40 protein-coding genes and 2 pseudogenes are annotated in these 56208 nt (G+C 57.4%); 12 read left to right on the forward strand and 30 right to left on the reverse strand.

Annotated features, from left to right (window positions below; translation table 11 throughout):
• Positions 1-138: 138 nt before the first annotated feature.
• Entirely contained in the window at positions 139-900 is a 762-nt protein-coding gene (locus tag ACIQUI_RS22975) for an SDR family oxidoreductase (protein ID WP_403202945.1), read from the reverse strand.
• Between the two features lie 177 nt (positions 901-1077).
• On the opposite strand from ACIQUI_RS22975, the gene ACIQUI_RS22980 reads away from it, so the two are divergent.
• Positions 1078-2079 (forward strand): NADP-dependent oxidoreductase, encoded by a 1002-nt coding sequence (locus ACIQUI_RS22980; protein WP_403202947.1) that lies wholly within the window; start codon positions 1078-1080, stop codon positions 2077-2079.
• A 672-nt stretch (positions 2080-2751) separates the two neighbouring features.
• Complete coding sequence (locus tag ACIQUI_RS22985) at positions 2752-3027, forward strand: DUF3077 domain-containing protein (RefSeq protein WP_403202949.1); 276 nt, start codon at positions 2752-2754, stop codon at positions 3025-3027.
• Positions 3028-3261: 234 nt separating this feature from the next.
• Here the strand turns inward: ACIQUI_RS22985 and pyrF are convergent, their stop codons facing one another.
• Positions 3262-3963, reverse strand: a complete 702-nt coding sequence (gene pyrF, locus ACIQUI_RS22990; protein WP_012271070.1) for an orotidine-5'-phosphate decarboxylase — start codon at positions 3961-3963, stop codon at positions 3262-3264.
• 183 nt (positions 3964-4146) lie between these two features.
• On the opposite strand from pyrF, the gene ACIQUI_RS22995 reads away from it, so the two are divergent.
• Positions 4147-4314, forward strand: a complete 168-nt coding sequence (locus ACIQUI_RS22995) for a DUF2897 family protein (protein WP_403202952.1) — start codon at positions 4147-4149, stop codon at positions 4312-4314.
• Positions 4315-4433: 119 nt separating this feature from the next.
• Here the strand turns inward: ACIQUI_RS22995 and ACIQUI_RS23000 are convergent, their stop codons facing one another.
• Together ACIQUI_RS23000 and ACIQUI_RS23005 are read right to left on the reverse strand one after the other, a co-directional pair.
• On the reverse strand, positions 4434-7511 hold the full coding sequence (locus tag ACIQUI_RS23000) for an NACHT domain-containing protein (protein ID WP_403202954.1): 3078 nt from the start codon (positions 7509-7511) through the stop codon (positions 4434-4436).
• Positions 7512-7844: 333 nt separating this feature from the next.
• On the reverse strand, positions 7845-8180 hold the full coding sequence (locus ACIQUI_RS23005; RefSeq protein WP_403202956.1) for a ComEA family DNA-binding protein: 336 nt from the start codon (positions 8178-8180) through the stop codon (positions 7845-7847).
• Between the two features lie 686 nt (positions 8181-8866).
• Between ACIQUI_RS23005 and wecB the strand changes: the two genes are divergently transcribed.
• From wecB to ACIQUI_RS23050, 9 genes are all read left to right on the forward strand, one after another.
• Entirely contained in the window at positions 8867-10009 is a 1143-nt protein-coding gene (wecB, locus tag ACIQUI_RS23010; protein ID WP_403202958.1) for a non-hydrolyzing UDP-N-acetylglucosamine 2-epimerase, read from the forward strand.
• Positions 10006-11268, forward strand: coding sequence for a UDP-N-acetyl-D-mannosamine dehydrogenase (wecC, locus tag ACIQUI_RS23015; RefSeq protein ID WP_403202960.1), 1263 nt, complete (start codon positions 10006-10008; stop codon positions 11266-11268). The genes wecB and wecC overlap by 4 nt, the downstream gene beginning before the upstream one ends.
• Positions 11269-11281: 13 nt before the next feature.
• Positions 11282-17362, forward strand: a complete 6081-nt coding sequence (locus ACIQUI_RS23020; protein WP_403202962.1) for a glycosyltransferase — start codon at positions 11282-11284, stop codon at positions 17360-17362.
• Between the two features lie 7 nt (positions 17363-17369).
• Positions 17370-19067 (forward strand): DUF6270 domain-containing protein, encoded by a 1698-nt coding sequence (locus ACIQUI_RS23025; protein ID WP_403202964.1) that lies wholly within the window; start codon positions 17370-17372, stop codon positions 19065-19067.
• Between the two features lie 20 nt (positions 19068-19087).
• Positions 19088-19531, forward strand: a complete 444-nt coding sequence (locus ACIQUI_RS23030; RefSeq protein ID WP_403202966.1) for a hypothetical protein — start codon at positions 19088-19090, stop codon at positions 19529-19531.
• A gap of 43 nt (positions 19532-19574) precedes the next feature.
• Complete coding sequence (locus tag ACIQUI_RS23035) at positions 19575-21314, forward strand: hypothetical protein (RefSeq protein WP_403202968.1); 1740 nt, start codon at positions 19575-19577, stop codon at positions 21312-21314.
• Positions 21311-22552, forward strand: coding sequence for a glycosyltransferase family 4 protein (locus tag ACIQUI_RS23040; RefSeq protein ID WP_403202970.1), 1242 nt, complete (start codon positions 21311-21313; stop codon positions 22550-22552). Before ACIQUI_RS23035 ends, ACIQUI_RS23040 begins: the two co-directional genes overlap by 4 nt.
• Entirely contained in the window at positions 22549-23814 is a 1266-nt protein-coding gene (locus ACIQUI_RS23045) for a glycosyltransferase family 4 protein (protein WP_403202972.1), read from the forward strand. Before ACIQUI_RS23040 ends, ACIQUI_RS23045 begins: the two co-directional genes overlap by 4 nt.
• A 92-nt stretch (positions 23815-23906) precedes the next feature.
• Positions 23907-25112 (forward strand): acyltransferase family protein, encoded by a 1206-nt coding sequence (locus ACIQUI_RS23050; protein ID WP_403202974.1) that lies wholly within the window; start codon positions 23907-23909, stop codon positions 25110-25112.
• Positions 25113-25192: 80 nt separating this feature from the next.
• On the opposite strand, the pseudogene ACIQUI_RS23055 reads toward ACIQUI_RS23050, so the two are convergent.
• From ACIQUI_RS23055 to gyrA, 26 genes and pseudogenes are all read right to left on the reverse strand, one after another.
• A pseudogene (locus tag ACIQUI_RS23055) lies at positions 25193-25896 on the reverse strand (sugar phosphate nucleotidyltransferase).
• A 168-nt stretch (positions 25897-26064) separates the two neighbouring features.
• Positions 26065-26586 carry a GNAT family N-acetyltransferase gene (locus tag ACIQUI_RS23060; RefSeq protein ID WP_403202976.1) on the reverse strand — a complete coding sequence of 174 codons (522 nt, stop codon included), beginning with the start codon at positions 26584-26586 and terminating at the stop codon, positions 26065-26067.
• Positions 26587-26712: 126 nt separating this feature from the next.
• The gene (gene rfbA, locus ACIQUI_RS23065) at positions 26713-27582 is read right to left on the reverse strand and encodes a glucose-1-phosphate thymidylyltransferase RfbA (RefSeq protein ID WP_403203039.1); all 870 of its coding nucleotides are present in this window, start codon (positions 27580-27582) and stop codon (positions 26713-26715) included.
• 5 nt (positions 27583-27587) lie between these two features.
• Positions 27588-28484, reverse strand: a complete 897-nt coding sequence (gene rfbD / locus ACIQUI_RS23070; RefSeq protein WP_403202978.1) for a dTDP-4-dehydrorhamnose reductase — start codon at positions 28482-28484, stop codon at positions 27588-27590.
• Positions 28481-29551: a dTDP-glucose 4,6-dehydratase gene (rfbB, locus tag ACIQUI_RS23075; RefSeq protein WP_403202980.1), complete on the reverse strand. Its 1071-nt coding sequence runs from the start codon at positions 29549-29551 to the stop codon at positions 28481-28483. Before rfbB ends, rfbD begins: the two co-directional genes overlap by 4 nt.
• Before the next feature lie 102 nt (positions 29552-29653).
• Positions 29654-31651, reverse strand: coding sequence for a polysaccharide biosynthesis protein (locus ACIQUI_RS23080; RefSeq protein ID WP_403202982.1), 1998 nt, complete (start codon positions 31649-31651; stop codon positions 29654-29656).
• A gap of 58 nt (positions 31652-31709) precedes the next feature.
• Entirely contained in the window at positions 31710-32723 is a 1014-nt protein-coding gene (locus tag ACIQUI_RS23085) for a glycosyltransferase family 4 protein (RefSeq protein ID WP_403202984.1), read from the reverse strand.
• On the reverse strand, positions 32720-33685 hold the full coding sequence (locus tag ACIQUI_RS23090; protein ID WP_403202986.1) for a UDP-glucose 4-epimerase family protein: 966 nt from the start codon (positions 33683-33685) through the stop codon (positions 32720-32722). The genes ACIQUI_RS23085 and ACIQUI_RS23090 overlap by 4 nt, the downstream gene beginning before the upstream one ends.
• Positions 33682-34596 carry a glycosyltransferase gene (locus ACIQUI_RS23095; RefSeq protein WP_403202988.1) on the reverse strand — a complete coding sequence of 305 codons (915 nt, stop codon included), beginning with the start codon at positions 34594-34596 and terminating at the stop codon, positions 33682-33684. The genes ACIQUI_RS23090 and ACIQUI_RS23095 overlap by 4 nt, the downstream gene beginning before the upstream one ends.
• A 53-nt stretch (positions 34597-34649) precedes the next feature.
• Positions 34650-35555, reverse strand: a complete 906-nt coding sequence (locus ACIQUI_RS23100) for a glycosyltransferase family 2 protein (RefSeq protein WP_403202990.1) — start codon at positions 35553-35555, stop codon at positions 34650-34652.
• Complete coding sequence (locus tag ACIQUI_RS23105) at positions 35548-36720, reverse strand: hypothetical protein (RefSeq protein WP_403202991.1); 1173 nt, start codon at positions 36718-36720, stop codon at positions 35548-35550. The genes ACIQUI_RS23100 and ACIQUI_RS23105 overlap by 8 nt, the downstream gene beginning before the upstream one ends.
• 10 nt (positions 36721-36730) lie before the next feature.
• Positions 36731-38182, reverse strand: coding sequence for a hypothetical protein (locus tag ACIQUI_RS23110; RefSeq protein WP_403202993.1), 1452 nt, complete (start codon positions 38180-38182; stop codon positions 36731-36733).
• Positions 38179-39459, reverse strand: coding sequence for an O-antigen translocase (locus ACIQUI_RS23115; RefSeq protein ID WP_403202995.1), 1281 nt, complete (start codon positions 39457-39459; stop codon positions 38179-38181). Before ACIQUI_RS23115 ends, ACIQUI_RS23110 begins: the two co-directional genes overlap by 4 nt.
• Before the next feature lie 3 nt (positions 39460-39462).
• Positions 39463-40578: a DegT/DnrJ/EryC1/StrS family aminotransferase gene (locus ACIQUI_RS23120; RefSeq protein WP_403202997.1), complete on the reverse strand. Its 1116-nt coding sequence runs from the start codon at positions 40576-40578 to the stop codon at positions 39463-39465.
• Between the two features lie 110 nt (positions 40579-40688).
• Positions 40689-41111 (reverse strand): sugar 3,4-ketoisomerase, encoded by a 423-nt coding sequence (locus ACIQUI_RS23125; protein ID WP_403203041.1) that lies wholly within the window; start codon positions 41109-41111, stop codon positions 40689-40691.
• An 18-nt stretch (positions 41112-41129) separates the two neighbouring features.
• A pseudogene (rfbC, locus tag ACIQUI_RS23130) lies at positions 41130-41660 on the reverse strand (dTDP-4-dehydrorhamnose 3,5-epimerase); the annotation flags it as partial.
• Between the two features lie 128 nt (positions 41661-41788).
• Positions 41789-42835 carry an LPS O-antigen chain length determinant protein WzzB gene (locus ACIQUI_RS23135; RefSeq protein WP_403202999.1) on the reverse strand — a complete coding sequence of 349 codons (1047 nt, stop codon included), beginning with the start codon at positions 42833-42835 and terminating at the stop codon, positions 41789-41791.
• Between the two features lie 222 nt (positions 42836-43057).
• Positions 43058-44488 carry an MBL fold metallo-hydrolase RNA specificity domain-containing protein gene (locus ACIQUI_RS23140; RefSeq protein ID WP_403203001.1) on the reverse strand — a complete coding sequence of 477 codons (1431 nt, stop codon included), beginning with the start codon at positions 44486-44488 and terminating at the stop codon, positions 43058-43060.
• 102 nt (positions 44489-44590) lie between these two features.
• A complete protein-coding gene (locus tag ACIQUI_RS23145; RefSeq protein WP_403203003.1) occupies positions 44591-44854 on the reverse strand; it encodes a lipopolysaccharide assembly protein LapA domain-containing protein in 264 nt (87 codons plus the stop codon).
• A 19-nt stretch (positions 44855-44873) separates the two neighbouring features.
• Positions 44874-45170, reverse strand: coding sequence for an integration host factor subunit beta (ihfB, locus tag ACIQUI_RS23150; RefSeq protein ID WP_403203005.1), 297 nt, complete (start codon positions 45168-45170; stop codon positions 44874-44876).
• Positions 45171-45740: 570 nt separating this feature from the next.
• On the reverse strand, positions 45741-47417 hold the full coding sequence (gene rpsA, locus ACIQUI_RS23155; RefSeq protein ID WP_003252673.1) for a 30S ribosomal protein S1: 1677 nt from the start codon (positions 47415-47417) through the stop codon (positions 45741-45743).
• Positions 47418-47541: 124 nt separating this feature from the next.
• Positions 47542-48228 (reverse strand): (d)CMP kinase, encoded by a 687-nt coding sequence (gene cmk, locus ACIQUI_RS23160; protein ID WP_403203007.1) that lies wholly within the window; start codon positions 48226-48228, stop codon positions 47542-47544.
• A complete protein-coding gene (locus tag ACIQUI_RS23165) occupies positions 48225-50432 on the reverse strand; it encodes a bifunctional prephenate dehydrogenase/3-phosphoshikimate 1-carboxyvinyltransferase (RefSeq protein WP_403203043.1) in 2208 nt (735 codons plus the stop codon). The genes cmk and ACIQUI_RS23165 overlap by 4 nt, the downstream gene beginning before the upstream one ends.
• 197 nt (positions 50433-50629) lie before the next feature.
• Complete coding sequence (pheA, locus tag ACIQUI_RS23170; RefSeq protein ID WP_403203009.1) at positions 50630-51724, reverse strand: prephenate dehydratase; 1095 nt, start codon at positions 51722-51724, stop codon at positions 50630-50632.
• Positions 51724-52809: a 3-phosphoserine/phosphohydroxythreonine transaminase gene (serC, locus tag ACIQUI_RS23175; protein ID WP_403203011.1), complete on the reverse strand. Its 1086-nt coding sequence runs from the start codon at positions 52807-52809 to the stop codon at positions 51724-51726. The genes pheA and serC overlap by 1 nt, the downstream gene beginning before the upstream one ends.
• A gap of 271 nt (positions 52810-53080) precedes the next feature.
• Positions 53081-55846, reverse strand: a complete 2766-nt coding sequence (gene gyrA / locus ACIQUI_RS23180; RefSeq protein WP_391125013.1) for a DNA gyrase subunit A — start codon at positions 55844-55846, stop codon at positions 53081-53083.
• Between the last annotated feature and the right edge of the window lie 362 nt (positions 55847-56208).

Here is a 56208-nt window from a genome sequence, read left to right on the forward strand (position 1 = left end):
GGCTGGCAACCATGGCCTGACAGGTTCGGCACGTTGCAACAAATGTGGGAGCGGGCTTGCCCCGCGAAGCGCCGCGCGGGCGGCGCTCGATCTCATAAGCGCTGAAGATGCAAAGGCAAACACCCCAGCTCATGCCCCTCAAATCGCCGTAGCCCCACCATCCACCGTCAGGCAATGCCCGGTAGTAAACGCCGCACCATCACTGCACAGGTACAGCACCGCGCTGGCAATCTCCTCGACCTTGCCAATACGCCCGACCGGGTGCATGGCGGCGGCGAACTCGGCCTTGCGGGGATCGGCCTCATAAGCCCGGCGGAACATGTCGGTGTCGATAACCGCCGGGCACACGGCATTCACGCGGATGCCCTTCTTCGCGTACTCGATGGCCGCCGACTTGGTCAGGCCAATCACCGCGTGCTTGCTGGCACTGTAGATACTCATCTTCGGCGCCGCCCCCAGCCCCGCTACCGAGGCAGTATTCACGATCGCCCCACCGCCTTGTGCCAGCAGCAACGGCAGTTGGTACTTCATGCACAACCACACACCCTTCACGTTGACGCCCATGATGGCATCGAACTCGGCTTCGCTGCCTTCGGCCAGGCGGTGTTGCTCTATTTCGATGCCGGCGTTGTTGTAGGCATAGTCCAGCCGGCCATAAGCCGCGATCAGGCGCTCGTGCAGCTGGCGCACATCGGCGTCGCGGGTAACGTCACAGGCGATGAACAGCGCTTCGCCACCCGCCGCCTGAATCAACGCCACGGTAGCTTCGCCACCGACCGGGTCCAGGTCTGCCACTACCACTTTCAGGCCCTCACGGGCGAAGGCCAGGGCGGTTGCCCGGCCAATGCCGGCGGCAGCGCCGGTAACCAGGGCTACCTGGCCAGAAAAGGTCATGCTCATCGCGTGCTCCTGTGAAGGTCTGGTGGGGTTCAGAGCATAGTCAGGCACCGCTTGGCCGGGCAGCATCATCACCCCACCGGTTGGGCTACCATGCTTGTCAGTGATGTTAACCACCTGCCTACATCAACAAGGTAGATTGAACGCCTGATTCCCTCCACTGCCCACAAGGACCCCGCCATGACCCAGACCAACCGCCGCTTCCTGCTCGCCAAACGCCCGGTCGGCGCCGTGCGCCGTGACGACTTCACCTTCGAAAGCGTGCCTGCCGAACAACCTGGCGAAGGCCAGGTACTGGTGCGCAACCTGTACTTGTCGCTGGACCCGGCCATGCGCGGCTGGATGAACGAAGGCAAGTCGTACATCCCGCCCGTGGCCCTGGGCCAGGTGATGCGTGCGCTGGGTGTGGGCGAGGTGGTTGCCTCCAATAACCCTGCCTTCAAACCGGGCGACCACGTAAGCGGCGCGCTTGGCGTGCAGGATTACTTCACCGGCGAGGCACAGGGCCTGCACAAGATCGACCCCAACCTGGCGCCCCTGCCGCGCTACCTGTCGGCGCTGGGCATGACCGGCATGACCGCCTATTTCGCCCTGCTGGACGTTGGCCAGCCAAAGGCCGGCGACACTGTGGTCATCTCCGGCGCGGCCGGTGCGGTGGGCAGCATTGTCGGGCAAATTGCCAAGGTCAAAGGTTGCCGCGTAGTCGGCATTGCCGGTGGCGCCGAGAAGTGCCAGTACCTGCTGGACGAGTTGGGCTTTGACGGGGTGATCGACTACAAGGCCGAAGACGTGCTGGCCGGCCTGAAGCGCGAATGCCCGAAAGGCGTGGACGTGTACTTCGACAACGTTGGCGGCGACATCCTCGATGCCGTGCTGACCCGCATCAACTTCAAGGCCCGCATCGTGATTTGCGGCGCGATCAGCCAGTACAACAACAAGGAAGCGGTGAAAGGCCCGGCTAATTACCTGTCGCTGCTGGTGAACCGGGCGCGCATGGAAGGCTTTGTGGTGATGGATTACACCAAGGATTATGGCAAGGCTGCGCTGGAGATTGCCGGCTGGCTGGGCAGTGGGCAGGTGAAGAGTAAAGAGGATGTGGTGGAGGGGCTGGAGACGTTCCCTGAGACACTGCTGAAGCTGTTCAGTGGGGAGAATTTTGGCAAGTTGGTGTTGAAGGTTTGATTGCAGATTGCGTTTGGGCGTTTAGGCGCATGCCTTGGGCTTTGCACCGCCGGTGAAATCGAGCGCCGCCCGCGCGGCGCTTCGCGGGGCAAGCCCGCTCCCACATTTGTTGCAACGTGCCGAACCTGCCAGGCCATGGTTGCCTGACTTGGTGCAGGTCTTGAGACAGGTGGGGCGGCATCAATGCCCACATCGAAGGCCAGTCATGCTAACAAAGCTGACAACCATGGCCTCACAGGGATGGCCACGTTGCAACAAATGTGGGAGCGGGCTTGCCCCGCGAAGCGCCGCGCGGGCGGCGCTCGATCTCACAGACACTGCCGCACTTGAGCCGCACACCTGTTAGCCCCTCCACAATCGTCAGACTTTCCTGAACCTTGCCCCCACCCCTTCAGTTCGGCCCAGCAAGCGAACTATCCTACACAGCGGTCAGAAGCAGCTGAATTGTCGGGGAAATGCCCCAGGGATAACTTCACCAGGTCGCCGTGGTGGTGACCGGGTGTGAGAACCTGTTGCGAGTTAGCTGGCTTGCCTGTCATGGCAGTCGTACGCGGGCAGACTTCGGTCTGGCCGAGCTTTGTAGCTCCCTCGGTTTCTCACCCCGTGTACGACTGCCGCCCTGGTCCGTGAGAAAGATTCGCGTGGCAGTTCCACTTATCAGGAGCTAGTGCCATGAAAGACAACAACCACTCCCCCATCTTCACTGCAGGGATCGAAACCTTCCTCGAAGCCGGCAACCCCACCCTGGACCTGCTGCGCGTCCAACCCGGCGTCCCGATCGATGATGCCTACGAGCACGTCTCGGTCCTGCTGGGCTACTGCAAGCACCTGGTCCGCGAAGGCGACATGGAAGACGACCACAAGTTTCTGGGCTCGGCCGATTACCTGCTGGCCATGGCCAAGGCGCTGATGAACGACATCGAGATTGCCAAGAACAAGCGTCACTGACGGCCAGCGCCCCTCCCCTGTGGGAGCGGGCGAGCCCGCGAACACGGGCGAAGCCCGTGCCATCCACCGCAGCGCCTGCTTCGCGGGCTCGCCCGCTCCCACCTGGACCGCATCGCCCACAAGCCAGGTAGAGGGCCTGTAGAAGCAGCCTTGTATTATGAAGAGCTCATGCAAGACACAGAAACAAAAAAGGCCAGCACTCACGTACTGGCCTTTTTCGTCAACGCGGGCTACTTACCCACGAATCTCCGCCACCACCGCAGCCAGCGCCTGCGCCGGGTCCGCAGCCTGGCTGATTGGCCGGCCAATCACCAGGTAGTCCGACCCGGCATCCAGTGCCTGGCGCGGGGTGAGGATACGGCGCTGGTCATCCTGCGCGCTGCCCGCCGGGCGAATACCTGGGGTCACCAGTTGCAGTGACGGGTGCGCCGCCTTCAGCGCCGGGGCCTCCAGTGCCGAACACACCAAACCGTCCATCCCTGCCTTCTGTGCCAAAGCCGCCAAGCGCAGCACCTGCTCCTGCGGGTCGACATCCAGGCCAATGCCAGCCAGGTCTTCACGCTCCATGCTGGTCAGCACGGTCACGCCAATCAGCAACGGCTGCGGGCCGCTGCGCTTGGCCAGCTCTTCACGGCAGGCGGCCATCATGCGCAGGCCACCGGAGCAATGCACGTTGACCATCCACACCCCCATCTCGGCAGCGGCCTTTACCGCCATGGCGGTGGTGTTGGGAATGTCGTGGAACTTCAGGTCCAGGAACACTTCGAAGCCCTTGTCGCACAGGGTTTCGACAATGCCCGAAGCGCTGCTGGTAAACAGCTCCTTGCCAACCTTTACCCGGCACAGCGCAGGGTCAAGCTGGTCAGCCAGCTTCAGGGCGGCCTCACGGGTAGGGAAATCCAGGGCGACGATCAGGGGCGTCTGGCAGGCGGACATGGGCAGGGTCTCTTGGCAAGTCGAAAACGGCGCGCATTGTAAACGAAGTAACGCAGGCTTTGGGGCCCGCGGGTCACGGAATTGGCCCGGCACGGCCTGGCTCCTATAATTGAACCATTGGAACGGGCAATTGCTCAAAATTCGTACAAGCGTTGCCCATTACCCCACGCAAGGAGAACGACAATGCCCTGGTATGCCTGGCTGACCCTCATAATAGCCCTCGGCTCCATCGTCGGTGGGCTGATGATGCTGCGCGACACGGCAAAAAAACTGCCCCTGACCGATGAGCAGCTGCGCAAGGTGCATGAGCGCAATGCCGAGGCCGATGCCAAGGATGCGCAGGATCGGTAAAACTTTGGCCTGATCGGTCCACGGGTCAAAACGCCCCGGCTCCACGGTGGGGAGCCGGTGATCAGGCGCCAAATTTCAGCGCCATGAAAAATGGTGACCGATAACAGTCAAAGCACGGCTCAGCGATCCAAGCCCAACCACCGTTCTTCGAGGCGCGCCAAGGCTGTGATCGGCTCTCCCAGGCCGACTGACAATTTGAAATCAGCAGGCCATTCTCCGGTTACGCCCACGCGGTCTACCTCAAGGCGTCGTACATACCGCAAACGACCGTAATCTGTGAGCAGTTCCCCCATGACTCGGGCGATCTCAGCACGTATGACCTTCCCTGCGAATACCTGGCTGGCTACGGTCCGGCGGTCAGTGAACATCCTCCGCACCTCTTTACCGAAATGATACATCTGAAACAAACCGACTAACGCGACAACCACAGCGATGGTGCCAACAACATAAGTTTCATAGGCGGCCAACAAGTAGATGACGAATGCTACCAAGCCACCGAACACACCTAAAATCGCACCAATGATCAGTAACATCAGCCAAAAATCCCGACTGACAACAGCCTTGAACAGCGAGCGGAGGGCATTGCTGACAAAGAGGCAATCAAGCACCAAGACCGCACAGATCACGCAAGCTGCCCAGTACACCGCCGGATAGCCATCGCACCCACTATACAGACACCCCGTCGCAGGACTGGTCGATGGCATAAAACCTACTATGTACAAAACAGCTAAAGCCATAAATACGGCGAACATCATATTGCGCATATAAAAGGGTAAACCCGTCCAGTATACGGACCGAAATACTGACCTGGCCGTAGTACGAGTTATCATTTTCATGTCTGGTGTCGCCGAGCCATGCATGACCGCTTTCAGTTCTGCGAATGAAGGAGCTTGACCTGCCGCACTGATACCCAACGCGTTCAGCAATGAAAGTGCAAAAATCAGGGGTGAAATGAAAAGCAACGCAATGGCAGCCATGAGTGACACCTGCAGGTTTCTGACCCTGAGGCGGGCAATCGCATGCACCCCCTTGAGCGCTTCCGATAAAGACAGGCCCAGTAGAATCCCTTTGCGCTCGCGCCAGAACCTAAGGTCAGGAATTGCGAGCAAATACGTTACGATCACCTGCTCCAAAGCTGCTTCCACCCGTGGCAAGTGTCGACACGCCCTGAAGGCCGTCTCCTGCAACCATTCATTGCCGCCTGTGAGCGCCAGCGAGAGCATGGGCACTGTTTTCGCCTCAGGCAGCAAGCCAGTCGCTTCGAGGCAGATCTTGGCCAGAATCAGATTGTCACCGCTCTCGACATGCTCACCGACAAACGCATGAAGTTCAGCCTCAAACGACTGTACAGCCGCACGCCTGGAACAAAAGGCGTCAACCAGGAACCGCAAGCAGTGGATTGCACGCATCCGTTGGGTTTCCACATCGAAGCTGGTTTTGATCTCGTCCCAGCACAACTTGGCGATTCGCTCAGCTTCCTCAGGCTCACAGATTTGTGCATACAGCACCAGCGCGTCACGCCCCCTGGAGTCTGTAGGAATATCCGAAATCGGCGCTTCCCCAGGGTTTACCAGCAATCGTCGGGTTACAAAATACTCAAGAAAACGCCGGTGAACGAATGCGAAGGACTGCTCATCGCCCGTCGTCACCCGCGCGATTCGAATGCCGCGCAAGGTACTGATGATGACGTCGATCTTTTCCGATGCGAAATGGCTGCTGATATCTTTTACGGGTGCTTCAAGCCCGTAGGAGGACGTAGAAAACACGAACCAGGCGATTTCGGTGGCCAGGCTCATGAATTCGGCGATTGACACACCCGCCTCCTCAAGGCGCTGTTCGCGTCGCTTGAGCCGCTTTAAAATGTACCCCTCATAAATTTGCGCTTGATTGTCCGGCAGCCCAGCATTGTCTTTGACCCAGTCACCAAGCAACGCCATCATGAACGGGTTGCGCACCAACGGCACAAGGTCGCGACGCTCACTGAACAGCTTCACGCCTTTGTCCCGCGTGAAGCTGGCAAAACGCGACAAGCCATGCAGGACACTGGCCTCGGACAGCGGGCGAATTTCCAGGACTTTTTGCGCCAGGAATGACTGCGTGGGTCGGCGAAACACGCGCGAAGCCAAAATTCCCTTTGACGCCGGGTGGTCCGATATGAACCTGGAAATCACCCGCGACAAAGCGTCTACCACCTCTTCATCCTGGCCCGTGTCGAGCAATTCGGAAATCTCGTCGAAAGAGTCGAAAATGAAGAAGAACTTGCCGGCATGCCACAAGCGTTCGAAGTACTCGGTCACAAACCCTTCGAGGAAGTCGTCGTCTTTGGTGATTCTACTCAACACGAAGGCTTTCAGATCACGGAAATCGAAGGCGACCCGCTCGTTGTCATCGACGCGTTTTGGCACCCACTCCCGCAGGTTGATATAGATAGGGATGCGTTTGGTGGCGCTGACCTCATCCATCATGTCCAAGGCAAGTTTGCGCAGCGCGACGCTTTTGCCTGCACCTGGCACACCCAGCAGCAAGAATGACTGCAGCCGTTTGTCGACCTTGATCGCATCCTGTAGGTCCAGCACCTTTTTGCGTGTTGCAACCCCGTGGCTGGAAAGCACCTCAACCTCTGCTTCCAGCTCCGCATAATATTCAGGGTTCCAGTTGCTTTGGCGGTCGAGCGTGACGAGGTCGTTGCGCAAAATCGAGCAAAAAGCTTTCAGCTTCTTGTCGAAATTTTCCTCTGGGAAGTCGTCTTTCAGCGGCGACGAATCATTACCTGCGATGGTCTTGTCACGGGTAAAGAAGAATACCGTCAGTACCACCAGGTAATAGAAAACCAGCAATGACGCCGGCGTGGTCACATCAAGGTCAAGGTTTTTGACCCCTTCCGGTAGCCAGGCGGGCTGGTGCGAAGCCACTAGCGAAACGACAGCGGCACCCAGCTTGGTCGCCCATCCCCCCCACGCTGCAGTCAGGGCGACTGCGCCAAGCAGGCAGGCCATGCGAATTTTGTTGACGCCGTAGCCAGCGGGCATTACCAGCGGACGAAGGATCCATACCAGACCGCTAATGAAAATGGCCAAGCCTATCGCCAGCGTGCCTGATGCGAACACTGCCGTGCAGACCACGCCAGTGGCGATCACCAGGATACAGAGTACAAACTTATGGTTCTGCGACATCAGCGGTAAGCGTCCTATGCTCATGGATATTGAGTCCGGCGCGACTATACCGGTGCCTGAGGTGCTGGTCACTTCGCACAGCCATGGAAAACGGCACCTTGGTGCCCAGGTGCCAGTCAGTGGCGCAACAAAGACCCACAGGCGCTGCAAATACTCCGGCGAACAGGATAAGGCTGCAAAACGACCCCGCCCCACCAAGCTCGGATACAAAGCTACCAATTAGTTAGCATGCTAACGCATAGCAAGACAATAAAAATGCGACCCGTTGATTTTCAACAAGTTAAAGCGCCAAACCATTAAATCGTCAAACTTTAGTTACCAGGGCCAGGGCAAAAAATGCCCTAGCCCTCCCCCCTCTTAGTCCACCATCACCTTGTCCCGGTTACGCTCCAGCAACGCGTTACCAATCCCCTTGATCTCCAGCAGTTCATCCACCGAAGCAAACGGCCCATTGGCCTCGCGGTAGGCGACGATCGCCTCGGCCTTGGCCTTGCCTATCCCGTTGAGTTCCTTCTGCAAAGTCAGCGCATCCGCCTTGTTCAGGTCCAGCCGCGGCGCCGCCTGCGCAGGCGCCTGGGCCACTACCGGTACCGGCTCGAGCACCGCCGTGGCGCTGGCCGGTGCCGCGCTTAGGGAGAACGACAGGCTGGCGAACAGCGGCAGCAGCAGGTACGACAGAACGTTATTACGCATTGATGAACACTCCTTGGGTTGGTCATTTTCCAGCAGCTGTTTTCCTTCGGCTGCGCAATCAACCCTAGCGGTTCTGCGGTTATCCCAACAGGCACTTGGCCTGTTCAAACGTAACCAGATCAAACATTAAAAAAACCAACTTCGACCACCCAAAAATGATGGCGTTCCGCCATATTTCCAGTTAACTTCATGAAAAAAAGGCGATAGCAAATCGCCGCCAGGTAAATTCCCGTTTAAGCTGGCTTTCATTCAGACCAACCGCTGTTGTTTTTCCTACAAGCCTTGCAGGACAAGGCCTCCACCCGTTCGTCGCATACCTTGGTGATATTGATTTTGTTGGCATGATGCCTGAATAACATCAAACAATCGTTTTTATTGATTGTTTATACAAAAATAGGATCCAACCCATCGATATATTTAGGCAATTTCCTACGATCAGGGGAAAAATACGTGCCAGATGGGATGCCATATTGATGACAAAATGATAAATTCTCGGCCTTAGGACAACCGCTTCGCTTGAAGGATCCGAGCCGAATGAATTTTTTTTCACCTCCCCCACTGGCCTTGCCCGATTTCCATCGTGCCGCGCTAGCAGGCCACCCCCGGCCGACCTGAGTTACACCCGAGATCCTCGCCCGTAGCACCCGTTCCAACCGCCTTCACTACACTCATAGAAGACCGTCGCCGTGTCCCTCAAGACCCTCATCGTATTTGGCACCCGCCCAGAAGCCATCAAAATGGCACCGCTGGCCCTCAACCTTGCCCAGGACGACCGTTTCGAGTCGCGTGTCTGTGTTACTGGCCAGCACCGCCAGATGCTGGATCAGGTGCTTGAGCTGTTCGAGATCAAGCCCGACTACGACTTGAACATCATGAAGCCTGGGCAGGACCTGACCGATGTGACCACAGCCATCCTTCAGGGCCTGAAGCCAGTGCTGGCTGAGTTCAAACCCGACGTGGTGCTGGTGCACGGCGACACCGCAACAACCCTGGCCACCAGCCTGGCCGCCTACTACCAGCAGATTCCGATCGCCCACGTGGAAGCAGGCCTGCGCACCGGCAACCTGTACTCGCCATGGCCGGAAGAAGGCAACCGCCGCCTGACCGGCGCCCTGGCTGCCCTGCACTTCGCGCCGACCTCCACCTCGCAGGACAACCTGCTGCGTGAAGGCACCGACGCCGCGACCATCTACACCACCGGCAACACGGTGATCGATGCGCTGCTGGAGGTCGTCAAAAAGCTGGAAAGCCCGGCCCTGAAAAACCAGTTCGAAGCCCAGTTCAGCTTCCTGAACCCGGAGCGCCGCATGGTGCTGGTGACCGGCCACCGCCGCGAAAACTTCGGTGGCGGCTTCGAGCGTATCTGCCAGGCGCTGGTGCAAACCGCGCGTCAATTCCCTGACGTGGATATCGTCTACCCGGTGCACCTCAACCCGAACGTGCGCGAACCGGTGAACCGGCTGCTGGCCGACGTCAACAACATCCACCTGATCGAACCGCTGGACTACCTGCCGTTCGTTTACCTGATGACCCGCTCGTACCTGATCCTGACCGACTCCGGCGGCATCCAGGAAGAAGCCCCTGCACTGGGCAAGCCGGTACTGGTCATGCGTGACACCACCGAGCGCCCGGAAGCCGTGGCTGCCGGTACCGTCAAGCTGGTCGGCACCGACGTCGAATCGATCACCGAAAACCTGGCAAAACTGCTCACCGATGACGCGACCTACCGCGAGATGAGCGTCGCCCACAACCCCTACGGCGATGGAAAAGCGTGCGCGCGAATCCTCGACGCACTCTCCGCATTCTCCAACTCCAAGGACGCAGCATGAGCTTCAATAAAATTTCCGTCGTAGGCCTGGGCTATATCGGCCTGCCAACCGCTGCCGTTTTTGCCGCCCGCAAAAAGCAAGTCATCGGTATTGATGTAAACCAGCACGCGGTCGACACCATCAACCGTGGCGAAATCCATATTGTCGAGCCTGAGCTGGACATGGTGGTACACGCTGCCGTAACCGAAGGTTTCCTGCGTGCCTCCACCGTACCGGAAGCCGCCGACGCCTTCCTGATCGCCGTGCCGACCCCATTCATGGACGACCACCAGCCGGACCTGAGCTACATCGAGTCCGCCAGCAAGGCCATCGCACCCGTGCTGAAAAAGGGTGACCTGGTCATTCTGGAATCCACCTCCCCTGTCGGTGCCACCGAGCAGATGGCCTACTGGCTGGCACAAGCCCGCCCAGACCTGAGCTTCCCGCAAACCCACGGTGAAGACTCCGACATCCGCATCGCCCACTGCCCTGAGCGCGTACTGCCAGGCCACGTGCTGCGCGAGCTGGTGGAAAACGACCGCATCATCGGCGGCATGACCAAGAAGTGCTCCGAAGCGGCCGTGCGCCTGTACCGCACCTTCGTTGAAGGCGAGTGCATCATCACCAACGCCCGCACTGCCGAAATGTGCAAGCTGACCGAAAACAGCTTCCGCGACGTGAACATTGCCTTCGCCAACGAACTGTCGATCATCTGCGACAAGCTGAACATCGACGTATGGGAGCTGATCCGCCTGGCCAACCACCACCCACGCGTGAACATCCTGCAGCCTGGCCCAGGCGTAGGTGGCCACTGCATCGCCGTGGACCCATGGTTCATCGTCAGCCAGACCCCAGAGCAGGCGCGCCTGATCCGCACCGCCCGTGTGGTCAACGACAGCAAGCCTGAGTGGGTGATCGACAAGGTCAAGATGGCCCTGGCCAACTTCCTGATCAAGAACCCGGGCAAGTCGGCCCAGCAAGTGAAAATCGCCTGCTACGGCCTGGCCTTCAAGGCCGACATCGACGACCTGCGCGAAAGCCCGGCCCTTAGCATTGCCGAGCGCCTGGGCAATGAGCTGGAAGCCACCCTGCAACTGGTCGAGCCGAACATCGAAGCCCTGCCGCAGCGCCTGGCGCGCCACGAGCACGTGGACTTCGACTACGCCCAGGACAGCGCCGACATCCACGTGCTGCTGGTGAAGCACCGCGAGTTCCGCGGCACCTTCAACGTACGCGACGCGGCCTTTGTGATCGACGCCGCTGGCGTTACCCAGGCCTGATGGACCCAACCGCATGAACAACCCCACGCTTGAGAAACCTACCGTGAACACAGAGCTGCCTTCACCTTTGGCCGATATTCATGACCGCGTGATGGAAGCCTATTACGGCAAGCTTGGGGACCAGTTCATGCGGGAAACCCAGTCCCGCATCCACTGGATCTGCGCCCAGGTCAAAGGGCGCCGGATCCTGGATGTCGGCTGCTCGCAGGGTATCGTGCCCCTGCTGCTGGCACGTGAAGGCTGCCAGGTCACGGGTGTGGACACCAGCCCGCAGGCCATCGAAGAAGCCAAGGGTTACCTGGCTGCCGAACCGGCCCATATCCAGCAAAACGTCACGTACATCAATTCTGACTTCCTCGCGCTGGACACGCTCGAGGTTGAACCGGACACCGTTGTCATCAGCGAAGTGCTCGAACACCTGGTACGCCCGGAGCTGTTCGTGGAAAAGGCCAACGAACTGCTCAAGCAGGGCGGCCGGCTGGTGATCACCGTACCGTTCGGGGTCAACGATTTTATTGACCACAAGCACACGTTCTACCTGATGGAACCGTTCCGGCTGCTGGCCGAGTACTTGCAGATCGTCGAAGTGAAGATGCTGGGCAAGTGGCTGGGGATTGTGGCCGTCAAGAGCGAGGCGCATAAGCCGGGGACCATTGACTCGCTGACGGTTGAGCGTGTGCGGGAGCTGGAAAAGGCGTTTGAGTCGATTGAGCGTACTTTGCGTGGAAACCTCGGTGCCATTGGCAAACGGCTGGATGAAGCGAACAAGAAGTATCGCACTGCTACCGAGCAGATTGCCCAGCTCAAACCTGAGGCACAGAAGGCTGAAGCGCTTTCCAAGCAGTTGCAGACACGCGATGCGGATATTGCGAACCTGCAGAAGGCGAATCGCGAAGTTCTTGAGGCCAAGGCTCAACGCGTCCAGGAGCTTGAAGAAATTCGCCAGCGCCTGGATGAAGCTAACAAGAAGTACCGCGCTGCCACTGAGCAGATCGCGTTACTGAAACCTGAAGCGCAGAAGGCAGAAGCACTTGCGCTCCAGATCAAGCAGCGTCAGGCAGAGTTTGTAACGCTTGAGCAGTCGACGAAAGAGTCCCTCGACGCAAGTGTTCGCAATGTCCAAGAGCTCAGTGGCGAACTCGACGCTTTGAAATCTCAGCTGGGTGAGGCCAACCAGAAGTGCCTGACTGCCTCCGAGCAGTACGCACAACTTGAACAGCAGTTCGCAGCACTCGAAAAAGCCCGCCAGCAAAGCCTGGCCGAAACCGAGCATCGACTTAGCCAACTGCAGGCCCAGAATCATCAGACCCAAGATGAGTTGGACGCTGCGAATCTGGAACTGGGCAACCAAGCTCAACGCAATGCAGAGCTGAACGAAGACCTGCGACTGGCTGTAGGTCAGCAGCTGACGCTTGAAGAGCGGCTACAGACGGCGCAAGCAGATTTGGAAAAAGCTCAGCAAAACAATGATGCGCTGACAGGCCGCGTCGACCAGTTGAGTTCGGCGCTCGGCAAACGAGAGAGCGAGCTGGAGTCGTTGCAACAGCAATATCTCTCGATCGAAGAACAATTGCGTGAAACTGCCAAGCAGCGAGCCGCTGCCCAAGAGCTGGCGTCGAAAGAGACAGACAGCCTTGCCGCGCTCCAAGCTCAGCACCATGCACTGGAGAGCCAACTGCAGAGGCTTACCGACGCGCACGTGCAAGCAGAGAAAACCAACGACACCCATGTCGAAAATATTACTGCCCTCCATGGACGTCAGGCAGAGCTTGAGGCTGAACTGGAAAGCCAAGCACGGCAATCGAGCAGCTTGCTGGCCCAAAGCCAGCAAATGATTGACGACCAGACCAACATCAACGCGGCGCTGCGCACGCGCCAGGCTGAACTCGAAGCCGAAATGGAAAGCGAATTGGAGTATATGAAGGAATTGCAGGCTCAAAGCCAGCGGGCTAACGCCGCTCAGGCTGAAATCATCGCTCTGTTGAAAACACGGCAAGCTGAACTCGAAGTCGAGTTGAACGACCATCGGCAGGCCATGCACGAACTGCAGACCCAGAGCCTGCAGAACCACGCAGCACAGACCGACACCATTGCTGCCCTGCAGAACCGCCAATCCGAACTGGAAGGCCAGTTGCAAGACATGGGAGAGGCCCATGCACGTAGCGAGCGCGAACACGCCGCACAGGTCAACACCATCAATTCGCTGGTCGAACATCGCGGTGGCCTCGAGGAACAAATCCAGGCTCTGACTGCGGCCAACGCTCAGGCGGAAGAAACAAGTGCCGGGCAAGCAGATGCCATCGCGGCTCTGAATCAGGCCAAAGAGGCCCTTGAAGAACAACTGGCACTTGAGAGTGCCAGCCGCCAAGCGGCAGAGGCGAGCCTTGCTGCCACCAATGACCAATGGCAAGCACTGCGCCTGCAGCTGGAGAACGAGCTCAACTCGTCCAAGGCTGGTTTGGGTGCTGCCAACATGAAGTACCGCACGGTGACTGGCGAACAGATTCCCCATCTGAAGGCCAACCTCAATCAGTTACTTGAGCGCAGCGCGGCTCAACAGCGCAAGATTGATGAGTTGAACGCGAATCTGGAACGCGCCAATACTCAGCGTCACCTGGCCGAACAGCGCTTGGTCAAGACCCGCGCCAGTATGACTTACCAGTTGGGCTATCAGATCAAGAACAGCGCCAGTTCCTTGGGTGGCTTGGTGAAGCTGCCGGTGCGCCTGTTGCGCCTGTACCGCAAGGCCAACCAACAGCGTCAGCAGAATGAGCAAAAGCTGCTTTCCAACGAGCCGCTGAAGGCACTACTCCCCCCAGCACCTGTCGTACAGGACGAAAATTACCTGAAGCTACCTGCGGCCTTGCCAACTAGCGAGCAAGCCCGCACTACCCTGCTGCGCCAGGCCGATCAGCCCGTCAGCCGCCTGAAAGTGGCGTGTGTGATGGACGAATTCACTTTCGGCTCCTATCGCTACGAATGCGACCTGATGCCATTGACGCCCGCCAACTGGAAAGCCGAGATCGAGGGTTTCGGCCCGGAACTGCTGTTCATCGAATCCGCCTGGCGCGGCAAAGATGACCTGTGGGGCAGCAAAGTTGGCCACAACGGTCAGGAACTGCAGGACATTCTGGCCTGGTGTCGTCAGAACAAGGTTCCGACCGTGTTCTGGAACAAGGAAGACCCGGTTCACTTCGAGACCTTCCTGACCACTGCCAAACAGTTCGACCACGTGTTCACCACCGACATCGACTGCATTCACCGCTATAAAGGTGCACTCGGTCACGAGCGCGTCTACCTGCTGCCGTTCGCCTGCCAGCCAGCGCTGCACAACCCGATCGAACTGTACGAGCGCAAAGACGCCTTCTGCTTTGCCGGCGCCTATTACGCCCGCTACCCGGAGCGTACCCGCGACCTGGGCAACTTCGTCTGCGAACTGCCAAAGTTCCGCCCGCTGGAAATCTTCGACCGCAACTTCGGCAAGAACGACGTCAACTATCAGTTCCCCGAGGAATACCAGCCGTACATCGTCGGTACCCTGCCCTTCGAGAAAATCGACACGGCTTACAAGGGCTACCGCTACGCGATCAACCTGAACTCAATCAAGCAGTCGCAATCGATGTTTGCCCGTCGTGTCTTCGAGCTGCTGGGCTGCAACACCCTGACGGTGAGCAACTTCTCCCGCGGTGTACGTTTGCTGTTCGGCGATCTGGTGGTAACTACCGACAACGGCGAAGAAATGCTGCGTCGCCTGCAACTGCTGGCCGAGGATCCGCTGAACACCGACAAATTGCGGTTGGCTGCCCTGCGTAAAGTGATGCAGGAGCACACCTACACCCAGCGCCTCGAATACGTGATGAGCAAGGTGACCGGTACCGCCAAGGCCCAGCGCCTGCCAGAGATCGTGGTCATCGCCGAAGCGCAAGACCGCCAGCAATTCGACATGCTGCGTGCCCACCTGGACCGCCAGACCTACTCCCAGGTGCGCATGGTCATCATCAGCGACGCCTACCAGAGCAGCATCGTCAGTGACGACCCGCGCATTCTGGTGCTCAAGCCAGCCCAGTTGAAAAAAACCTCGCTGGGTGAACTGGTTGGTAATACGCCTTGGGTCGCCGCCTTCACGCCTGGCGACTACTATGGCCCGAACTATCTGCTCGATTTGGCACTGGCAACTCGTTACAGCAGTGCACAGCTTATCGGCAAGGCAGCGCACTTCACCTGCAAAGGCCAGAATATCGAACTGCTGTCGAACGAACAGGCGTACCGCCCGGCTCAGCAGCTGGCTGCTCGCCGAGCGCTGGTTGCAACTGAAATTGTTGCCGCTCAACCGTTGCTGAGCTGGCTGAAGAACCTGCCTTCATTGCAGTACACCCACGCTCAAGGCGTCGCCATCGATCCGTTCAACTATTGCGAAAACGGCGCTGCACACCAAGCAATCGTCAGCACCAAGGTCAACGATCTCGAACTGAACCTGGGCATGACTATCGAGCAGTTGCAGGCTCGCGCGCAGTCTATTGCGCCATTGGAAGTTAGCCATGACGCACCTGAGATCACTGGCCGCGGCCTGGCCGACATATTCGGCGTTGCTCGTAACAAGTTCCTCGATCTCTCGGTTGACGGCGATAACTGGCGCGTCTACTCCAAGCTCGCAGACGGCAAACACGAGTACATTTACGCGAAGCAGGAGTCCAGCCTGGAAGAGCTCGGTTGCGAAAACGGCAAACTGAAACTGTTCCTCGACTGCACCCCGGGCCTGAACCTGCAACTGGTCGTGTTGTTCCTCGATGCCGACAAGCAGCGAATCAGCCACGTCATGCAGTATGCCAACCGCAACCAGACCGCCGATGTACCGCCAGAAACTGCTTACATCCGCTTCGGTCTACGCGCCTATGCCGCCGGTAGCACCGACCTTAAAGCCTTGGTACTGGGTCATCGCAATCTACAGCCTTCGGAAATGATGGGGCGCGGCGAACACCTCCTGCTGACTAATCACTACCCGGCTTACGCAGACCTGTATCGCAACAAGTTTGTGCATAGCCGAGTGTCTGCCTATCAGCAGCAAGGCGTCGAGGTAGATGTTTTCCGCCTGCGCGACAACGAGACAGTCAGCTACCACGAGTTCCAGAACATCGACGTGGTAACGGGTTGCCGCTCTACCTTGGCGAAAATGCTCGAAAAGAATCGCTACAAGTCGATTCTCGTTCATTTCCTGGACGAGAATATGTGGAATGTGCTTCGCCCGTATCTGAACACCACCCAGATCACTGTGTGGGTCCATGGCGCTGAAATCCAGCCGTGGTGGCGTCGCGAATACAATTTCAGCACCGACGAACAACTGCACCTGGGCAAGCTGGCCAGTGACAAGCGCATGAGTTTCTGGCGCGAAATCTTGCAGCCGATGCACAAGAATCTGAAGCTGGTCTTCGTTTCGCGCTACTTTGCAGAAGAAGTCATGGAAGACCTTGGTTTCCGCCTGCCGGAAGGTCAGTACGAAATTATCCACAACCCAATTAATACAGAAAATTTCAGTTTCGTTCAGAAAGCACCGGAACAGCGGAAGAAGGTATTATCTATCCGCCCGTACACTTCGCGGACGTATGCCAACGACTTGACCGTCAAGGCCATTGAGCTTTTGGCAGAAAAACCATGGTTCGAGGATATGAGCTTCCGCCTTGTAGGCGACGGGCCATTGTTTGAAGAGACGCTTGCACCGCTGCGTGCTTACTCAAACGTGCACATTGAGCGCGGCTTCCTCAACCATGGGGAAATCGCCACGCTGCACAAGGAGCACGGGGTGTTCCTGTGCCCAAGCCGTATGGATACCCAAGGCGTATCGCGAGACGAAGCCATGGCCTCCGGCCTCGTTCCTGTCACAACTGCTGTGGCAGCAATTCCGGAATTCGTGGACAAGGAAAGTGGTTTTGTCGTCGAACCGGAAAGCGCCGTACAACTGGCCGAGGCTCTTGAACGCATCTATCTGGATCAAGCGCTGTTCTCCACCCTGTCGCGCCAAGCCGCACAACGTGTGCGCGGGCAGAGCGACTGGAAGAAGATGGCAACCCTTGAACTGAACACATTCCGAGACGTTTGAAGTAGATATGAGCAAGTCTTTGAAACATTACGTTTTCACCAACTTTGGCATCGGAATCAAGGATGAGCTGTGGTTGTCGTATCGGCTGGAAATTTTCACCAATACGGTCTTCCCGTCCCTCGCCAACCAGCGCAACAGAGACTTTGAGTGGACGATCTTCATTGACGAAGCTCTCCCGGTTTTGCACCAGGCGCGTCTTGAGGCGGCAATCACCTCGTCAGGCCTGAATGCCAAGACATTAAAGGTCAGTGACTATTCCCTGACCAATAAAGAAGTGTCCAAACTTCTGGCTGAAACGCGTGAGGACATCGTACTCACGTCAAGAATTGATGACGATGACTGCATCCATCAAGATGTAATAGCCACAATCCAACAACACGCGCGCTCGAAAGAGCATGCTGAAGACATGCTGCTGATCTCGCTCCACAATGGCCTTGAGTTTCTTCCATCCGATGACTGCTATCGAGCGGTAACATACGACACGCTGGCCCTTGCATTGACACTGGTCGACAAGACTCGTGGCACCAAGACCCGAAGCATTACTCAGTATGCTCATCACATGGTGGTCGAAACGCTAAAAAGGCAGGAAGTCAAAGCAAAACATATTCTGCTGAAATCCAAGCATCCACTTTATACGTACACCAAGCATCCATTGAGCGATTCCTATTTCTTCGGTGCGCGCGCAAGAATTTTGGGGGACACAAGCAAAACAACCGGGTTGAAGGAATCTCAGCTGCGTACGTTCGGCCTAAGTCAACAACGCCTTGATTTCCTTTCGGCACTCCTGAAGCAATCACCTATTGGAATGCCGCACAAGTACCTGGAAAAACTCGGTAACGTGCGCAACCAAATCAAAGTTGAGCTTAATAAGGGTACCGAGCAGCCCAATGCGAGTCTCGATGCATTGATGGCTAGAAAAGCAAGACTGGAGCGTACTGCAGTACGACCTAATCCTGCAGGCCCGCTCAAAGACAAGATTCGCGTTGCAATTCTTGGGTCACCGGCCACACGAGATTTGTTTGATTTCCAAAAAGGCGCGCTGGCCAATTTTGAAGTTTGCTTCTATATGGCACGAACTTCTGTTATTTCTTGGATGGCCCCACCGTGTACCGATCCCAGAGTTGCAATTGATGCATCCTCTTTTGAGGGCTCGTGCTCGCAACTGGACAAGATGAAGTCTCACTGGCAACTGCTAGAACAGTCCAGGCCGGATATCGTCATGATTGATTTCATTGACGAGCGCATCGGCATAGTGCAGCACCAGAACTCCCTCATGTCTGCCAGTGGCCCATTGCTGAAAGCACTAGAACGCAAAGGCATCGAGCATGAAATCAAGCGACCTTGGAGTGCGGAGGTCCAGCAACTTCGTGAGTGGGCGCTACCCGCATTCCTGGACCGAGTTGCCTCTATCTGCCCAAACATTTTTGTTCACAAAGCAACTTGGGCTGAAAACTACAAAACTGAAAATGCAGTTCAAAGCTTCAAGGGAGGTGAGTTTGAGCGCTTGATTGAGTTAAACAACTCGGTCATTGACCCAATGCTCGCCACACTTGAAGACTCGTCCACGGCTGTTGAACAAATCGGCGGCTTGGAAGCGGGGCTGGTCGCAGGTGGTGATCATAAGTGGGTGTTCACGCCCTATCATTACGACAGCACTTACTACAAAACAGTTGCCAAGCAACTTCTTGCACGAATCATGAGTTGATACAAAGGAATAATCGGAACATGAAAATCAAAACCGCTGCTCTACTCTCCCTGCTTGCTCTTGCCATTTCCGGCTGCGACCAGAAATCTAGCGAGTCCAAAGTCGATACTCAAGCAGCAGAGACAGTACAGCCTGCACAGTCCAAAGCTGAGCTGAATCTTGCCGATGGCTCGATTTTGCAGCTGAATGCAGAGCACATGAAGTCCTACGCCAAGCCCAACAGCGCAGGAAAACTGAGCATGCATGAATACAGCTACGCCACTGCTGACAAGCTGGCTGAGAATGACGTCTACATGCAACTGCAAAATGCAGGTTTCACTCGTAAAGTTATCAGCAACGACAGCAGCCAGTTTAAGGTCCAGTACTACAAGAAGGACCTGCCAGTTATCGGTGGCATTTACACAACTGTGACGGGCGAAGAGAACGTTGCAACAGTCGCAACTATTTACTGGCAAGAAAAATGATCCAACCAGCGTCGATTCACATTATTGAAAGAATCATCCCCAGATGAAGCTTCAGCATCATATAAAATCGACGCTGGGCTGGTGCCTGTCGATAGGCACCAAGCTCCTGCGGGTTGTGCCCTTCACGACTTTTACCGTGCAGGTCACAACCCTGGCGAGTCAAATTTTCTTGTTGCTCGCCTTTTTCCTGCCATTGAAGGTTATTATTCTATTAGGCTCGGAAAAGATACCCAACTACTTCCCCAGCGCACTCCAAGCGTTCAAGAAGAACCATTTAATTATATCACTCAGCGTGGCGGCGGCAGCATGCTACATCCTTTACTTACTCAGCGAAATCCTTATCGCTTATTGCTGCCGAAAGGGTGCGAAAACTCTATTAATTCGCAGCGCCAAACTGAACATGTTTGAAAATCAGGAAAAAATTGCAGCTTATGCATATTCCCGATTTACGCGCGCCATGGCAGCGGCGCTCTTCTTCACTATTAGCGCGCTTGTCCTCCTGGCCATTTACCCCAAACTACTAGTCGTTGTACTTGGCTATACGGCGCTTGCTACGTCGTTGTGCATAGCTGCGTACAACCGCAGCCCAAGGGCTAAAACTCAATTTCAACAAAATCACAGCAATATTCTTAATACCCTTTCGGCCACAGGATTTTTACTCAGCTTTTTTTGCCTAGTTGCCGATTTTCTGTACTTTCCACACCAACGCATCTTTCACGCAGTCATTGCAGTTTTGGTCATGCGCCAAGCTTTGCAGCGTTTGACCAGCATGGTACAAGATGTTGTAAGTTTGCGTATACAGCATCGCCAAATCAATGCGATGTTTTTCCAGTCCCAACCCTTACTGGAACAACGGCAAACGAACCAAGAACTAGAGAGGCTACTTAGCCCATCCAGCCGCGAAACCTGGGTAAGGTCACTACTGGACCAAGCGGGCATCGACACCAGTACAGGGCTGCATATCGGTTGGCATCAAATTGATGCTGTAGATGTCTACGCATTCCACATTACCGTGTTAGATAACGACACCCCCAAACAATACCTTGCCAAGCTTTTCGGCAACAACATTGCCACTCTAGCTGAACAAGAACGACTTCTACTTGAGCACCAGCCACATTTGCCGTCGATTGAATGGCTCGGACATCACCTATTACACGGAATTGATTGCCATCTTTTCCGCTTGGATGGCCACAAGAAATTGATCCGCCGTCAGATTGGTGATGGCGTCGTAGCGATCAATGAACAACTTCTCCGCTGCGAGCCGGCCAGTGAGTTACTTTTGCGTTTCAGCCGCACCCGCCCATACTTAGAACAGCGTTTAGACAAGGGTCTCATTGAGCCCCTGCGATTTGTGTGTTCCACCCCAGAGGAAGCAGATAAAGTCGAGCGCCTGCTCAATGCTTTCGAGTTGATTATTGAGAAACTCAGCCACCTACCGCGACAGATTGTGTCATTGGATATCACGTCAGAGGCCCTTCTGATCTCTGCCTCCCATCATTATCAACTTAGTCATTGGAGCAGTTGGCGTATTGAGGCGGCTGGATGCAACTGGCCTGTTGGCGAAAAAGAGCGCCTTTACCAAGCGATTGAAGCTGCGCGCACTCACCGCTCTAGTTTGGAAAATGTTGCTGCCAACGATGTAGTTTTGTCAGCCTTTATGTACAGTTTTGAAAGATTTCTCCTTAGGAAGGACTATCCAGCAGCCTTCAGGTTGCTGGACGACATTCTCGCCGCTGCTGCGACAGAAAGCTCCCTGGAAATCGGTCAGGAGTTCGTTCAATGAAAAAAGTCGCCATGATCGTCTGGAATGAGTTCCTTAATGATGCACGAGTGCTTAAGGAAGCACAGACACTGCAATACGCAGGCTATCAAGTCCGAGTTTTTGCCTTGCACACACCCGGGGTCACGCGGCAACAAGAGCGGCTGGATGGCGGAATTGAAGTCTTCCGTGTGGCTCGGAGCCCATTTTGGCGATTGCGCAAGCGCAAGACTGCTTCAGCCCCACAGACCAGTAACGGCCAAGGACCGATTGGAAAACTAGGTATCAAGCGCCAGCTATTGCGTCTTGTTGCTCGAGCCTGGACTCACGCAGCTCTGCTCATCTACATGGTCCGCTATCGCGCACATGTAGTGCACTCGCATGATGTTAATACACTGCCAACTGCCTGGCTGGCCTCTCGTATTAGTCGTGCACAGTTGGTGTACGACGCACATGAGATCAGTACCAGCCGTGAAGGTTACGACAGCTTCCGCCGATTGGTAGGCATGGTTGAAAAACGCCTTATGCCTACGGCGGCTGGCACCATCACGACCACAGATGCTCGCGCCAAGTATTTCGCTCGGGCGTACCAAGTCGCACGCCCTACGGTACTGCAGAACCGCCCACGGTTGACACACTGTGGCCCGACAAACAGGATTCGGGAAGAGCTTAGCCTTGCTGAGCCATGGCCAATTATTATTTATCAGGGCGGCTTGCAGCAAGGCCGTGGCCTCGAGAAACTAATTCATGCTGCGGCGAATGTGCCATACGCCTATTTTGTGCTTATCGGCGGGGGACGTCTGGCTCATAGCCTGGATCAGCTCATTGGAGAACTTGAGCTGCAAGACCGAGTACGCATCATACCCACCGTTCCACTGGCAGAGCTTCCCAGCTACACGGCCTCTGCTGATATCGGTGTACAACCCATCGAGAATACCTGCCTCAACCACTACACCACAGACTCGAATAAGCTGTTTGAATATCTGATTGCCGGACTGCCCGTAGTGGCCACTGACTTCCCAGAAATCCGTCGCATCGTCCGACCAAATGATGTTGGAGTGCTCGTTCCTGCTAATGACCCTTTAAGCCTCTCGCATGCTCTCAATGTTTTGGTTTCTGATGCCAGCTTGCGAGAGGCCTATGCAAAAAATGCTCGCTCGGCTGCGGGGTCGTTAAACTGGGAGGATCAGGAATCGCGGCTAATTGAATTATATCAACGGATTCTTTCTCCGGGGTCGCTCTTTCCGCAGGCAAGAACATGACCACACGGATCCTGTTACTGAGCTTCTACTATCCTCCGGACCTTTCTGCAGGTTCGTTTCGCGCCGAAGCGCTTGTCAATGCGCTTCGTGCGGAGCTTGGCGATCACGTTGAAATTGAGGTTGTTACTACACAACCGAACCGTTACCACTCCTTCACCGCTAATGCGGTGAGTATCGAGTGCTTGCCAAATCTGACAATCAGGCGAATCGATGTACCTGCGCATCGAAGTGGCATAAGAGATCAAGCGCAAGCATTTGCCAGTTTTGCCTTCAACGCCCTAAAGATCACTCGCAAAAAAAAATATGATCTCGTTTTCGCTACTTCTTCGAGATTGATGACTGCATCTCTAGGTGCGTTAATCGCAAAGCGCAATGGCTGCGGGCTCTATCTCGATATTCGTGACATTCTTGTCGACACCTTACGTGAGCTTTTGCCATCGCGCTGGGGGCAGATAGCTGCATCCGTCTTTTCTAAAATAGAGCGATGGACAATCAATCAGGCTACGAGAGTAAACCTGATTTCTCCAGGCTTCTTGCCTTACTTTACCACTCGCTATCCTGGCAGGGAGTTTACACTCTATACCAACGGTGTAGATGACCTGTTTATCGAACATGCAGATACGATTCAGCTGCCAGCTCCCCAAAAGCGGTCTGAACGATTGCAGGTTGTCTATGCAGGCAACATTGGAACTGGGCAAGGACTCCATCAAATTATTCCGGCGCTGGCCAAACGTCTGGCAGGTAAAGTCGACTTTCACTTGATAGGTGCTGGTGGGGCACTAGAGACATTGAAAAGAGCTCTTGAGCGCGGGCAAGTCGAGAACGTACGCATATCGCCGCCTATGAAACGGGACCAACTGCTTCGTGTTTATCAGCATGCGGATGTTCTTTTTCTACATCTCAACAACCTGAAAGCATTCCGACGCGTTTTACCTTCCAAACTTTTCGAATACGCTGCCACTGACAAGCCAATTTGGGGAGGTTTGTCGGGTTACGCTGGTCGATTTGCGCAAAAACGGATCAAGAATGCGGAATTATTCCCTCCATGCGATATTGATGCGGCTATCCTGGCATTACAGCGCCTGAAGATTCAAAAAACATCACGAGTCGATTTCGTCCAGCAGTTTTCTCGCCGTACAATCAAGAAAAAAATGGCGCAGGATGTATTACAAATATCGCCCAAATATCTTGCTCGCTTACCATACACCAGCTTCAGCACTTCATCCGAGCTAGTAGACGGTGATAAGCCATTAGAAACATGACAAAAATACAGCGCTTTAAAGCGTTCAAGCCAATCGCCAGCACAGCATAACCACAGGATTGAAACAAGAAAATGACAAGCGGACTTCAGAAAATGAGTCTGTCCAAGCTGGATGGGATTCGTGGCATTGCCGCCGTGATCGTAATATTTTCCCATGCGTTGTTTTGGTATTACCCAGCCATGCATCTGGGACAACGCACAAAGGGTCGCCCCCTCGACGGTATAGAATGGTTTGATAGCCCGTTCTCATTTTTCTACCGTGGCGGATTTTCCGTATCAATGTTTTTCATCTTGAGCGGGCTGGTACTTACTTACAGCATATCTAAACATGCCGACGTGCTTGATGCCATTCGAAAAGCATCAGTGAAACGCTATATCCGCCTGGGCGTTCCCGTAGCGGTATCTGTGTTAATCGGCTGCGCTCTGATGAAGCTCGGAGTTTACGAGGCTCCCAATGTAAGCCCGACCCCAGTGCTCTCGACTCCCTATCTGTTCAACGCGACCTGGGGCGATGCCATACGTGATGCTATTTATGGATCACTGGCACTAGGAGACAGCCGCTACAACTACGTACTTTGGACCATCCAAATCGAGCTTGTTGGATCCTTCGCTATATTCGCAGCCTTCGCACTATTTGGCGGAAACGCATTCGTATATCGATTTTTCTGCATCGCGGCATTCTTGGTGCTATCAGCATCAACCAATAAAACCGCGATGTATACATCCCTCTTCTTCATGGGTTCCATGTTGATTACGTTTCGATTCAACGAGGAAAAAACCAGTGCATTGGGATCTGCGAGCTGCTTAATTGGGCTACTCTTCGGGCTTTACTTGGCTGGCTTCCACACCTTAAGCTCGTCCTACACAATACTCAGCAGCCTAACCCATTCACTATCCGAATTGACAGGCTACCAGCCTTCTTGGTTGTTGATCATGCCAGCGTTCGGAGGACTCATAATTCTGCTCAGCGTGCTGAACGCCCAGCGAACATTTTCTGTTCTAGATAGCGCGCCAATGAAGTGGCTCGGCAAGGTTTCATTCGCACTTTACCTGCTGCACACGTTCATTCTTGTTATAGCTGCTCAGTTCTTCACGAAGCATTTCGGCATGAGCTTTGCTTCCATGCTGATGACATTGAGCACGACGTTAATCTTGACTTTTGCTGCTTCGCACTTCTTCCACCTGAAGATTGACTTGCCTGCTATCACACTAGCGAATAAGTTTTCCTCTCTTTTGCTGGGTTCCAAGCCTAAGGCTGTCAAATCTGAAACTGCTCAGCAGCAGCCTGTTCGAGCATAATGACTACGGTGAAGACGAGCGTGCTGTTCGTTCTTCACCACTCATTTCCATAATCGGTCAGATACGCTATAGGACCGATGTTAGTAGACCCTATCCCCCACCAACCGCTTCAAATACTGCCCGTACCCATTCTTGGCCATCGGCTCGACCAGCTTCAACAGCTGCTCCGCCCCAATCCACCACTGCCGGTAGGCCACCTCTTCCGGACAAGCCAGCTTCAACCCCTGCCGCCGTTCAATGGTAGCGATATACCCGCTTGCCTCCAGCAGCGAGTCATGCATCCCCGTATTCAGCCAGGCATACCCATGCCCCATGATCTCCACCGATATCCGGTTCTGTTCCAGCTACACCCGGTCCGGGTCGATAATCTCCAGCTCGCCCTTTGGAGGCGGCTTGATGCCCTTGGCAGTCTCGTTGTCGTAGAACTACAAACCGATCACGGCATGGCTGGACTTCGGCTTGGCCGGCTTTTCCTGCAGGCTGATCGCCTTGCCCTTATCATCGAACTCGACCACGCCATAGCGCTTCAGGTCGTGGACCTGCTAGGCGAGCACGCTCGCACCTTCATCGCGGTCCATGGCGTTGCGCAGCAACTGATGGAAGTCATGGGCGTAATAGATGTCGCCACCCAGCATCAATGCCGACAGGTCGTTACCGATGGAGACTTCACCAGGGAGACCTGTGCTAGACCGTCCGGGGAGGCTGAATGCCCTGGATGCCCGCCAGCACCAGCTTGATTAGCGGGCAGCAGCTGCTTGGATGTGGCCAGGTTAGCGAGGTGTATGCGGGTACCCTACCCGCCCGCCGAAATGATGCATTCACGCATCATGGTAGTCACTTTCGTGTGAGCCACAGGCCAAAGGCTTTGTGAACTCTATATCCAAGCGCAAATTGCCGCCCGCTTGGTCAGGATCGGACAGGCATAACCAGCACAGGGTTGACCTGCTCCGCGTTAGCCAATAATCCTGGCCAGTCGCTCCTTGGCTTGCTCTACAGCTCCCCTGCTGATTTCAAAATACGTGTGGGCATCATCCTCGCCTACCTCCACGGCTCCCATCTTTTTGTGAAAGGAAACTACCTTGTCATTGCCTTTCATCACTTCAAAGTGCGCTTGGCCAAACCCCAACTGACCGAAACCGAACTCATACACCAGCAGGGCGCTCTCGATAGCGGCGTATTGGGTCTTGTCTTCATTCAGTATCCAGCTACCCCACGAGAACGACGTGGGGCGCAGGTCGTAAACCCGCACCGTACCGCACGGTGTGCCGTCCAGCTTTTCGATGATGAAGTAATACTGGTCACCAGCCTTCTCATCATCCTTATAACGCCTGATCCACTGACGCTGCGCCTCTACGTCATCACCAACGGCAGAGAGGTATTTGTTGTACTTTCCATCCGTACGCAACTGGACGACAAACGCGGCATCCTGCTCCTCGATCAACCGCAGGCAAATAGTCTTGCTCGTTAGCTTCATTACACTCACCGCCATCGGTATTGATTACGTTGCTGGCTTAACCACTCCACCAGCAGAATTCATCAGCAAAAGCCAAGGTTCAGAAGGGGATAGCGGCGCAAGTTAATTGCCACCGCTACCGGAGTGCTACTTGAGCAAACCCATCAGGTACTGGCCGTAGGCATTTTTGGTAAGTGGTTTGGCCAGCGCCTCCAGCTGCTCTGCACCAATCCACTTCATGCGGTAGGCGAGCTCTTCAGGACAAGCCACCTTCAAGCCCTGCCGGTGCTCGATGGTTGCGATGAACTGGCTCGCTTCCAACAGCGACTCGTGGGTACCCGTGTCCAGCCAGGCGTAACCACGCCCCATGATTTCAACCGACAGGTTGCCTTGCGCGAGGTAGGTACGGTTGACGTCAGTAATTTCTAGCTCACCACGTGCCGAAGGCTTGATGGCTTTGGCAATGTCGACAACCTGGTTGTCGTAAAAATACAAGCCGGTAACGGCGTAGTTCGACTTCGGCACCTTGGGCTTTTCTTCCAGGCTCACGGCGGTGCCGTTAGCATCGAACTCGACAACACCGTAACGCTCAGGATCATGCACGTGGTAGGCAAATACACTGGCGCCATCCGGTCGTACCATTGCGCTGGCCAGTAACTCATGGAAGTTGTGGCCGTAATAAATATTGTCACCTAGCACCAACGCACTTGGATGGCCTGCCAGGAACGACTCGCCAATGATGAAAGCCTGTGCCAGCCCGTCCGGGGAAGCTTGCACCGCGTAGGTAATGTTGATGCCCCACTGGTGACCATCGCCCAGCAGTTGCTCGAAGCGTGGGGTGTCTTGCGGGGTGGAGATGATCAGGATGTCCTGGATGCCCGCCAGCATCAGCGTGGTCAGCGGGTAATAGATCATCGGTTTGTCGTACACCGGCAGCAGCTGCTTGGAAATCGCCAGGGTCGCCGGGTGCAGGCGGGTACCCGACCCGCCCGCCAGAATGATGCCTTTACGCTTCATGGTGGTCATTTCTCGTGTATTTCCTTGAGCATGCGGGCCACTCCCTGGCGCCAGTCTGGCAGGGTCAGGGCAAAGGCCTTCTGCAGTTTGTTGGTATCAAGACGCGAATTGGCCGGCCGTTTGGCTGGGGTCGGGTAAGCGTCGGTCGTAAGGGGGTTGACCTGTTCGGCTTGGGCTTTCAGCGCTACACCTTGTGTCGCCGCCTGCTCCAGCACGTAGCGGGCATAGCCGCACCAGGTGGTTTCGCCACCGGCCGCCAAGTGGTAAAGGCCGACCAGGGCCGGGTTGCGGCGGGTGGCGGTGATTGCGTGGGCAGTAATGTCGGCGATCAGTTCGGCGCCGGTCGGGGCGCCAAACTGGTCGTCGATCACGCCCAGGCTGTCGCGCTCGGCTGCCAGGCGCAGCATGGTCTTGGCAAAGTTGTTGCCGCGTGCGGCATACACCCAGCATGTGCGGAAGATCAGGTGCTGGCAGCCAGCCGCCTGGATGGCTTGCTCGCCAGCCAGCTTGCTTGCCCCGTAGGTGTTCAGCGGGCCGACGCTGTCGTCTTCGCGCCAGGCCTGGGTGCCCTGCCCCGGGAACACGTAATCGGTGGAGTAATGCACCAGCAGCGCGCCGCACTCGGCGGCGGCGCGGGCCAGCACGCCGACGGCTTCGGCGTTTACCTTGAAGGCTTGCTCGCGCTCGCTCTCGGCCTTGTCGACGGCGGTGTAGGCCGCAGCGTTGACGATCACATCAGGGGCGTAGGCGCGCACGGTTGCGGCCAGGCCTGGCAGGTTGGCCAGGTCGCCGCAGTGGGCCTGGCTGCGGGAGTTTAGCGCCAGCACCTGGCCCAGCGGGGCCAGGCTGCGTTGCAGCTCCCAGCCTACCTGGCCGTCCTTGCCCAGTAGCAGAATCTTCATGCCGAACGCCCTGCGTAGTTTTTCTCTACCCAGTCGCGGTAGCTGCCGGACTGCACGTTCTGTACCCATTCCTGGTTGTCGAGGTACCAGGCCACGGTCTTGCGAATGCCGGTTTCGAAGGTTTCGGCCGGCTTCCAGCCCAGTTCACGCTCCAGCTTGCGGGCGTCGATGGCGTAGCGGCGGTCATGGCCGGGGCGGTCGGTCACGTAGGTGATCTGCTCGGCGTAGGGCTTGCCGTCGTCGCGCGGGCGCAGCTCGTCCAGCAGCGCGCAAACGCGGTTGACGATTTCCAGGTTGGGCTTTTCGTTCCAGCCGCCAACGTTGTATACCTCGCCGAGGGCGCCGGCTTCCAGCACGCGGCGGATGGCGCTGCAGTGGTCTTTCACGTACAGCCAGTCGCGAATCTGCTGGCCGTCGCCGTACACCGGCAATGGCTTGCCAGCCAGGGCGTTGACGATCATCAGCGGAATGAGCTTTTCCGGGAAGTGGTAAGGGCCGTAGTTATTCGAGCAATTGGTGGTCAGTACCGGCAGGCCGTAGGTGTGGTGGTACGAACGCACCAGGTGGTCGCTGGCGGCCTTGCTGGCGGAGTACGGGCTGTTGGGCTGGTACTGGTGGGTTTCGGTGAAGGCCGGTTCGTCGGCTGCCAGCGAGCCGTACACTTCGTCGGTGGACACGTGCAGGAAGCGGAACGCCTGGCGGGCCTGTTCATCCAGGCCACCCCAATGGGCGCGTACGGCTTCCAGCAGGCGGAAGGTGCCGACGATGTTGGTTTCGATGAAGTCTTCCGGGCCGTGGATCGAGCGGTCGACGTGGGACTCGGCGGCAAAGTTGACGATGGCGCGCGGCTGGTGCTCTTTGAGCAGGCGCGCTACCAGTTCGGAGTCACCAATATCGCCGTGTACAAAGATGTGCCGTTTGTCGCCCTGAAGGCTGCTCAGGGTCTGCAGGTTGCCTGCGTAGGTGAGTTTGTCGAGGTTGACCACGGGCTCATCGCTACCGGCCAGCCAGTCCAGCACGAAGTTCGCGCCAATGAATCCCGCACCACCAGTTACCAGAATAGTCATCGTTCAGTTCTTCCCAATTCCTGCAATCGAACTTCACATCGTCTGAAGTTCATGTTGGCGCTCGCTTGCCGGCAACGCCTGTTCTGTTTGTAGGTACAGCGCTCAGGGCTCCAGGCGCCGGCGCTGGTACAGCCAATCGACAATTTCGCCGCCGGGCACGTAACCGCTCACGGTGTCGCGCAACAACTGGCGCACGGTGGCAAAGTCATCCGCCGCGGTCGCCGCACGCAACGCGTCCAGGCGCTGTTTCAGCACGTCCCAGGGCAGGAAGTCTTCATTGGCACTCATGATCATGGGGTGGCGCGTGGCAATCACGTTGTCGCCGATCAGCAGTTCTTCATAAAGCTTCTCGCCTGGGCGCAGGCCGGTGAAGTTGATGGCGATATCGCCCAGCGGGTTGCGCTCGGAGCGGATGCTGAAACCAGACAGGTGAATCATCTTCTCTGCCAGTTCCACGATCTTCACCGGTTCGCCCATGTCCAGCACGAACACGTCACCGCCCTGCCCCATGGAGCCAGCCTGGATTACCAACTGCGCGGCCTCGGGGATGGTCATGAAGTAGCGGGTGATTTTCGGGTGGGTAACGGTCAGCGGCCCGCCGTGCTTGATTTGCTTGTGGAACAGCGGAATGACCGAGCCCGACGAGCCCAACACGTTGCCGAAACGCACCATGGTGAAACGGGTTTTGTTCACCTGCGACACATTGCCGGTGTCGCCCATCAGAACAGGCGCCAGCTCTTTACTCAGGGCCTGCAGTACCATTTCGGCCAAGCGCTTGGTGCTGCCCATCACATTGGTGGGGCGCACGGCCTTGTCGGTGGAAATCAGCACGAAGTTAGCCACGCCAGCCTGCAGCGCCGCCTGCGCGGTGTACAGGGTGCCGAACACGTTGTTAGACAGGCCCTCGGCAATGTTGTGCTCGACAATGGGCACGTGCTTGTAGGCGGCGGCGTGGTACACGGTATCCACCTGCCAGGCGCGCATCACGTCCAGCATCTTGGCCTGGTCGCGCACCGAGCCGAGGATGGGGATCAGCTGCACGGCCAGGCCTTCGCGCACAATGCGCTGCTCCAGCTCGCCGGCAATGGTGTACAGGTTGAATTCGCTGTGTTCGAACAACAGGAGGGTGCGCGGTGTTTGCCCGAGTATCTGCCGGCACAGTTCGGAGCCGATCGAGCCGCCGGCACCGGTCACCATCACGGTCTGGTCGATGATGCAGTGCTGCAGCAGGTCGCCTTGCGCCGGTACCGCGTCGCGGCCCAGCAGGTCGGCGATGTCCACTTCCTGGATATCGTCCACTTTCACCCGGCCACTGGCCAGGTCCATGAAACCGGGCACACTGCGTACGTGCAGTGGGTAGCCTTCGAGCAGGTTGAGGATTTCGCGGCGGCGGCTACGGCTGACCGAGGGCAGCGCCAGCAGGATTTCTTCTGCGCCGGTGTCGTCGATCATGCGTTGCAGCTGCTCTGGCTTGTACACCTGCAGGCCGGCGATGACCCGGTCAGTAATGCTGCGATCGTCGTCGATGAATGCTACCGGGCGCATGGCCTTGCCCATGCGCAACGCGGCAACCAGCTGGTTACCGGCCGAGCCTGCACCATAGATGGCAACCCGTGGCAGGCCATCGTTGCGGTTGGCGAAGGGCACATGCTGCACGGCGGTGGCAAACCAGTCGCCGAGGAAGTACTGGCGCATGGCAAGGCGCAGGCCGCCGACCATGATCAGGCTCAGCCACCAGTAGTTGAAGGTGATTGAGCGTGGTACCACGTTCTGGTGGTTGCTGGCCCAGTAGATGATGAAACCGAGGATCAACGCCGACAGGGTTACGGCCTTGATGATGGCGATCAGTGCGTCGTTGCCGAAATAGCGCATCACCGCCCGGTACAGACCAAAGCGGATGAAAAGCGGAATCGAGATGATCGGCGCAGTGACGAACAGCCAGGTGTGGTCGAGGAACGGGTTGGCCAGGTCATCGATACCCAAGCGCACGACAAACGCCAACCACAGCGCGAACCAGACCAGTATCACATCAGTCGCTACCTGAATCAGCCGTTTGTGGCGTCGAGGCAGTCCCAGCAGTCTTGAGCGCAGCTTATCCATAGAACCCCTAAAAGCGTTACAAAGTGACATGTCTACAGCCTTGTTCCTATCACTTTAGCTAGTGTTCAAGCTCACCGGCGCGCCAGCGCACGGCCAGATATGCCAATGGCAGGTAGGCAATGATCACGCCCCACACGCCGTCCAGGTCGAGCAACAGCACGCACAGGGCTACCGGCAGTAGCCAGAACAGGTTGATCGCAGCCACTGCCAGCGTTACCGGCAAGTGCTTGCCGTAATGGCGCGAGGCAAACTGGTAGGCGTGGCTGCGGTGTGCTTCGTACACCTTGTCACCGCGTACCAGGCGACGGATCAGGGTGAAGGTGGCATCCACCACAAACACGCCCAGCAGAATCAGCCAGCACCAGAATAGCTGCGGCGAAGCCCAGGCAGCCTGCAACGACAGGCCCGCCAGCACGATGCCAAGAAAGCCGCTGCCGGCATCGCCCATGAAGATCTTCGCCGGCGGGAAGTTCCAGAACAGAAAGCCCAGCGTGGCCGCCGCCAGTAACAGCGGCAGCGCCATCAACTGCGGCGCACCGGCCAGGGCCGACAGCAGCACCATGCCCAGGCAGGCAGTCACCGCCTCGATACTGGCGATGCCATCGATGCCGTCCATGAAGTTATACAGGTTGAGCATCCATACGCTGTAGAACGCCGCCAGGATGAAGCCTACCCAACCCAGGTCGAGGGTAAAGCCGAACACCTGCAATGGCGCCAGGCCACCCAGCCAGTACAGTAGCCAGGCCGCCGCGGCGAAGTGGCCGAGCAGGCGCCAGCGGGCCGCGATGTGGCCGTGGTCGTCCATGAAGCCGATCACGGCAATCAACGCGCCAGCCCCACCAATGGCCACCAGTGCCTCCAGCGGCACGGCAGCGGCCATGCCCAGCAACGGCAGGCAAGCCAGGAAGCTCAGCACGATGGCCACGCCGCCACCGCGTGGGGTGGGCACGGTGTGCGAGCTGCGTGCATTGGGCACGTCGATGATCTGCTTGTTCAGGGCGTAGCGCCGCAGCGCTGCGGTCAGCAGCAGGGATGCCACCGCGACCAGGGGGATAAGCCACCATGCCGTCATTTGTCTTGCTCTTTCAAGAAATGGGTTGCCGTGTTCCGTAGCGCCTGGTCAACACCCAGCGGCGGCTGCCAGCCCAGCAGTTCACGGTTCTTGCCAATGTCTACCTGCAGGGAGCCGCACAGGCGCTGTGCAAGGCCGCCTTTGCCGGCCAGCGTGGCCACGCCTTTCAGCCAGGCCGCGGGCACCGGCAGCAACCTGGCCGGTTTGCCCAGCGCCTTGCCTAGCCCTTGCAAAAGCTGGGTGGTGGACAGGTCGTGGCCATCGCTGGCCATGAAGGTCTGGTTGGCGGCTGCCGGGTGGTCGATGCAGGTCAGCAGCAGGTCCACCAGGTTGTCCAGCGCCACCAGGCTGCGTTGGTTGTGAATAGCGCCAAATGGCAGCGGCACGCCTTTACTCAGCCAGTCCATCATGCTGCGGAAATTGGCTTTCACGCCGGGGCCATACACCAGCACCGGGCGCACGATCACCACTTCCAGCCTGGTTTCAGCCGCCAGTTGGCGCAGGCCGTCTTCGGCTTCGCGCTTGGAAATACCATACGGGTCGGATGGCGCGGGCGGCTCGTCTGCGGTAAACGGCTGGCGGCCATCGGTGGTTTCGCCGTTGACCTTCACCGAACTTACAAAAATGAAGCGCCGTACGCCAGCCTGGGCGGCGGCCCGGGCCAGGCTCAGGGTGCCGTCCACGTTTACCCGGCGGAACTCGGCCAGGGGGTCGACGGCGGTTTCCTGCATCACGTGCACGCGTGAGGCCAGGTGGATTATGGTATTAGTACGTTGCAACACTGAACTGGGGGAATGGGTAAAGGGGTTATCAACCACCTCATATGCGACACCGCCTACAGCCCTTTTAGGGGCAGAGCGCACAATCCCCACTGTTTCATATTGGGGCTGTGCTGCCAAACGCAGCATTAGGGCCGAACCTACAAAACCGTTGGCACCGGTCACCAGCAAAGTTTCCCTCATCTGCCAACTCCCGTCACAGCCAAGATTAAACACAACATAAAAAAGGCATACTTGTCACGTGTGCGCCTTCTACACCGTTGGTATTTAAACGCCAAGCCCAGCAGCCCCATACGTTTACCGTCACGCCAAGCAACGACAAAGGGGTCGTCTTCTTTGCCAATTAGCTCGGCAATTAACACCGCTTGGCTCAACCACCAACCACCCAGTACCTTGCTGACGCGTTTACGATAAGCGGTAAACCCGGAATTGACCCCCACCTGATTGCTGGCGTGCTGCCGGTAGCGCATATGCGTTTGCGTATCAATGAACCAGGCATACCCATTGGCGCGCGCAAAGGCGTAACTGAACCAATCGTGCAACGACACTTTTGCGACCTTGTCCTGATGCAGTAACAATGTGGCTTTCATCGCAGATGCCAAACTTGTATCAAGGACATAGGTGCAACCTGGCCCGGCCGCTTCAAAGAAGTAGTCGAACTCAACTTGTGGCTGAGACTTCTGTATCACAGCTTCATGTCCATCTGGCCAAAAAGCCACCACATCCGAGGAATAAGCCGCGTAGGTACCGTGCTGGAGAACTTCATGCGCCCTAGACAGCTTATCGGGAAGCCACACATCATCCTGATCAGCGAAAGCTATGTAATTGTAGGCTTCAAGGTCGGTTTCCATCAGCAAACGGAAAAAATTGGCTGCTGCGCCTCCAAAGCGTCTGCCATGCGGCAGACACGATAGGCGGGACTCTTTTTCAGCCCATTCAGACACCAGTGCTTCAGTGCCGTCAGTAGAAATGTCGACACTGACCACGATGTGAACGTGCACTGCCTGCTGGGCCAGAATCGACTGTACCTGCTCTTCAATCCACTGCCGGCCGTTATACGCAGCCAGCAAGACCAGAACTTTTGGGGTTTTCAAGAGGCCCTCACTCGGCGCTGCAACGCCACACTGGCCTTTCTTTTCTGGACTTTTCAATGCAGGCCACCCAGCTTACACCTCAGACCATGCGCTACCCCACGCAGCATCATGCGCAATGAGCGTACTCGGTGTTTGTCGATCATAAGATTCACGAAAAAGCGCAACAGCAAACCTTTGGCGAGGCGCCGCTTCCAAAGCGTTGGGGTGTGCGCCATCCTGATGACTGCGACAGTATTTCTGAAGTAAAAGTAACGGCGAATAGGCGAATACTCAAAGAAGCTCAAGCCCAAAATCTTGATTGGCGGGGCATCTGATAATGCATGGCCCATTTCGACATTCAGGCAGCCATACAGACTTCCCCCCCGGCTGCGCACGCGAAAGCACCACTCGGTATCGGTGTAGTCGACAAACATTCCCTCATCATAACGTCCCTTCGCTTGCCAGGCAGGTACTGAAACCATCATTCCTGAGGTGATAAGCGTATCAACCTTGAGCAAGCCATCAGGGGATTCAGTGGCGAACGCAGGCGTTATGCTGCCGCTTTCAGAGGTATAAAATGGGAAGGACACCTTGTTACCTTCTCGCCGATCGAAAAAGTGCGGCCCGACCGCAACGCAGTTCGGATCTCGGCGTAATGCCGCCCCCATGCATTCAGCAAGCTTACTTATAAGACTATCATCGGCATGGCTGTCTTGGTCGAATGTAACAAAGTAATCAAGGCCCGCCTCGACTGCCAGATCAAATGCATGATTCAAGGCAGTACCAAGACCCATGTTTTCGCCGAGGCTCAAGTAGTGCACTTGCTGTCGAGCCGCAGCGTCCTCTTCAAGGAAGCGCTCACCACCCCCATTATCCACGAGAACCAGAAACTGGACCTGACACAGCAGTGACTGCAACAACGCATTGAGAACCGGCATCTCGGGATGATAGCTAACGACGACCGCACCTACCCTATGCATTGACCAATCCTTTTTTTCGATTAAATACTTCTACGTGTTTGCTATCGTACTGCAGCAGAACGCTCCAATACCACACGACCACAATGAACCCGAACGAATTGAACAGCACCGGATTACTGAAAGACATGAGCAGATAAACAAAAATAATCGTTCTAGCAGAAATTTTGTCCCATGTCTTTAATGAAAGGGTGCCAGTTGGAAATAAAATCGCTGTCGCCAGCAGCAGAGAAAGCGGCAAACCAAAAAAACGGATGGCGTCCATCCAAGTGATTTCGGTTTGAGACACCCAGCGATCATACCCTTCAGTAAAAAAATAGTTACCACTGCCATTCCCAAACAGCAGCGTGGGGACATCAAGCGTTTGATAAAACGACAAAAGATGCCCCAGCTTTATGCTGTTCGAGGTTTCACTGGCGCTGAACATAGTGGTTGACAACCACAAGTGCATCACTCCACCCACTAGAGCCGGCACAACCAAGAGCAGAGTTGCCAGACGCGCCTGCCACTTTGCCTTGTACAGAAATAGAGCAAACATTGCAACGGCCGCGGTCAACATGAGTGCCCGCGAGGCAGTAAAGAAAATGCACAAGGCAATCAACGCCACCCATACTATGTCGCGCCGCCTGCCGGCCATGAACGACGCAAAAAATAGAGATAGTGGCACCAGCAAGAAAGGTGAAGAACGGTGATGCAGCATGAACATTTGCAACCCGCCAAATTGGCGAACACCATAGAAACCCAACTCGTGTACAGAATAGAAGTTCAATAAGGCTACACTGATCGGCGCACTGGGCAGCCACAAGATCATCAACGACATGAAGCTCATCAATGCGGCAAATATAATCCCCACCCTGCGCAGAATCGAGGTCATGTTGATGCCTTGGTCGGCTATCAGATAGACGAAGAAAAGCGTTGAGCTGCCGAGCAGCATTTGCTTGGCCAGAGCAAAATCGCTATTGGTTAGCAGCGACAGTAAAAAACCATACAGAAACACTAAGAAAACTAACGGCGGCGCCAATGTGCGCACCGGTTTCGTAAACGCAACCCACAGCGAACACAAAATCAAGGGCACGTAAAGGAGCTTATTGATAATAAACACCGGCAGTAAAACACTGGCCAAACAATAAATGAATATCATCGCGCTCGGCAGTCCATAGGTACGCATGATTACCTCCTCATCCCTTGATGCCTGAAGCGAGACGCTTGGCGCTTACCAATGCCAGCTTGATCAAAAGCTTCATTTTTTTTACAGGCCGTAACTTTGCGAACACTTTTAGTGCCAAGACAGGCTCAAGTCTCAAAACACCTGAAAATGCAAGAGCTGATACATCGACATTCCCTCTTCCAGCATCATGGCTAAAAAACTGCACATCGCCTGTCCAGGCGCATAAAGAATCGAGCAAATTCGGATACGAGTGCCCCCCGTAAATACAGCCAAGATAGCGCTCTTTTACAGCTTCATACCCATTGACTTCTAGAACTTCAGCCACAATGCCTGGTGGCAGGTGGTAATTTATAACACGATCACATACGGTATCAACATCGGCAGACTTCATTTTTTCGGCGGGAGAATAGCCTTGATATGGTGACACTAAGCCAATACACCGCCGACCTGCTAGCAGTTGCTCAGCGAACGCAGTTCCGCCTGGCATTGGATGGCTATCGACAAAAAAACTCGCGTCGCGAATCAGCGCTAAATAATCCTCATAAGGCATGATTTTTAGCAGCTTCAAACGGGCGCCAAAGCATAGCTTCATTCGCCACCACCAAGTATCGCGCCATACATTTGGCCCCACAACCACAAATGTCGCCGATGGGTGCCTTTGTAATAACGCGGTGATAAGAGGGCGAATATCTACGCCCTCTCTAGGCTTGAACTTGACATCCGACCCCGCCGAAAAAAATACAAGTTCATTTTGATTCGCGGCCGTCGAGGGCAATTGCCGGACATTCACCGGCCTTCCATTAACCGGTATACCGAGAAAGCTCTTGCGCCCCGATATCGTCTTCAGCCCATCAACGCGCCGGCCGTAACTGCTTAACTCGAAGTAGAAATCGGCAGCAGCCGAACCAAAACTGAATGTATGATCCGCATGATTCACTAAGTAAATTGTCACATCCGAAACAGTCTTGGCCAGCAAGCATGCTACAACAGCCGCTATGTCATCAGGATGAATACTAAGCACAACACGCTTATAGTCCACCATCAGTTTGATCATGTGGCAGATTCGCTCAATGTCTGACGGCTGGTCCGAAACATCGTGCAAACAGGCAAAATGCTCCGCAACCTTGTGGATTACGTCCGTCGGTGTAGGCCGGGTAATCATCAAGTCAGGCGGGCACTCGTGCATCCCGGCCAGCTTTTCCATCAGCCGTGTGTGCCCCCCGGTCAGGTACAGCTCACTCGCTACATGGAGTGTGTCCTTCATCGGGGGCACGGTAGCCGGGGCAAATCTGTACTCTTCAGCGAAGCGTCCTGCGAGCTTTCGCTCCAACTCGAAACTGTCATACACAACGCTTCCCATCGACCAGCACAGACTGCCGTAGTGCCGGGCAAGCTCCAACGCTTGCGGGAGCGAAGGCTGGGCATCTACTGCGCGGGCTAATTCTGAGAGGAACTGCTTCATTGCACTTCTTTCCTCAGAACCTGTGTAGGTGGGGCCACCAATCGGCGATATACGAGCAGGTACATTGCCAGAGCATAGAGAAGGTAGCTCAGTGCATAAGCCCATGAAGCGCCTTGCAGCCCGAAATAATCAGTCAACACCAGGGTAAGCAGATACAGTGCAGCGCACGAGGCAATTTCCGTAAAGACGAAGAGCTTCAGCATCGCCTTGCTGAGCATTACATACGCCACAATCCAGCTGACTATTTTCAGGACATCACCGATCAGTTGCCCCGCAAATAAAACCTCCATAGGTGCGAAATCGCGACTGAACAACAGGCCGATCACAAAATCTCGCAACACGAAAACACACCCACAGCCAAAGAGTGTTATCGGAACAATTATCTTCAGACCGTCAAGTATTTCGCGTTTCAGCTCGGGGCCATTTTCAAGCTCCGAGAGGCGCGGTAGATAATAAACACCCAGTGTGGTTGTGATCATCAGTAAGTAAGCGCCACTCAACCGGGTCATAGCTTCCCAATACCCCGCCGCCTCATTACCAAAGCTTTCAATCAGGTGGTAGCGAATCAGGATCTGCACCATGGGGATACATATCGCAGACGTCACCGCCATGAGCGCAAAGCGCCCCAAATTTAAAGCGACTCGCTTGTCAATTCGCCCAATGAAAGCGCCCCAACGGAACCAGGCGCGCCTCGTGACCAAAACAGCAGTTACAACAAAACTGACAGACTGGTAGGTCACCAAAGCCGTCAACGCGCCGTACAAACCAAATTCACGCGTCAATAGCAGCGTGACACCCAGAGACAGCAAGCTGCCAGCGATATTCGCAATCACGTAGGCAATGATTTCTTTTTTTCCATTCAAAATGGCTAAAAACAGCGCATTGAACGAGAAAAAAACCACCCCTACAGCAAACCAGAGAAACACAGTAGCGAATTCATCACTACCGAAAAACAACTGGGAAAGCTGCTTGTGGAACAGAGCCATGGCAATGGCCAAAATCAAGCTTGCGAAGCCTGTTAATTTAGTGGCGGTCTGCCACAAAACAACCTCCCGAAGGTGATCGCCTTTGTACTCTGCAGTATATTTTACAACTCCGGAATTTATGGCACCACTCGATACGGTGGTTATTATTTGCACTGCATTTTGCAGTTGACCAATTGCAGCGTAACCCGAAGGCCCTACGTATATGGCTAAAAATTTATTCAAGCCAAGCAACGTCAACATTTTCACAACGACGGCAATGGCATTGAGCAACGTAGTGCGAATCATCGTCATGATTCACTTCACCTGCTCAGGGTCGAACTCGTTTATGGCATTAATGACTTGGTCGATATCACCCTGACGCAGCGTCGGGTCCATTGGCAAGCTGAGCACTTGCTCATGAAGGCGCTCGGTCAGCGGCAGCACAAGGTGGGCTAGCTGTGGATAGGCCTGCTGCCTGTGTGGGGGCACGGGATAGTGGACCAGCGTTTGTACTCCCTCTTTTGCCAAGTGCTGCTGCAACTGCTCTCGATATTCAGTTCGCACTACAAACAGGTGCCAGGCATGCTGACCAGGGACGCCAGGGTCAGGTAATTTTATGGCTGGATTCTGAATGCCTGCCAAATACCGCTGGGCGACCTGTTGGCGCAAGCGCGTTTCTTCGTCCAGGTATGGCAACTTCACACTCAGCAGCGCAGCCTGCAATTCGTCCAGACGGCTGTTGACCCCCTGGTAAAGGTTCATGTACTTGACGTGCGAGCCGTAGTTGCGCAGCGACCTCAGCGTGTCGGCCAAGGCGTCGTCATTGGTTGTTACGGCTCCAGCGTCACCCAGCGCCCCCAGGTTCTTTCCCGGGTAGAAACTGAAGCCTGATGCATCACCCCAGGCACCGGCACGGAGACCGTCCAGTTGAGCGCCGTGTGACTGGGCGGAGTCTTCCAGCACCAGCAGGCCATTTTGGTCGGCAAATGCGTTGATTGCAGGCATGTCGGCAAGTCGGCCGTACAAGTGCACAGGCATGATCACGCGGGTGCGCGGAGTCAGCGCTTGAGCCAGGTTATGCACCCCCAGGTTGAAACTCTCTTCATCGGGCTCCACCAGCACGGGCACCAGTTTGTTCTCGGTAATCGCGAGAATAGTGGCGATATAGGTGTTGGCCGGAACCAGCACCTCGTCGCCATCGGCGATTCGGCCAAGCAGCTTCCAGGCACGCAAGGTCAAGGTCAGTGCGTCCAGGCCGTTGGCTACACCAATGCAGTGCGTGACCCCACAGTAGTTGGCGAACTGGGCTTCGAACTGCTTGAGCTTTTCGCCCATGATGTACCAGCCCGAGTCTATGACCTCGGTGCAGGCATCAATCAATGCCTGACGATACTGCGCATTCACACCCTGCAGATCGAGAAACTTAACCATTGCGCTTTATCACCCTGAAATTTTGCTGAAATCCCTACAACACTGCTCAATGCGAGAAGTGTGTGACCTTGATGCCCGCCTGCAGCTTTTTGACTTTCCGGCCAATTACTCTAGCCGTTGCGCTTGAGTTCGCTGAACGAGGTGTAGTCGCGAATGTAGTCGGCCTCGTCATAATGCGCATCAGCCAGCACCATCAGGACACAATCTGGGCTGAAGTCATGCATTTCGTGCCAGACCATGGGCGGGATTAGGATGCCCTTGTTGTAACCATCCAACCAGACATCAGTACGGTTCGTACCGTCATCCATAACCATCCGACAACGCCCGGACACACTAATAGCCAACTGATTGAGTTGCTTGTGAGCGTGGAACCCACGAGAAACCTCAGGCAGCGTCTCGGTGAGGTAGTAGACGCGCTTGATTTCAAACGGCACGTTATCCATCCCCTGCAGCGCCACCAACTGCCCCCGGTGATCGCCCAACACCTTAAACAGCTCGGTCTGAGCCAAGGCTCCCTCTCCGCCTGCATTCACATGGTGCCTGAACGACGGGGCAAGGTTGTCTTTCTCACTGACGATAAGGCCGTCGCGCATGGGCCAGTCAATCGCAAGGTCGGGATCATCCCAGTGAATGCTGCCTTCAGCGGCTTTGTTATACACATCCGTGGTTTTGTACAAGAAGTGTGTTTCATCCTCGAGAGCTACGAAACCATGCGCGAAGCCTTCAGGAATCCAGAGCATGCGGTTGTTATGCTCAGTCAGCTCCACACCCACCCACTGCCCGAACGTCGGGGAGCCTGGGCGGATATCGACTGCCACGTCATAGACCGCGCCACGCACCACCCTCACCAACTTGCCCTGTGCGTGCGGCGAGCGCTGGAAATGCAGCCCGCGCAAAACACCACGATGGGACATCGAGTGATTGTCCTGGACGAAGGCGCGGGGCTTGCTCAACCCCAGCTTGAGCAATTCGCCGTGAAAGCGAGTCTCGTTGAAGGTTTCCGTGAACCACCCGCGATCATCCTCGTACACGGCGGGCTCGACTATGACTACATCGGGAATGTTCGTTTGAACAAGCTTCATCGGTAAACCTTTTGCTGAATTTGTGTCGGGGCCAGTCGGACCAGCCCCTTTGTTACTGCAGTTTCACCGTTTGCACGGCAAATGTCTCGCGCTAAATGTGGTGTACGCGCTGCTGTTCGCTTCCCGCTTCAGGCTCGGCGCCTTTGCAAATTCTGCACAGCATATCTCAGTGTGGCGATCAGGCAGCCCAGGCCCAGGCCAACAATTACACCCAGGGCGATGATCAAGTTACGCTTTGGTTTAATCGGTACATCCGGTTGCTCTATCGTGCCATCAAGCTGATACACACTTACATTGCGCTTCGCCGTAACCAAACCTTGGTAAAACTGCTGTTTTGTTTGTACTTCCCTGAGCTCGGAGATGAACGGGTCTTCACTTTTACGTTGCTGCAAATTAGCGATCTCCGCGGTCAGCGCCTTGCTGCCGCGCATATAAGTCAGCTCGCCATCCATTTTTGACGACAGCGCCTTGGAGACTTCACCATTGATTAACGGCGGGTTTTCCAAGCCAATGGCAGTTGCTATCCGCAGCGCTTCTTGCAAGCGGGTAACCTTGTCTTCACGCAGCCGCTGGCCGTTTTCACGCAGGTTGTCGAGCTCAAGCTGCAGCCCACTGGCGCGCACCTCTGCCTCTCTGATGGCATCGTGCAACAGCTCGGCCTTGGCAGCTGCGCTGGCCTTCTCGACATACGCAGCAGCCCACTGTGACGCCACAGCAGGATCACGCCTACGGAAGGCGACATAGGCGCGCGGCGGTTCACCTGCCAGTTGCACGACATCGAAGGAGCCATTGAACGCGACATACAATGCGCCTTGCGCCCCTTGCCCAGCCCCTACGGAAGGCAGATAAACTTCGTTAAAGAACTGACGACGGAGGGTTTCACCGTTCAAATGCTCGATGAAGATATCAAAAACCCTACGCGAAGTGAAAGGCTCCAACCCGGTCTGATTAGTGCGCCCATAGTTGAGATCGGCAATATCACTGGTCGCAGGCGCCGCCAGAAATACTTTCGCCTCGTAAACCGGCTTGGCCAACAGCGCATAAGCCAGTGCAACCGCGGAGACGACAAGCGCTACCAGAAAGATGAGTAGCTTTTGCCGCCACACGCCTTCCAGAAACTCCAACAGGTCAACTTCTTCACTAACGCTACTGTGGCGCTCTAGGTCATTGCGCATTTCTTGTGTTTTTCCTTGGGTCTGACTATGTACACGGTTTCTGGCATACCAAAACATCACGAGCGACTGCACGAAGCCCGACCAGGCGCACGTCCTCTTGAGTGTAGCGGCATTATGCCAACATCTTACACATCCAGCGCCAGGGTTAGTGGCAGTAGATGAACGCCGTGGGGATTAGTTCCCGAATTGCGTCAGCCAACACACCATTGTCAGACCAAGGGTTCAGGGTATAGAGACCTCCAGGGCTACACCCGCGTGCTCAGCGCGTTGCATCAGGGCTTTTTGCAAAGCTGCTTTCGCGCCTTTGTCACCATGCACCAACAGCACCTTGCCTGACGGGACCTGGCCACCAAGGGCGAACTGCATCAAGCCCTCCTGATCCGCATGCCCCGAGTACCCCGACAGCGTCATGACTTTTGCCTTGATCTCATACATCCCCCCATCCAAATCAATCTGCACAAACCCTTCCGCCCCCTCACTGGCCTGTATCACCGCCCCTGGCGTCCCTTTGGCCTGATACCCCACAAACATCACCTCATGTCGCGCATCCCCCAGCATCGCCTTGAGATAATTGACAATGCGCCCACCCGAGCACATGCCATTACCTGCAATCACGATGGCCGGCCGGCCAGTGCTCTTGAGGTAGTTGACCACTTGCTGGTGGCGAGCATGGGTGTCGACACTGATCAGTTGGCTGAACCCGAGCGGGTCACGCCCCTCAGCAAGGCGTGCCTTGGCCTCTTCATTCCAGTATTCGTGCAAGTCGCGGTACACGCTGGTGATGCGCTGAGCCAGGGGTGAGTCGAGGATGATGGGCAACTGCGACCAGTCGACCGGATCGCCATGGGGGCCGGGGCCAGCGATGCCCAGCAAAGCCTTGCGATGAAGTATGTCTTCAAGCTCGTACAGCAATTCTTGGGTGCGGCCCAGGCTGAAAGCCGGGATCAGAATGGTGCCCTTGTCAGCCAGGGCGCGATCGATGGCGTCTTCCAGACGTTGCCTGCGGTCGCCGGCATGCGCATGCAGGCGGTCGCCATAGGTGCTTTCCAGTACCAGCCCGTCAGCCCGCTCCGGGGGCTGCACAGGGCGCAGTAACGGGTTGCCACACGCCCCCAGGTCGCCAGAGAACACATAGCGTGTATTGGCCTGCCCATGTTGCATGTCGCACTCGACATAAGCGGAACCCAGCAGATGCCCGGCTCGCTGCAGGCGAATGCGGCAACCCAGCCCAGGGCGATCGACCACCGTGTGCCACTGCTCGAACGGCAGCGGCACGATAAGCTCACGAATGAAGTCGATATACCGCGCCACCTGCGCAGGTTCGCTGCTGATGCTCAGCTTGTAGGCATCCTCCAGCACCAGCGGCAGCAGCCGGGCCGAGGGTTCGCTACACAGGATGGGTCCGCGAAAGCCGGCAGCCAGCAGCGCAGGTATGCGGCCAACGTGATCAAGGTGAACATGGGTGATGATCAGGGCTTCGATGCCCTGGACATCGAAGCCGAGCGAGGCGGTTTCTGCGCCTGGCGCTGCCTCGGCACCCTGCTCCAGACCACAGTCGACCAGCAGACTGGTAGACGGACCGAGGTGCAACTGGTGGCAAGACCCGGTGACGCCGCGGGTACCGCCGTGATGGGAAAGGCTGGGAAATTCCATGCTGCACACACTCGCCTGGGCCGAAAATGAAGTGGGCTATTACTCCATGACGGCCAGTGCATGCATAGGTGAGGCTTTCCTAAGCAGGTGTAGGAAATTTCCTTAGTTGCCGCTGAGAGCTGCCTGCCGGGCAGACGCCCTGATCTTGCGCTTGCTGCGCTGCACGCCGTAGGCACCCAGCAATGGCCCGACGGCCAGGCCAACGACCAGTGCTGCCAGTACCAGCACGGCAACCGGCACTTCTGGCGCAGCCCAGCCGAACAGGACCAACGATACAGCCTGCTGGTTCTCCAGCACGAAGAACAGCACCACAGCCGCCAACAGCAGCACGAATACCGCCGCCAGGGCGCGCTTGAGGTTACGCATCAGATTGCTCCTAGGTTGATCAGGCTTCGGCCTCGTCTTCTTCATTGACCCGGTCACGCAGCTCTTTGCCGGGCTTGAAGTGCGGCACGAACTTGCCGTCGAGGCTGACCGACTGGCCGGTCTTCGGGTTGCGCCCAACGCGAGGGGCACGATAGTGCAGCGAGAAGCTGCCAAAACCGCGGATCTCGATGCGATCGCCGGTAGCCAGGCATTGCGACATCTGTTCAAGCATGGTCTTGATGGCCAGCTCTACGTCCTTGGGCGAGAGCTGCCCCTGATGGGTGACAATACGTTCGATCAGCTCCGACTTCGTCATATTTTTCCCTTCGTTATCAAGCAGCTAGATCATTGCTTAACCAGTTTGTAGCACGCCGGGAAGGATTTGAACAGGGTGGTTCTTGACTTAATAAAAAAAATCAAGATTGAAGTTTTGCAAGAATGGTCTAGCCGAAGGGGGTGCGGGACTGGCCTGATTGCGTCCGACGTGCAGAATGCACCGCCTGAGAGACCGAGCGCCGCCCGCGCGGCGCTTCGCGGGGCAAGTCGGATCGCCGCACCGCCGCTCCCACATTTGTTGCAACGTGCCGAACCTGTCAGGCCATAGTTGACAGCCTTGTTGGCCCACCTCGATTTGGAGATAGACACTGCTGCCGCCTCACCTGTCTCAAGACATGCACCAAGGCGGGCAACGCCTTTCCAACAGGCATGGCCACGTTGCAACAAATGTGGGAGCGGCGGTGCGGCGATCCGACTTGCCCCGCGAAGCGCCGCGCGGGCGGCGCTCGATCCCCCAGACAACAAATCCCTCAAGGCGAACACCCCACCGCCATAAGACCACAAAAAAAGGGCGACCCGAGGGTCGCCCTTTTTACCGATCAAACAGAACTCAGTTCTGCTTGGCCATTGCTTCGCGCAGCAGCGCAGCCATGGTGGTGTCGGCAGCAGCTTCCGGAGCGTTTTTCAGGCTCTGGATAGCTTCGCGCTCTTCAGCGTCGTCTTTCGATTTGATCGACAGGCTGATAACGCGGGACTTGCGGTCAACGCTGATGATCTTGGCTTCGATCTCTTCGCCTTCCTTCAGAACGTTACGCGCGTCTTCAACGCGGTCACGGCTGATTTCGGAAGCTTTCAGAGTGGCTTCGATGTCGTCGGCCAGGGTGACGATGGCGCCTTTTGCGTCAACTTCTTTCACGATGCCCTTGACGATAGCGCCCTTGTCATTGACAGCAACGAAGTTGGAGAACGGATCGTCTTCCAGCTGCTTGATGCCCAGGGAGATGCGCTCGCGCTCGGGGTCGACCGACAGGATGACGGTTTCCAGCTCGTCGCCCTTCTTGAAACGACGTACGGCTTCTTCGCCGGTTTCGTTCCAGGAGATGTCGGACAGGTGAACCAGGCCGTCGATGCCGCCGTCCAGACCAATGAAGATACCGAAGTCGGTGATCGACTTGATGGTACCGGTGATCTTGTCACCCTTGTTGAACTGGCCGGAGAAGTCTTCCCATGGGTTGGACTTGCACTGCTTGATGCCCAGGGAGATACGACGACGCTCTTCGTCGATGTCCAGAACCATGACTTCCACTTCGTCGCCAACCTGAACGACTTTCGACGGGTGGATGTTCTTGTTGGTCCAGTCCATTTCGGAAACGTGTACCAGACCTTCAACGCCTTCTTCCAGCTCAGCGAAGCAGCCGTAGTCGGTCAGGTTGGTAACGCGAGCTTGTACGCGAGTACCTTCTGGGTAACGGGCAGTGATAGCTACCCACGGATCTTCGCCCATTTGCTTCAGACCCAGCGAAACGCGGTTGCGCTCGCGGTCGAACTTCAGAACGCGTACGTCGACTTCGTCGCCAACGTTAACGATTTCCGATGGGTGCTTGATGCGCTTCCAGGCCATGTCGGTGATGTGCAGCAGGCCGTCGATACCGCCCAGGTCCACGAATGCGCCGTAGTCGGTGAGGTTCTTGACGATACCTTTGACTTGCTGGCCTTCCTGCAGGGTTTCCAGCAGGGCTTCGCGCTCGGCGGAGTTCTCGGCTTCCAGCACGCTGCGACGCGAAACAACAACGTTGTTGCGCTTCTGGTCCAGCTTGATGACCTTGAATTCCAGCTCTTTGCCTTCGAGGTGGGTGGTGTCGCGCACTGGGCGGACATCAACCAGGGAGCCCGGCAGGAACGCACGGATGCCGTTAACGTCGACAGTGAAGCCGCCTTTAACCTTACCGTTGATAACGCCCTTGACCACTTCTTCGGCGGCGAAAGCTGCTTCCAGAACAATCCAGCACTCGGCGCGCTTGGCTTTTTCACGGGACAGTTTGGTTTCGCCAAAGCCGTCTTCTACCGCGTCCAGCGCAACGTGAACTTCGTCACCGACCTTGATGGTCAGTTCGCCAGCTTCGTTGTAGAACTGCTCGAGCGGGATGACACCCTCGGACTTCAGGCCAGCGTGTACGGTAACCCAGTCGCCGTCGATGTCGACAACGATACCGGTGATGATGGCACCCGGCTGAAGATTGAGGGTTTTCAGGCTTTCTTCAAAGAGTTCTGCAAAGCTTTCGCTCATTTTAATTCCTGTAGATTCGGGCGAAACAAACGCCCCTCGCCACATTCCAGACAATGTGGGTCTGTTTTAAGTAAAGGAAAGCCGGCAAGACGTTGACTGGTGAACCTGCCTGCTCTCCTGGCTATCAGAGAAGGTCGCGCTGGGCGATCTCGCTCCTGATACGTTGCAACACCTGCTCGATGGACAACTCGGTAGAATCCAACTGAATGGCATCGGCCGCTGGTTTCAGCGGGGCCACTGCACGTTGGGTATCGCGTTCATCACGCGCACGAATCTCATCCAGCAGACTCGACAGACTAACATCTTCACCCTTGCCCTTCAACTGCAGGTAGCGGCGACGTGCGCGCTCCTCCGCGCTGGCGGTGAGGAAGACCTTCAACGGCGCGTCCGGGAACACCACGGTGCCCATGTCGCGGCCATCGGCGATCAGCCCCGGCGCTTCGCGGAACTCGCGCTGGCGCACCAGCAGGGCATCACGCACGGCCGGCAGCGAGGCCACCATCGACGCACCGGCGCCGACGGTTTCGGTGCGGATGACGTTGCTGACGTCCTCACCCTCAAGGATGATCTGTTGCAGCTTACCGGGCTCGGCAGCAATGAACTGCACATCCAGATGGGCGGCAAGCTTGGTCAGCAGCTCTTCGTTGGTCAGGTCGACGCCGTGGTTGCTGGCGTTGAACGCCAGCAAGCGGTACAGCGCGCCGGAGTCCAGCAGCTTCCAGCCCAGCTCGCGGGCCAGCAGGCCGGCGACCGTGCCTTTGCCCGAGCCGCTTGGCCCGTCGATGGTGATGACTGGCGCCTGCGAATTCACGACTTGCCCTCTTCCGCCACGCGGATACCCACTTCAGCGCACAGCGCCAGGAAGTTGGGGAACGAGGTGGCGACGTTGGCGCAGTCGTGGATACGGACCGGCGCGCTGGCGCGCAGCGAGGCCACGCTGAAGGCCATGGCGATACGGTGGTCACCGTGGCCATGCACCTCGCCACCGCCCAACTGGCCGCCGTCGATGATGATACCGTCCGGGGTCGGTTCGCACTTGATGCCCAGGGTGATCAGGCCGTCGGCCATCACCTGGATACGGTCGGACTCCTTCACCCGCAGCTCTTCGGCACCGCGCAGCACGGTACGCCCTTCGGCACAGGCAGCGGCCACGAACAGCACCGGGAATTCGTCGATGGCCAGTGGCACCAGCTCTTGCGGGATGTCGATACCTTTCAGCTTCGCACCGCGAACACGCAAGTCGGCCACCGGCTCGCCGCCGACTTCACGCTGGTTTTCCAGGGTAATGTCGCCGCCCATCAGGCGCAGGATGTCGATGACACCGGTACGGGTCGGGTTGATGCCGACGTGCTCCAGCACCAGCTCGGAGCCTTCAGCGATGGACGCCGCTACCAGGAAGAATGCCGCCGAGGAAATGTCGGCCGGCACTTCGATGCGGGTGGCGGTCAGCTTGCCGCCAGACTGCAGCGAAGCCACCGGGCCATTGCTGTCGACCGAATAGCCGAAACCGCGCAGCATGCGCTCGGTGTGGTCGCGGGTCGGTGCCGGCTCGGTAACGGTGGTCTTGCCTTCGGCGTACAGGCCGGCCAGCAGCAGGCAGGATTTGACCTGGGCGCTGGCCATTGGCAGCGTGTAGGTCAGACCCTTGAGTTTGTGGCCACCGCGAATGGTCAGTGGCGGGCGGCCTTCGGGGCCGGTCTCGACCACCGCACCCATTTCGCGCAGCGGGTTGGCCACACGGTTCATCGGGCGCTTGGACAGCGAGGCGTCACCGGTCATGGTCACATCGAACGGCTGGCCGGCCAGCAGGCCCGACAGCAGGCGCATCGAGGTGCCGGAGTTGCCGACGTACAGCGGCCCGGGCGGCGGCTTGAGGCCGTGCAGGCCAACACCATGAATGGTTACGCGACCGTGGTTGGGGCCTTCGATGACCACACCCATGTCGCGGAATGCCTGCAGGGTCGCCAGCGCGTCTTCACCTTCGAGGAAGCCTTCGACTTCGGTGGTGCCTTCGGCCAGCGAGCCGAGCATGATCGAGCGGTGGGAAATCGACTTGTCGCCCGGTACACGAATGCGCCCGTTCAGGCGGCCACCCGGTTGGGCCAGGAAAATCAGATCGTTGGCGTTCATAGCGTCCACATAGGCCCGGCGGGCCAGGATTTTACTGAAATGCTCGCGGGCAACCCGTGCGCGGGTGAATACACCCAGCAGCTGGTGCCCATCCCCTTCAGCGATCGCGTCGCGCAAGGCGTCGAGATCGCTGCGATATGTATCTAGCGTGCGCAGGACAGCGTCGCGGTTGGCGAGGAAGATGTCATGCCACATGGTCGGGTCGCTGCCGGCGATTCTTGTGAAATCGCGGAAGCCTCCCGCAGCGTACCGGAAGATCTCGAGGTTTTCATTGCGCTTGGCCAGCGAGTCGACCAAGCCAAAGGCCAGCAGGTGCGGCAAGTGGCTGGTGGCGGCCAGCACTTCGTCGTGGCGCTCGACCGACATGTGCTCCACATCGGCACCCAGCGCACGCCACAGGCGGTCGACCAGGGCCAGCGCGGCGGGGTCGGTTTCGGCCAGCGGCGTGAGAATGACCTTGTGGCGGCGGAACAGGGTGGCGTTGGAGGCCTCTACCCCGCTCTGTTCGGAACCGGCGATGGGGTGGCCGGGAACGAAACGCGGCAGGCGCTGACCGAAGACCGCGCGCGCCTCACGCACGACATTGCCCTTGGCACTGCCGACGTCGGTAATAATCGCGTTGCCGAGGTCGAGCCGGGCCAGGCGTGCCAGGACCTTTTCCATGGCCAGGATCGGTACGGCCAACTGGATGACATCGGCGCCCACGCAGGCGGCGGCGAGGTCTTCTTCACAGCGGTCGACCACGCCCAGGGCCACGGCCTGCTTGCGCGAGGGTGCATCCAGGTCGACACCGACCACCTCGCGGCACAGGCCGCTTTCACGCAGGCCTTTGGCGAAGGAGCCACCGATCAGGCCGAGGCCGACCACCACCAGGCGGTTGATGATTGGCGCGGGTTTGGTTTTTGCTGCATTTACCACTGGTGCGAACCCTGTTCAGAAATCTAGACAGCCTGTTAGGGCCATTGGGGCCGCAGCGCGGCCCTTCGCGGGCATGCCCGCTCCCACAGAGATCGGCATCACCCGCTGCCTGTGGGAGCGGGCGCGCCCGCGAAGGGCTGCAAAGCAGCCCCGAAGGCCTTGAATCAAAGCACTGCCTTTGGATAAGACCCCAGCACCTTCAGCGCCACAGCCTCCTGGCTGATCTGCTCCAGCACCGCTTTGATCAGCGGGTCGCGGTGGTGGCCTACGAAGTCGATGAAGAACACGTAGGTCCACTTGCCACTGCGCGACGGGCGGGTCTCGATGCGGGTCAGGTCGATGCCGTTCTCGTGGAACGGCACCAGCAGCTCGTGCAGCGCACCTGGCTTGTTGCTCATCGAGACGATGATCGAGGTTTTGTCGTCGCCGGTCGGCGGCACTTCTTGCTGGCCGATCATCAAAAAGCGCGTGGAGTTGTCCGGGCGGTCTTCGATCTTTTCGGCCAGGCGGGTCAAACCATACAGGTTGGCCGCCATGTCACCGGCGATCGCCGCCGAATTCCACTCGCCCTTGACGCGCTTGGCCGCCTCGGCATTGCTCGATACCGCCACGCGCTCTACGTTCGGGTAGTGCGCATCCAGCCATTTGCGGCACTGGGCCAACGACTGGGCGTGGGAGTAGATGCGGGTAATGCTGTCGGTCTTGGTGTTCTCGCCTACCAGCAGGTGATGGTGGATGCGCAGCTCGACTTCGCCGCAAATCACCATGTCGTGCTCAAGGAAGCTGTCCAGGGTGTGGCTGACTGCGCCTTCGGTGGAGTTTTCCACCGGCACCACGCCGAAGTTGACGGCGCCGGCCGCCACTTCGCGGAACACTTCATCGATGGCCGCCATCGGCCGGCTGATCACCGCATGGCCGAAGTGCTTCATGGCCGCAGCCTGGGTGAAGGTACCTTCAGGGCCGAGGTAGGCGATTTTCAGCGGCTCTTCAAGGGCCAGGCACGACGACATGATTTCGCGGAACAGCCGCGCCATCTCTTCGTTGCCCAGCGGCCCCTTGTTGCGCTCCATCACGCGTTTGAGCACCGCGGCTTCACGCTCGGGGCGGTAGAACACCGGCTTCTCGCCTTCTTTCAGCGAGGCCGTCTTGACCCGGGCTACTTCTTCGGCGCAACGGGCGCGGTCGCTGATCAGCTCGAGGATTTTCTCGTCGAGGCTGTCGATGCGCACGCGCAGCGCCTTGAGCTCCTGTTCGGACATCAGCCGTGCTCCTTCTCGAATTCAGCCATGTAGCCAACCAGCGCTTCAACTGCCTCCAGGCCCAGGGCGTTGTAGATGGAGGCACGCATGCCGCCCACCGAACGGTGGCCCTTGAGGTTGAGCAGCCCGCGGGCATCGGCACCGGCGAGGAAGGCCTTGTCCAGGCGCTCGTCAGCCAGGCGGAACGGCACGTTCATCCACGAACGGACGTTGACGCTGATCGGGTTGGTGTAGAAATCGCTGTTGTCGATAAAGCCATACAAGCGCTCTTTCTTGGCGCGGTTGCGCTGCTCCATGGCATCGACGCCACCCTGCTCTTTCAGCCACTCGAAGACCAGGCCCGAGAGGTACCAGGAATACGTGGCCGGGGTGTTGTACATCGAACCGTTGTCGGCCGAAACCTTGTAGTCGAGCATGGTCGGGCAGCTGCTGCGGGCATGGCCCAGCAGGTCTTCGCGCACAATCACCACTACCAGGCCGCTAGGGCCGATGTTTTTCTGCGCGCCGGCGTAGATCAGGCCGAACTGCGACACATCGATGGGGCGCGAGAGGATGTCGGACGACATGTCGACTACCAGCGGCACGTCACCGGTTTGCGGCACCCAGTCAAACTGCAGGCCGCCGATGGTTTCGTTGGACGCATAGTGCACGTAGGCGGCGTTCTTGCTCAGGTTCCACTCGTTCTGGCCCGGGATGGCCAGGTAGTCGTAGGGCTTGGCGCTGGCAGCAACGTTGATGTTGCCGAAGCGGCGCGCTTCCTCGATGGCCTTTTTCGACCAGATGCCGGTTTCGATGTAGTCGGCAGTGCCGTTTTCCGGCAGCAGGTTCAGCGGGATTTCGGCGAACTGCTGGCTGGCGCCGCCCTGCAGGAACAGCACCTTGTAGTTGGAGGGGACGGACAGCAGGTCACGCAGGTCCTGCTCGGCCTTTTCGGCGATGGCCACGTAGTCGTCGCTGCGATGGCTCATTTCCATCACCGACAAGCCCTTGCCGTTCCAGTCCAGCATCTCGGCCTGGGCGCGCTGCAACACAGCGTCAGGAAGCGCGGCAGGGCCTGCGCAGAAGTTAAAGGCTCGTTTGCTCACATCCACTCTCGCTCTGCCAAATAGAACAAAATCATTACTTGCGTACCACGCACCGCTTTTTGTGGGAGCGGCCTTGTGTCGCGAAAGGGGCGCGAAGCGGCCCCCGCATTCAGCGTCAACGCATAAATTGCCGGGGCTGCTTTGCAGCCCTTTCGCGACACAAGGCCGCTCCCACAAAAAGCAGATCCCACAATCTAGCGGGCCAGGCATTGCCTGCAGTTATCAGTCAAACGGGGCGACCTTGGTCGCCCCGTTCGGGTTTTACACTTGCTTACTCCTGCGGCGCCTCTTCGGCACCCGCAGCCTCATCATTGTCTGGCGCTTCGGCCTCGACGCCCTCCTCGTCCGTCTCGATCACATCATCGAGTTCGTCCTCGGACGGCTCCTGGATACGCTCCAGGCCCACCAACGTCTCGTCAGCCGCCAGCTTGATCAGCGTAACACCCTGGGTGTTACGGCTCAGGCTGGAAACCTCACCAACCCGCGTGCGCACCAGCGTGCCCTGGTCGGAGATCAGCATGATCTCCTCGCCTTCCTGTACCTGGATGGCACCGATCAGCAAGCCGTTGCGCCCTTTGGTACCCATGGCGATAACGCCCTGGCCACCACGGCCGCGACGCGGGAACTTGGACAGCGGGGTGCGCTTGCCGAAGCCACGCTCGGAAGCGGTAAGGATCTGCGAACCGGACTCCGGGATCAGCATGGAAATGATCTGCTGACCTTTACCCAGCTTCATGCCACGCACGCCACGGGCAGTACGGCCCATTTCGCGCACTACGCTTTCGGCGAAGCGGATGACCTTGCCGGCGTCGGAGAACATCATGACTTCCTTGGCGCCGTCGGTAATGGCCGCGGCAATCAGGGTGTCACCTTCTTTCAGCTTCAGGGCGATCAGGCCGTTGGAGCGCGGACGGGCGAACTGCACCAGCGGGGTCTTCTTGACGGTACCGGAGGCGGTGGCCATGAAGATGTACGCGCCGGTCGGCTCTGCAACCCACTCAGGCGTGTCGCCGTCTTCTTCGTCGACTTCCTCGGGCTCTACCAGCTCACCCTCGAGCACGGTGTCTTCAGCGTCTTCCAGCTCTTCGTCGAGGTCGGCGTTCTGCTGCAGCGCTTCGAGGTCGATCTGCAGCATGGCGGTGATGCGCTCACCCTCCTCCAGCGGCAGCAGGTTGACCAACGGGCGACCACGGGCAGCGCGGGACGCTTCAGGGATTTCGTAGGTTTTCTTCCAGTACACCTTGCCCTTGCTGGAGAACAGCAACAGGGTGGCGTGGCTGTTGGCGACCAACAGGTGCTCGATGTAGTCCTCGTCCTTCACGCCGGTAGCCGACTTGCCTTTACCGCCACGGCGCTGGGCCTGGTAGGCCGACAATGGCTGGGTCTTGGCATAACCACCGTGGGAGATGGTAACCACGCGCTCTTCTTCCGGGATCATGTCGCCGTAGTTGAGGTCGTGGCTGGCATTGAGGATTTCGGTACGACGGGCATCGCCGTATTCGGCGCGGATGGCTTCCAGTTCTTCGCGGATCACTTCCATCAGGCGCTCGGCGCTGCTGAGGATGCGGATCAGCTCGCCGATCTGCTCGAGGATTTCCTGGTACTCGGCCAGCAGCTTCTCGTGCTCCAGGCCGGTCAGGCGGTGCAGGCGCAGGTCAAGAATGGCCTGGGCCTGTTCCGGCGACAGGAAGTACTTGCCATCGTGCAGGCCGTACTGCTCCGGCAGGTCTTCAGGGCGGCAGGAATCGGCGCCCGCGCGCTCGACCATGACCTGCACGGCACTGGACTCCCAAGGCGTGGAAACCAGGGCTTCCTTGGCTTCGGACGGCGTCGGCGAGGCCTTGATCAGGGCGATGACCGGGTCGATGTTGGACAGCGCAACCGCTTGCCCTTCAAGGATGTGGCCACGCTCGCGGGCCTTGCGCAGCTCGAACACGGTACGGCGGGTCACCACTTCACGGCGGTGACGGACGAACGCTTCAAGCAGGTCCTTGAGGTTGAGCAGGCGCGGACGGCCGTCGATCAGGGCCACCACGTTGATGCCGAATACGCTCTGCAGCTGGGTTTGCTGGTAGAGGTTGTTGAGCACCACCTCCGGCACCTCGCCGCGACGCAGCTCGATGACGATGCGCATACCGTCCTTGTCGGACTCGTCGCGCAGCTCGGTGATGCCTTCGATCTTCTTCTCTTTTACCAGCTCGGCGATCTTTTCGATCAGGCGCGCCTTGTTCAGCTGGTACGGCAGCTCGGTCACGACGATCTGCTGGCGGCCACCGACCTTGTCGATGTCTTCGACTTCGGAACGGGCGCGCATGTAGATGCGGCCACGACCGGTACGATAGGCCTCGATGATGCCCTGGCGACCGTTGATGATACCGGCAGTCGGGAAGTCCGGGCCCGGGATGAACTGCATCAGCTCATCGATGGTGACTTCCGGGTTGTCGATCAGCGCCAGGCAACCGTCGATGACTTCACCGAGGTTGTGTGGCGGGATGTTGGTCGCCATGCCCACGGCGATACCGCTGGAACCGTTGACCAGCAGGTTGGGAATACGGGTCGGCATGACCGCCGGGATCTGCTCGGTGCCGTCGTAGTTGGGCACCCAGTCGACGGTTTCCTTGTGCAGGTCGGCCAGCAGCTCGTGAGCCAGCTTGGTCATGCGCACTTCGGTGTATCGCATGGCTGCGGCGTTGTCGCCGTCCACCGAACCGAAGTTGCCCTGGCCGTCGACCAGCAGGTAGCGCAGCGAGAACGGCTGGGCCATACGCACGATGGTGTCGTAGACCGCAGTGTCGCCGTGCGGGTGGTACTTACCGATCACGTCACCGACCACACGGGCGGATTTCTTGTACGGCTTGTTCCAGTCGTTGCCCAGTTCGCTCATCGCATAGAGAACGCGACGATGCACGGGCTTCAAGCCGTCACGCGCATCGGGCAGCGCTCGCCCGACAATCACGCTCATCGCGTAGTCGAGGTAAGACTGTCTCAGTTCGTCTTCGATATTGACCGGGAGGATTTCTTTGGCCAGTTCGCCCATGAGAAGCCTGATTCCTTTTTCTGGTGAAACTTCGCAGCTCCATCAAGGGCCGAACGAAGCTCGCCGCCGCAGCGCATAAGGGTGCGACGACTTACGACAAATCAATGAGTTGTGCCATGGATCTGCGCAATGAAGGCCGCCATGCTGGGCGGTCTTGGAAACTGCCGGATGTTATCACAAAGGCGGGGGCGGTGGGGAGATGTGGCAGGCTGCCAGAAGCGGGTTTAAATCCTGGCATTTTCACTGGCTTCTTCGCGGGGGGGGGGGGGGGGGGGGGGGGGGGGGGGGGGGGGGGGGGGGGCGGGGGGGGGGGGGGGGGGGGGGGGGGGGGGGGGGGCGGGGGGGGGCGGGGGGGGGGGCGT

The sequence above is a fragment of the Pseudomonas sp. NPDC090592 genome (genome assembly GCF_044769185.1).
Taxonomy (GTDB): Bacteria; Pseudomonadota; Gammaproteobacteria; order Pseudomonadales; family Pseudomonadaceae; genus Aquipseudomonas.

What these genes read in the sequence shown, in the direction of transcription:
- ACIQUI_RS22985 (WP_403202949.1), top strand. Translation starts at nt 2,752, where the DNA reads ATGAAAGACAACAACCACTCCCCCATCTTCACTGCAGGGATCGAAACC.
- gyrA (WP_391125013.1), bottom strand. Translation starts at nt 55,846, where the DNA reads ATGGGCGAACTGGCCAAAGAAATCCTCCCGGTCAATATCGAAGACGAA.
- ACIQUI_RS23120 (WP_403202997.1), bottom strand. Translation starts at nt 40,578, where the DNA reads ATGGTTAAGTTTCTCGATCTGCAGGGTGTGAATGCGCAGTATCGTCAG.
- ACIQUI_RS22975 (WP_403202945.1), bottom strand. Translation starts at nt 900, where the DNA reads ATGAGCATGACCTTTTCTGGCCAGGTAGCCCTGGTTACCGGCGCTGCC.
- ACIQUI_RS23105 (WP_403202991.1), bottom strand. Translation starts at nt 36,720, where the DNA reads ATGCGTACCTATGGACTGCCGAGCGCGATGATATTCATTTATTGTTTG.
- ACIQUI_RS23030 (WP_403202966.1), top strand. Translation starts at nt 19,088, where the DNA reads ATGAAAATCAAAACCGCTGCTCTACTCTCCCTGCTTGCTCTTGCCATT.
- ACIQUI_RS23135 (WP_403202999.1), bottom strand. Translation starts at nt 42,835, where the DNA reads ATGCGCAATGACCTAGAGCGCCACAGTAGCGTTAGTGAAGAAGTTGAC.
- ACIQUI_RS23005 (WP_403202956.1), bottom strand. Translation starts at nt 8,180, where the DNA reads ATGCGTAATAACGTTCTGTCGTACCTGCTGCTGCCGCTGTTCGCCAGC.
- ACIQUI_RS23025 (WP_403202964.1), top strand. Translation starts at nt 17,370, where the DNA reads ATGAGCAAGTCTTTGAAACATTACGTTTTCACCAACTTTGGCATCGGA.
- rfbA (WP_403203039.1), bottom strand. Translation starts at nt 27,582, where the DNA reads ATGAAGCGTAAAGGCATCATTCTGGCGGGCGGGTCGGGTACCCGCCTG.
- ACIQUI_RS23115 (WP_403202995.1), bottom strand. Translation starts at nt 39,459, where the DNA reads ATGACGATGATTCGCACTACGTTGCTCAATGCCATTGCCGTCGTTGTG.
- rpsA (WP_003252673.1), bottom strand. Translation starts at nt 47,417, where the DNA reads ATGAGCGAAAGCTTTGCAGAACTCTTTGAAGAAAGCCTGAAAACCCTC.
- ACIQUI_RS23085 (WP_403202984.1), bottom strand. Translation starts at nt 32,723, where the DNA reads ATGACGGCATGGTGGCTTATCCCCCTGGTCGCGGTGGCATCCCTGCTG.
- pheA (WP_403203009.1), bottom strand. Translation starts at nt 51,724, where the DNA reads ATGTCCGAACAGGAGCTCAAGGCGCTGCGCGTGCGCATCGACAGCCTC.
- ACIQUI_RS23110 (WP_403202993.1), bottom strand. Translation starts at nt 38,182, where the DNA reads ATGAAGCAGTTCCTCTCAGAATTAGCCCGCGCAGTAGATGCCCAGCCT.
- ACIQUI_RS23040 (WP_403202970.1), top strand. Translation starts at nt 21,311, where the DNA reads ATGAAAAAAGTCGCCATGATCGTCTGGAATGAGTTCCTTAATGATGCA.
- ACIQUI_RS22995 (WP_403202952.1), top strand. Translation starts at nt 4,147, where the DNA reads ATGCCCTGGTATGCCTGGCTGACCCTCATAATAGCCCTCGGCTCCATC.
- ACIQUI_RS23140 (WP_403203001.1), bottom strand. Translation starts at nt 44,488, where the DNA reads ATGGAATTTCCCAGCCTTTCCCATCACGGCGGTACCCGCGGCGTCACC.
- wecC (WP_403202960.1), top strand. Translation starts at nt 10,006, where the DNA reads ATGAGCTTCAATAAAATTTCCGTCGTAGGCCTGGGCTATATCGGCCTG.
- ACIQUI_RS22980 (WP_403202947.1), top strand. Translation starts at nt 1,078, where the DNA reads ATGACCCAGACCAACCGCCGCTTCCTGCTCGCCAAACGCCCGGTCGGC.
- ACIQUI_RS23090 (WP_403202986.1), bottom strand. Translation starts at nt 33,685, where the DNA reads ATGAGGGAAACTTTGCTGGTGACCGGTGCCAACGGTTTTGTAGGTTCG.
- ACIQUI_RS23020 (WP_403202962.1), top strand. Translation starts at nt 11,282, where the DNA reads ATGAACAACCCCACGCTTGAGAAACCTACCGTGAACACAGAGCTGCCT.
- ACIQUI_RS23080 (WP_403202982.1), bottom strand. Translation starts at nt 31,651, where the DNA reads ATGGATAAGCTGCGCTCAAGACTGCTGGGACTGCCTCGACGCCACAAA.
- ACIQUI_RS23145 (WP_403203003.1), bottom strand. Translation starts at nt 44,854, where the DNA reads ATGCGTAACCTCAAGCGCGCCCTGGCGGCGGTATTCGTGCTGCTGTTG.
- pyrF (WP_012271070.1), bottom strand. Translation starts at nt 3,963, where the DNA reads ATGTCCGCCTGCCAGACGCCCCTGATCGTCGCCCTGGATTTCCCTACC.
- ACIQUI_RS23000 (WP_403202954.1), bottom strand. Translation starts at nt 7,511, where the DNA reads ATGAGCATAGGACGCTTACCGCTGATGTCGCAGAACCATAAGTTTGTA.
- ACIQUI_RS23100 (WP_403202990.1), bottom strand. Translation starts at nt 35,555, where the DNA reads ATGCATAGGGTAGGTGCGGTCGTCGTTAGCTATCATCCCGAGATGCCG.
- rfbD (WP_403202978.1), bottom strand. Translation starts at nt 28,484, where the DNA reads ATGAAGATTCTGCTACTGGGCAAGGACGGCCAGGTAGGCTGGGAGCTG.
- ACIQUI_RS23050 (WP_403202974.1), top strand. Translation starts at nt 23,907, where the DNA reads ATGAGTCTGTCCAAGCTGGATGGGATTCGTGGCATTGCCGCCGTGATC.
- rfbB (WP_403202980.1), bottom strand. Translation starts at nt 29,551, where the DNA reads ATGACTATTCTGGTAACTGGTGGTGCGGGATTCATTGGCGCGAACTTC.
- ihfB (WP_403203005.1), bottom strand. Translation starts at nt 45,170, where the DNA reads ATGACGAAGTCGGAGCTGATCGAACGTATTGTCACCCATCAGGGGCAG.
- ACIQUI_RS23060 (WP_403202976.1), bottom strand. Translation starts at nt 26,586, where the DNA reads ATGAAGCTAACGAGCAAGACTATTTGCCTGCGGTTGATCGAGGAGCAG.
- ACIQUI_RS23045 (WP_403202972.1), top strand. Translation starts at nt 22,549, where the DNA reads ATGACCACACGGATCCTGTTACTGAGCTTCTACTATCCTCCGGACCTT.
- ACIQUI_RS23035 (WP_403202968.1), top strand. Translation starts at nt 19,575, where the DNA reads ATGAAGCTTCAGCATCATATAAAATCGACGCTGGGCTGGTGCCTGTCG.